The sequence below is a fragment of the Streptomyces telluris genome, from assembly GCF_024519335.1.
Lineage (GTDB): Bacteria > Actinomycetota > Actinomycetes > Streptomycetales > Streptomycetaceae > Streptomyces > Streptomyces telluris.
Genome location: NZ_JANIID010000026.1, coordinates 57672 through 114497 on the forward strand (window position 1 = coordinate 57672; position 56826 = coordinate 114497).

Annotated in this window: 51 protein-coding genes and 1 tRNA gene (2 of these 52 running past the window's edge); 33 read left to right on the forward strand and 19 right to left on the reverse strand. The window is 73.3% G+C overall.

The features are described 5' to 3' along the window. Positions 1-306, forward strand: the end of a protein-coding gene (locus NQU55_RS24965) for a PTS fructose transporter subunit IIABC (protein ID WP_168092732.1). The gene continues 1719 nt to the left of window position 1, outside the view; 306 of the gene's 2025 nt are visible here — the last part of the coding sequence; the start codon falls outside the window, past its left edge; it ends in the stop codon at positions 304-306. Here the strand turns inward: NQU55_RS24965 and NQU55_RS24970 are convergent. Continuing rightward, positions 303-854: a DUF6879 family protein gene (locus NQU55_RS24970; RefSeq protein ID WP_168092731.1), complete on the reverse strand. Its 552-nt coding sequence runs from the start codon at positions 852-854 to the stop codon at positions 303-305. The two genes, NQU55_RS24965 and NQU55_RS24970, sit on opposite strands and share 4 nt — an antisense overlap. Before the next feature lie 598 nt (positions 855-1452). On the opposite strand from NQU55_RS24970, the gene NQU55_RS24975 reads away from it, so the two are divergent. The 9 genes from NQU55_RS24975 to NQU55_RS25015 all read left to right on the forward strand — a co-directional run bounded on the left by NQU55_RS24975 (position 1453) and on the right by NQU55_RS25015 (position 8625). Further along, positions 1453-2703: an NsdA family TPR-like regulatory protein gene (locus NQU55_RS24975; protein ID WP_168092745.1), complete on the forward strand. Its 1251-nt coding sequence runs from the start codon at positions 1453-1455 to the stop codon at positions 2701-2703. Next, complete coding sequence (locus NQU55_RS24980) at positions 2700-3224, forward strand: NUDIX domain-containing protein (RefSeq protein ID WP_168092730.1); 525 nt, start codon at positions 2700-2702, stop codon at positions 3222-3224. Before NQU55_RS24975 ends, NQU55_RS24980 begins: the two co-directional genes overlap by 4 nt. 282 nt (positions 3225-3506) lie before the next feature. Next, on the forward strand, positions 3507-4001 hold the full coding sequence (locus NQU55_RS24985) for a hypothetical protein (protein ID WP_168092729.1): 495 nt from the start codon (positions 3507-3509) through the stop codon (positions 3999-4001). Then, positions 3998-4429 (forward strand): hypothetical protein, encoded by a 432-nt coding sequence (locus tag NQU55_RS24990; RefSeq protein ID WP_256791172.1) that lies wholly within the window; start codon positions 3998-4000, stop codon positions 4427-4429. The genes NQU55_RS24985 and NQU55_RS24990 overlap by 4 nt, the downstream gene beginning before the upstream one ends. A gap of 131 nt (positions 4430-4560) precedes the next feature. Beyond that, positions 4561-4992: a GntR family transcriptional regulator gene (locus NQU55_RS24995; protein ID WP_168095191.1), complete on the forward strand. Its 432-nt coding sequence runs from the start codon at positions 4561-4563 to the stop codon at positions 4990-4992. 42 nt (positions 4993-5034) lie between these two features. After that, positions 5035-5943, forward strand: a complete 909-nt coding sequence (locus NQU55_RS25000) for an ATP-binding cassette domain-containing protein (protein WP_256791173.1) — start codon at positions 5035-5037, stop codon at positions 5941-5943. Next, a complete protein-coding gene (locus NQU55_RS25005) occupies positions 5940-6917 on the forward strand; it encodes an ABC-2 membrane transporter-related protein (protein ID WP_168095192.1) in 978 nt (325 codons plus the stop codon). The genes NQU55_RS25000 and NQU55_RS25005 overlap by 4 nt, the downstream gene beginning before the upstream one ends. Positions 6918-7034: 117 nt before the next feature. Next, the gene (locus NQU55_RS25010) at positions 7035-7820 is read left to right on the forward strand and encodes a class I SAM-dependent methyltransferase (protein WP_168095193.1); all 786 of its coding nucleotides are present in this window, start codon (positions 7035-7037) and stop codon (positions 7818-7820) included. A gap of 154 nt (positions 7821-7974) precedes the next feature. Further along, entirely contained in the window at positions 7975-8625 is a 651-nt protein-coding gene (locus NQU55_RS25015) for a VIT1/CCC1 transporter family protein (protein ID WP_206329854.1), read from the forward strand. Positions 8626-8871: 246 nt separating this feature from the next. On the opposite strand, the gene NQU55_RS25020 is transcribed toward NQU55_RS25015, so the two are convergent. The 8 genes from NQU55_RS25020 to NQU55_RS25055 all read right to left on the reverse strand — a co-directional run bounded on the left by NQU55_RS25020 (position 8872) and on the right by NQU55_RS25055 (position 16493). Next, on the reverse strand, positions 8872-9966 hold the full coding sequence (locus tag NQU55_RS25020) for a P1 family peptidase (RefSeq protein ID WP_206329852.1): 1095 nt from the start codon (positions 9964-9966) through the stop codon (positions 8872-8874). A gap of 13 nt (positions 9967-9979) precedes the next feature. Continuing rightward, a complete protein-coding gene (locus NQU55_RS25025; RefSeq protein WP_168095197.1) occupies positions 9980-11191 on the reverse strand; it encodes a low temperature requirement protein A in 1212 nt (403 codons plus the stop codon). Positions 11192-11261: 70 nt separating this feature from the next. Continuing rightward, positions 11262-11459, reverse strand: coding sequence for a hypothetical protein (locus NQU55_RS25030; RefSeq protein ID WP_168094273.1), 198 nt, complete (start codon positions 11457-11459; stop codon positions 11262-11264). Positions 11460-11550: 91 nt separating this feature from the next. Beyond that, the gene (mscL, locus tag NQU55_RS25035) at positions 11551-12024 is read right to left on the reverse strand and encodes a large conductance mechanosensitive channel protein MscL (protein ID WP_256791175.1); all 474 of its coding nucleotides are present in this window, start codon (positions 12022-12024) and stop codon (positions 11551-11553) included. 131 nt (positions 12025-12155) lie between these two features. Beyond that, positions 12156-13007, reverse strand: a complete 852-nt coding sequence (locus NQU55_RS25040) for an S-methyl-5'-thioadenosine phosphorylase (protein ID WP_206329646.1) — start codon at positions 13005-13007, stop codon at positions 12156-12158. A 92-nt stretch (positions 13008-13099) separates the two neighbouring features. Next, positions 13100-13420: an FmdB family zinc ribbon protein gene (locus NQU55_RS25045; protein WP_168094271.1), complete on the reverse strand. Its 321-nt coding sequence runs from the start codon at positions 13418-13420 to the stop codon at positions 13100-13102. 66 nt (positions 13421-13486) lie between these two features. Continuing rightward, the gene (locus NQU55_RS25050) at positions 13487-14758 is read right to left on the reverse strand and encodes an MFS transporter (protein ID WP_168094270.1); all 1272 of its coding nucleotides are present in this window, start codon (positions 14756-14758) and stop codon (positions 13487-13489) included. A 214-nt stretch (positions 14759-14972) separates the two neighbouring features. Then, positions 14973-16493 carry a potassium/proton antiporter gene (locus NQU55_RS25055; protein WP_372504802.1) on the reverse strand — a complete coding sequence of 507 codons (1521 nt, stop codon included), beginning with the start codon at positions 16491-16493 and terminating at the stop codon, positions 14973-14975. Positions 16494-16791: 298 nt separating this feature from the next. Between NQU55_RS25055 and NQU55_RS25060 the strand changes: the two genes are divergently transcribed. Further along, the gene (locus NQU55_RS25060; RefSeq protein WP_168094269.1) at positions 16792-19656 is read left to right on the forward strand and encodes a penicillin acylase family protein; all 2865 of its coding nucleotides are present in this window, start codon (positions 16792-16794) and stop codon (positions 19654-19656) included. Positions 19657-19820: 164 nt separating this feature from the next. Here the strand turns inward: NQU55_RS25060 and NQU55_RS25065 are convergent, their stop codons facing one another. Then, entirely contained in the window at positions 19821-20444 is a 624-nt protein-coding gene (locus NQU55_RS25065; protein WP_168094268.1) for a 5-formyltetrahydrofolate cyclo-ligase, read from the reverse strand. Between the two features lie 51 nt (positions 20445-20495). Between NQU55_RS25065 and galU the strand changes: the two genes are divergently transcribed. From galU to NQU55_RS25100, 7 genes are all read left to right on the forward strand, one after another. Further along, complete coding sequence (galU, locus tag NQU55_RS25070) at positions 20496-21398, forward strand: UTP--glucose-1-phosphate uridylyltransferase GalU (RefSeq protein WP_168094267.1); 903 nt, start codon at positions 20496-20498, stop codon at positions 21396-21398. A 70-nt stretch (positions 21399-21468) separates the two neighbouring features. Beyond that, positions 21469-22749 (forward strand): molybdotransferase-like divisome protein Glp, encoded by a 1281-nt coding sequence (gene glp / locus NQU55_RS25075; protein WP_256791186.1) that lies wholly within the window; start codon positions 21469-21471, stop codon positions 22747-22749. A gap of 71 nt (positions 22750-22820) precedes the next feature. After that, a complete protein-coding gene (moaC, locus tag NQU55_RS25080; RefSeq protein WP_168094462.1) occupies positions 22821-23342 on the forward strand; it encodes a cyclic pyranopterin monophosphate synthase MoaC in 522 nt (173 codons plus the stop codon). A gap of 80 nt (positions 23343-23422) precedes the next feature. Next, positions 23423-23980, forward strand: coding sequence for a MogA/MoaB family molybdenum cofactor biosynthesis protein (locus NQU55_RS25085; RefSeq protein WP_168094469.1), 558 nt, complete (start codon positions 23423-23425; stop codon positions 23978-23980). Between the two features lie 56 nt (positions 23981-24036). Further along, positions 24037-24600: a GNAT family N-acetyltransferase gene (locus NQU55_RS25090; RefSeq protein WP_058047204.1), complete on the forward strand. Its 564-nt coding sequence runs from the start codon at positions 24037-24039 to the stop codon at positions 24598-24600. A 151-nt stretch (positions 24601-24751) separates the two neighbouring features. Further along, positions 24752-25882 (forward strand): divisome protein SepX/GlpR, encoded by a 1131-nt coding sequence (gene sepX, locus NQU55_RS25095; protein WP_168094463.1) that lies wholly within the window; start codon positions 24752-24754, stop codon positions 25880-25882. A gap of 101 nt (positions 25883-25983) precedes the next feature. Then, positions 25984-26057, forward strand: a tRNA-Ala gene (locus NQU55_RS25100). 82 nt (positions 26058-26139) lie between these two features. Here NQU55_RS25100 and NQU55_RS25105 read toward each other — a convergent pair. After that, on the reverse strand, positions 26140-28509 hold the full coding sequence (locus tag NQU55_RS25105) for an alpha-N-acetylglucosaminidase (protein WP_168094464.1): 2370 nt from the start codon (positions 28507-28509) through the stop codon (positions 26140-26142). A gap of 240 nt (positions 28510-28749) precedes the next feature. Between NQU55_RS25105 and NQU55_RS25110 the strand changes: the two genes are divergently transcribed. Together NQU55_RS25110 and NQU55_RS25115 are read left to right on the forward strand one after the other, a co-directional pair. Next, positions 28750-29985 carry a sensor histidine kinase gene (locus NQU55_RS25110; RefSeq protein WP_168094465.1) on the forward strand — a complete coding sequence of 412 codons (1236 nt, stop codon included), beginning with the start codon at positions 28750-28752 and terminating at the stop codon, positions 29983-29985. Positions 29986-30068: 83 nt separating this feature from the next. Next, on the forward strand, positions 30069-30563 hold the full coding sequence (locus NQU55_RS25115; RefSeq protein ID WP_168094466.1) for a DUF1269 domain-containing protein: 495 nt from the start codon (positions 30069-30071) through the stop codon (positions 30561-30563). Between the two features lie 31 nt (positions 30564-30594). On the opposite strand, the gene NQU55_RS25120 is transcribed toward NQU55_RS25115, so the two are convergent. Next, positions 30595-31101 carry a GNAT family N-acetyltransferase gene (locus NQU55_RS25120; protein ID WP_168094467.1) on the reverse strand — a complete coding sequence of 169 codons (507 nt, stop codon included), beginning with the start codon at positions 31099-31101 and terminating at the stop codon, positions 30595-30597. A gap of 35 nt (positions 31102-31136) precedes the next feature. On the opposite strand from NQU55_RS25120, the gene NQU55_RS25125 reads away from it, so the two are divergent. After that, complete coding sequence (locus NQU55_RS25125; protein WP_256791177.1) at positions 31137-31925, forward strand: exodeoxyribonuclease III; 789 nt, start codon at positions 31137-31139, stop codon at positions 31923-31925. 186 nt (positions 31926-32111) lie between these two features. Here NQU55_RS25125 and NQU55_RS25130 read toward each other — a convergent pair whose 3' ends face one another. After that, complete coding sequence (locus NQU55_RS25130; protein ID WP_168096007.1) at positions 32112-32870, reverse strand: MerR family transcriptional regulator; 759 nt, start codon at positions 32868-32870, stop codon at positions 32112-32114. A gap of 190 nt (positions 32871-33060) precedes the next feature. On the opposite strand from NQU55_RS25130, the gene NQU55_RS25135 reads away from it, so the two are divergent. From NQU55_RS25135 to NQU55_RS25150, 4 genes are all read left to right on the forward strand, one after another. After that, positions 33061-34584, forward strand: a complete 1524-nt coding sequence (locus tag NQU55_RS25135) for a flavin-containing monooxygenase (protein ID WP_168096003.1) — start codon at positions 33061-33063, stop codon at positions 34582-34584. Beyond that, positions 34581-35468: an SDR family oxidoreductase gene (locus tag NQU55_RS25140; RefSeq protein ID WP_168096004.1), complete on the forward strand. Its 888-nt coding sequence runs from the start codon at positions 34581-34583 to the stop codon at positions 35466-35468. The genes NQU55_RS25135 and NQU55_RS25140 overlap by 4 nt, the downstream gene beginning before the upstream one ends. A gap of 99 nt (positions 35469-35567) precedes the next feature. Then, entirely contained in the window at positions 35568-35750 is a 183-nt protein-coding gene (locus tag NQU55_RS25145; RefSeq protein ID WP_168096005.1) for a hypothetical protein, read from the forward strand. 14 nt (positions 35751-35764) lie between these two features. Beyond that, positions 35765-35959: a hypothetical protein gene (locus NQU55_RS25150; RefSeq protein ID WP_168096006.1), complete on the forward strand. Its 195-nt coding sequence runs from the start codon at positions 35765-35767 to the stop codon at positions 35957-35959. Between the two features lie 73 nt (positions 35960-36032). Here NQU55_RS25150 and NQU55_RS25155 read toward each other — a convergent pair whose 3' ends face one another. After that, positions 36033-39389 (reverse strand): S41 family peptidase, encoded by a 3357-nt coding sequence (locus NQU55_RS25155; RefSeq protein ID WP_256791178.1) that lies wholly within the window; start codon positions 39387-39389, stop codon positions 36033-36035. Between the two features lie 210 nt (positions 39390-39599). Between NQU55_RS25155 and NQU55_RS25160 the strand changes: the two genes are divergently transcribed. The 3 genes from NQU55_RS25160 (at position 39600) to NQU55_RS25170 (ending at position 44257) form a co-directional block, all read left to right on the forward strand. Next, positions 39600-40199, forward strand: a complete 600-nt coding sequence (locus tag NQU55_RS25160; RefSeq protein ID WP_372504804.1) for a TetR/AcrR family transcriptional regulator — start codon at positions 39600-39602, stop codon at positions 40197-40199. Positions 40200-40310: 111 nt separating this feature from the next. After that, a complete protein-coding gene (locus tag NQU55_RS25165) occupies positions 40311-42530 on the forward strand; it encodes an MMPL family transporter (RefSeq protein ID WP_256791179.1) in 2220 nt (739 codons plus the stop codon). A 530-nt stretch (positions 42531-43060) separates the two neighbouring features. Beyond that, on the forward strand, positions 43061-44257 hold the full coding sequence (locus tag NQU55_RS25170) for a MarP family serine protease (RefSeq protein WP_168096672.1): 1197 nt from the start codon (positions 43061-43063) through the stop codon (positions 44255-44257). Between the two features lie 18 nt (positions 44258-44275). Here NQU55_RS25170 and NQU55_RS25175 read toward each other — a convergent pair whose 3' ends face one another. Continuing rightward, the gene (locus NQU55_RS25175; protein WP_256791180.1) at positions 44276-45115 is read right to left on the reverse strand and encodes an HNH endonuclease family protein; all 840 of its coding nucleotides are present in this window, start codon (positions 45113-45115) and stop codon (positions 44276-44278) included. 208 nt (positions 45116-45323) lie between these two features. After that, positions 45324-47372 carry an MDR family MFS transporter gene (locus NQU55_RS25180; protein WP_206330094.1) on the reverse strand — a complete coding sequence of 683 codons (2049 nt, stop codon included), beginning with the start codon at positions 47370-47372 and terminating at the stop codon, positions 45324-45326. Positions 47373-47579: 207 nt separating this feature from the next. Here NQU55_RS25180 and NQU55_RS25185 point away from each other — a divergent pair, with 207 nt between their 5' ends. The 5 genes from NQU55_RS25185 to NQU55_RS25205 all read left to right on the forward strand — a co-directional run bounded on the left by NQU55_RS25185 (position 47580) and on the right by NQU55_RS25205 (position 52736). Further along, a complete protein-coding gene (locus NQU55_RS25185) occupies positions 47580-48746 on the forward strand; it encodes an energy-coupling factor ABC transporter permease (RefSeq protein WP_168096292.1) in 1167 nt (388 codons plus the stop codon). A gap of 2 nt (positions 48747-48748) precedes the next feature. Then, entirely contained in the window at positions 48749-49540 is a 792-nt protein-coding gene (gene cbiQ, locus NQU55_RS25190) for a cobalt ECF transporter T component CbiQ (protein ID WP_256791181.1), read from the forward strand. 69 nt (positions 49541-49609) lie between these two features. Further along, positions 49610-50407, forward strand: coding sequence for an energy-coupling factor ABC transporter ATP-binding protein (locus NQU55_RS25195; RefSeq protein WP_168096640.1), 798 nt, complete (start codon positions 49610-49612; stop codon positions 50405-50407). Positions 50408-50508: 101 nt separating this feature from the next. Further along, positions 50509-51690, forward strand: a complete 1182-nt coding sequence (locus NQU55_RS25200; protein WP_168096639.1) for a serine hydrolase domain-containing protein — start codon at positions 50509-50511, stop codon at positions 51688-51690. Between the two features lie 242 nt (positions 51691-51932). Next, positions 51933-52736, forward strand: coding sequence for an SDR family NAD(P)-dependent oxidoreductase (locus NQU55_RS25205; protein WP_168093487.1), 804 nt, complete (start codon positions 51933-51935; stop codon positions 52734-52736). A gap of 60 nt (positions 52737-52796) precedes the next feature. Here NQU55_RS25205 and NQU55_RS25210 read toward each other — a convergent pair whose 3' ends face one another. The 3 genes from NQU55_RS25210 to NQU55_RS25220 all read right to left on the reverse strand — a co-directional run. Continuing rightward, positions 52797-53648: an EamA family transporter gene (locus tag NQU55_RS25210; protein WP_168093486.1), complete on the reverse strand. Its 852-nt coding sequence runs from the start codon at positions 53646-53648 to the stop codon at positions 52797-52799. Between the two features lie 49 nt (positions 53649-53697). Then, positions 53698-55080: an acyltransferase family protein gene (locus NQU55_RS25215; RefSeq protein WP_168093485.1), complete on the reverse strand. Its 1383-nt coding sequence runs from the start codon at positions 55078-55080 to the stop codon at positions 53698-53700. A 288-nt stretch (positions 55081-55368) separates the two neighbouring features. Next, positions 55369-56826 carry the 3' portion of a penicillin-binding transpeptidase domain-containing protein gene (locus NQU55_RS25220; protein ID WP_168093484.1) on the reverse strand. It continues 183 nt past the right edge of the window, so only the last 1458 of its 1641 coding nucleotides appear in the window; its start codon lies beyond the right edge, outside the window; its stop codon occupies positions 55369-55371.

The window sequence follows — 56826 nt, forward strand, 5'->3', positions numbered from 1 at the left end:
GAGACGGAACGCGAGAACGGCAAGGCGGCGTGGGTCCTGGGCGCGTCGTTCATCTCGGAGGGAGCGATCCCCTTCGCGGCGGCGGACCCCCTGCGGGTGATCCCGTCGGCGATGGCGGGCGGCGCGGTGACGGGCGCCCTGTCGATGGCCTTCAACTGCACCCTCCGCGCCCCGCACGGCGGCGCCTTCGTCATCCCCCTGATCGGTCGGCCACTGCTGTACGTGGTGGCTATCGCGGCTGGGGTGACGGTGAGCGCGGCGTCGGTGGTGATCCTGAAGGGGCTGGGGAGGCGGGTGGCGGCTTAGCGGCGGCCCCGCAGCGTCCCGGGCATCCGCGCCTGGAAGCTTTGCGTGGCGACCGCGTGATGCCAGGCCGCGTCCCGGACCCGGCAAGCACGGACGACGCTCTCGGCGTCCTCAAGGATGCGGACGCCGAGATCCTGCCCGTTGCCGTCGAAGACGAACTCCACGACAGTCCGGGAGTCGAACAGCCAGAAGTCGTCGTCCGGCAGCCCGATGGGCACGGCATCAGCGCGGTACAGATTCCGGATGTCCTCGCCCGCCTCGACGTTCCCCAGCCCGGACGCGAGGAGAAAGCGCTGCCCTTCCGTAGGCGGATCGTCCACGAGCCGCACCCGCTCGAACCGCTTCCCGAGCCCGGTCTGCTTCCGGACATTGGCGTGCCAGGGCTGCTCCGGCTGGTAACCGAACGCCGTCTCCCCGGCCCGGAACCGGGCCCACTTGGGCCCGAGCTGGTCCGACGCGTACCCGCGCCGGGTCTCCAGCCGCCACGCCGTATGCGCGAAGTCCTCGAAAAAACAGGTGATTTCCTCGAAAGGCACGAGCTCTGCCATGACCCTCCTCAAAGCCGGTTGAACACTGCCCCTGCTCGGCCGTCCGAATGCGCAACACAGCTTGTCTCCTCGCTGCCGGCCTGTCTCGACGCCCACCACGATGCGCCGGCCGGTCGGCGGAATACCGCCCCCTCACGCGAGATCAACCGCTCCTGGGTGAGCCTCTGCCCAGTGCCGTGCCCTTACTGCGGAAAGCGCAGCGAACTCACCCCACCGCCCGTCCCGTACCGCCACCGCGCAGGCAAGCGTCAGCCGGAAGCACGTCCTGCAGGGACGAGAGGCGACCGCCTCGGGGCCGCAGGTCCCTTCGCCGCTCGCAGCCGCGTTGATCCGGCTCGTCCTGTTGACCTCCGCCACGCGCGTGCCGAGGTCCTTGGGGTTTGCGGAGGGCGCGCCCTCGCGCGGGGAAATGTCTGTAGCGTGGATCGGAGTCATACGGTGCCTCGTGCGTCGTCGGAGGAACGGGCGGTGCGAGCGAAGTCGCCTTCGCCGCCGGGGAATCCGGCGTGCAGCCCAGTCAACGGCCTCGGTCGGCTGCGGCGTGACACCACGGGGTGACCCCGAGATGGAGTCAGGGCCGGAGGTGGACCGGGTGGGGATGCACGCGCCGAGCCCGCAGGAGGTGGTCGCAGGCCTGCTGCAGGACGAGCGCTTCAGGTCGGCCTGTGCCCGGCGGGACATGGGCGCGGTGTTCCGTCTGCTCAATCACCGCGGAGTCAGTACCCGGCGCCTCGCCGCCGTTGTCGAGGTCACGCAGGGACGCCTCTACGACTACATGAACGGGAAGAGCCGGGTCGAAAAGCTCGCCATCTTCGAACAGATCGCGGACGCCCTGCACATTCCCGGCCATCTGCTGGGGCTGGCTCGGAGAACGTGGGAGCCCCGCGCGGAGCTTGCCGACTCGAACGTGCCGCCACCCGACGGCGATGACCTCGACACGGTCGGCACCTTCCGGGACGCGGACCGGCGAGCGGGCGGCGGGCGGTTGTACCAGGCTGTCGTGCGGCACCTGAGTGATCACGTCGCCCGGCGCCTGGTCGACTCGGCCAGCGGCCCCAGAGCGTTTGCCGCCGCCGCTGCGTTCACCGAGATGGCCGGCTGGATGGCCCACGACTCGGGGCGCGACGACCTCGCCGAAAGGCACTTCGTCCGCGCTCTGCCCCTCGCCCGCATGTCAGGCGACGTGCCCTTGACGGCGGGGATCGCGGCCAGCAGCAGCCACCTCGCTCTGCAGGCCGGAGATCCGGCGCAGGCCGTCCACTGGGCGCAGACCGGTCTCGACACAGCCGGCCGGGGCCCACGTGTTCCGTCACTGATGGCTCGCCTTCGGGCCATGGAAGCGAGGGCCCTGGCCGCTGTCGGCAGGACCGACGCAGCGGAACGATCACTGGAGCAGTCCCGGGAAGCCTTGAGCGCGCCACGGCAGGCCGAGCATTCCTGGACGAGCCCGTTCGACGCCGCATCGCTGGCCAGCGAGTCCGCGCTCGCCTTCAGCGACATGGGCAAACACGACGAGGCTTTGCAGGCCGCACGGCTGGCCATCGATCTGAGAGCGGACGGCCGGGCCCGTTCCCTGGCGCTCAGCCGCCTCGCTCTCGTGAACATCCATATCCGGCGGGCCGACTTGGATGCCGCGGTCGACGCCGGTGCCGAGCTTCTCCGCACAAGCCCTGACCTGGGGTCCGTTCGCTTCCTCAAGCAGCTGGCCGACGTCCGCAATGACCTCGCATGCCACCGGTGCTACGGGCCGGTGGAGGAATTCCTGGTCCGGCTGGACGAAAGCACCAGGCAGCGTTCGGTGCTCCTTGCCGACATCGTGCGCCCCCGCGAGCCCGGTCGGCCCCTATGACGCCGAGCCCTGAGGACGACCCGGCGGCCTGGCATGCCTACCTGGCCGAGGGCAATGCCAAACAGGCCCGGAAGCGCGTCGCCGCCGACCTCCTCCTGCGCGATACCGATGGGCGCTTCCTCCTGGTCAAGCCGACCTACAAACCCGGCTGGGACCTGCCCGGCGGCATGGCGGAGGCGAATGAGGCCCCGGACCGAGCCGTGCTCCGGGAGCTTGAGGAGGAACTGGGGCTGACCGTGGTGGTCCGGGGCCTGCTGGTGGTCGACTGGGTCGCTCCGCACGGCCCCTGGGACGACCAGGTGGCCTTCATATTCGACGGGGGAGTCATCGACGACGAGGCGGCCACTGCCCTCCGGCCTCGCGATGCCGAGCTCTCCGAAGCGCGCTTCACACCCGGTCATGCTGCAGCCGCGATACTTCGCCCCCGGCTCGCCCGCCGATTCGCCGCCGCAGTGGCCGCGCTTGCCTCCGGGCGTCCGGTCTACCTCTGCAACGGAGAAGACTTCTCGAACTCGGCGTAGGGGATTGCGTGATGCCAGGCCCCTCCCCGACGAAGGAGTTCCGGCGGGCTTGAGCTCCGGGCTTCGGGGGGCGGGATCCGGGCGCTCTTTTTGTGGAATGGGGGGTGGGTTCAACCCACCCTCCCTCCCAACGTCGCCTATACCACGGCCTGTTCACTTTTCGTGATCGGGTTGCGACATCCTGTTGTCCCGTCCTAGCGTTCGCAGCAACAAACAACCCCGGTCAGGCGCTGGAACGCCTGCCGGGGTTTGACCAACGAGATCGAATCGAGCCTCGATCCCATGGCTGATGCCGACTTTAGCGTTGCCCAGCGCTCCCCGCACCCGCACCCCGTCGCCGCCCCCGGCTACGGCAAGCGCACCGCACCCGATCAAGCCCCCCGCCGTCGGGGCGACTTCGCCCACTTACGGCCGCGTGAAGCCTCCATCGCCGCCTTTGTCGACCGGCTTCCCGAAGGGGCCGCGATGGACGCGAAGACCCTGGCCGCGCACCTCGCCGACTACGGGCAGGCCGCCTGCCGCACCGCCCTCCGGCGGCTGTCGGAAGCCGGGCATCTGCGGCGGGTGACCGAGCGGATCAAGGGTGACGGCGGTAGCTGGCACTGGGTCACGCGGACGTATTTCTCTCGTACTGCCAGGGACGATGGGAGGCCGTCCTGGCCGGTGGCGCGCCGCCTCAGGCCACCGGCGAGCGGGCCGCGCCCCGGCCCGCCCGCTCCCAGCGGTCCCGCGCCTACCTCCTCCTCGCCTCCCTCGGCCGCGTCGACCCCCGTATGACCCTTTCCGCCGCCGAGTGCCAGGCCCTCGAAGCGCTCGCCGCACAATGGCTGGATCTCGGCGCCCGTGAGGACGAGGTCGTGCGCGCCCTCACCGCCGGGTTGCCGCCCGAAGTGCACAGTGCCGGGGCCCTCGCCCGGCGGCGGCTCATCGACAAGATGCCGCCCGAGCGGGAGCCGGAACCGGAGCCGGAGGCGGGATCGGCACCCGGACCGCGCTTCCGCCCTCCCCTCCGCATTCTTGAGTGCACTACCTGCCGCACCCCCGGCCGCCCCGAAGCCCTCCCCGGCGGGGTCTGTCGCGACTGCCGCGGGCTTCCCTCCCCGTACGCCGATTGCCGCCGCGATCCCGACGAGATCCGGCGTCGCTCCGACGGCATCCGGCGTGCCATGCGCGCCGTCATGCAGGCCACAGCCCTCCCCTCGTAGGGCCCTCATAGGCCCCTCGCGGGCTCCGCCCAACCCTCCGTCGTCCCCCGAACGCGCACCGTTCGGATTTGACGACTTCAACATCACCTCCGCATCATTCCACTAACACGTTAGTGAAACGAGGGTGCCGAATGATCGCGTTCCGGATCGACCGGCGCAGCGGCGTGGCCACCTACCTGCAGCTCGTTCAGCAGGTCAGGCAGGCGCTCCGCCTGGGCGTCCTGGAGCCGGGGGACCGGCTGCCGACGGCCAGGGAAGTGGTCGAGGCCGTCGCCGTGAACCCCAACACCGTGCTGCGCGCCTACCGGGAGCTGGAGCGCGAGGGGCTCGTGGAGCCGCGGCCCGGCCGGGGCACGTTCGTGCGGCGGTCCCTGTCACGGGCCGCCTCGGCGGGCGACTCGCCGCTGCGGGCCGAGGCCGTCACCTGGGTGGCCCGGGCCCGCGCGGCCGGGCTGGAGCGGGAGGACGCCGCGGCGCTCGCCGCCTCCGTCCTCGACGAGTCCTTTCCGCCCCCCGAGCTGCCGCCTCCCTTCATCCCGGCCCCCCGGCCACCGCAGAACTAGACAGACGCGCAGACAGAGACGTAGACGCTGGAGGAAGACAACGTGACCGACGAACCCACCACCGCCCTGCGGGCGACGCGCCTGGGGCGGAGGTTCCGCGGTGGCTGGGCGCTCCGCGACTGCGACTTCGCCCTCCCCGCCGGGCGGATCACCGCCCTCGTCGGCCCCAACGGCGCGGGCAAGAGCACCCTGTTCCACCTGGCCACCGGCCTGCTCCGGCCGACCGAGGGCGAGCTCCGCGTCTTCGGCACCGAGCCGACCGGTCCGGACGCCCGCGACCGCATCGCGTTCCTCGCCCAGGACAAGCCGCTCTACCCCCGCTTCACCGTCGACGAAACCCTGCGCTTCGGCCGCGAGCTCAACCGCGACTGGGACGCAGCCGCCGCCGAGCGCATCGTCCGCGCCGGGAACATCCCCCTCGACGCCCGCGTCGGCGCCCTCTCCCAGGGCCAGGCCACCCGCGTGGCCCTCGCCCTCGCCTTCGGCAAGCGCCCCGACCTGCTGCTCCTGGACGAGCCGCTCGCCGACCTCGACCCGCTCGTGCGCATCGAGGCCATGGGCCTGGTCATGGCCGAGGTCGCCGACCGCGGCATCACCGTCGTCATGTCCTCCCACGTGCTCTCCGAGCTGGAGAACGCCTGCGACCACGTCCTGCTGCTCAAGCACGGCGCCGTGCGGCTGGACGGCGACGCCCAGCAGCTGTGCGACGCCCACGTCCGCATCAGCGGGCTCGCCGACCCGTCCACGGACGACGGCCTGCCGTCGGCGGTCGACCGCGCCGGCGTCGTCGAGGCCACCGCCACCGGGCGGCAGGTGCACGCCCTTCTCCGTCACACCGGACCGATCCCCGGCGACCGGTGGATCGCCGAAAGCCCCTCTCTGGAAGACCTCTTGCTCGCCTACCTGCGTTCCGACCGCACCCCCGCACCCGCCGCCGAGGCCGCCGCATGAAGGGCACCCTCTGGCTGGCCTGGCGCCAGCAGCGCGCCCTCGTCCTGACCGGCGCCGCCGTCCTCCTCGCCGTCACGGCCTGGGTCGTCGTCATGCGCATGGACATGATGGACTTCATCAGCAGCCACCACATCGACACCGCCGCCTGCAAGGGCTGGGACGGCTGCCAGGACGGGGCCGCGGGCGAGGCCGCCCTCAAGCTGCTGGACGACAACACCGGCCCCCTCCGCACCCTCGGCTCGCTCAGCACCGCCGTGCCCGTCCTCATCGGCATCTTCTGGGGCGCCCCGCTCATCGGCCGCGAGCTGGAGAGCGGTACGTGGAAGCTCGCCCTCACCCAGGGCGTCGGCGCCGGCCGCTGGTTCACCACCCGCTTCGCCCTCGCCGCCCTGTGCACCGTGACCGGCTCGGCCGCCCTCGCCGCGCTCGTCGCCTGGTGGTGGTCGCCGATCTCCAACATGCTGGACGGCCTCTACTGGCACGACGGCTACATCTTCAACGCCACCGGCCCCGCCGCCGTGGCCTGCGCCCTCTTCGGTCTCGCCGCCGGCACGGCCGCCGGGCTGTTCATCCGGCGCACGCTGCCCGCGATGGCCGCGGTCCTCGGCGCCGTCGTGGCCCTGCGGTTCGCGCTCAACAGCTTCCGCTCCGACTGGTTCGCGCCGCAGGTGTGGCTCAGCCAGGGCGACGCGCCCCGCCGGGAGATAGGCAGCGGCTGGTCGACCGGCGAGTTCGGCTTCGTCGACGCCGCGGGCCGCAAACACGCGATCGCGGACGCCTGCCCCTGGGGCGAGGGGCTGCCCGACCTCAAGACGTGCATGGCCCAGAAGGGCTTCACCGGCCGCTACCGCACGGTCTACCCGAGCAGCGACTTCTGGTCCTTCCAGTGGATCGAGACCGGCATCTTCCTCGGCCTCGCCGCCGCCCTCATAGCCGTCGTCTGCATCGTGCTGAAGCGCCGCCCGCTTCCGTAACCCCCGCCCTCTTTCCGTAACCCCCGTCCCCTCCCGTACCCCCGTCCCCTCGCGTAACCCCCGACCGCTGCTCCCCGTAACCCGCCGCCGCCTCTCCTGACCACGGAGGTCCCGCCCGTGTCCTCGCGCAAAGCAGCCGCCCTGCTCAAGAACCGCAGCAACCTCTCCCACAAGGTCCGTTACGCGGTGACCCACCCCGCCCGCATCGCGCCCTACCTCAAGCGCACCGCCCGCGACGGCTGGCTCCGCCTCAAGCACCCCGACCACGTCGACTACTACCGCGCCGTGATGGCCTCCGACACCGCCCGCAGCCCCGAGGCCGCGGTCGGCAGCAAGAGCCACGACCGCTGGCTCGCCCTGGGCAAGATGCAGTTCGACTACCTCAAGGAGCACGGCCTCGCCCCGCGCCACCGCATGCTCGACATCGGCTGCGGCAACCTGCGGGCCGGCCGGCTCTTCATCGACTACCTCGACGCCGGCCACTACTACGGCATCGACATCTCGCCCGACATCCTCATCTCCGCCAAGCGGACCCTGACCGCCTACGGGCTCCAGGAGAAGCTGCCGCACCTCACCATCACCCAGAACCTCACCCTCGACTTCCTCCCCGACGCGCACTTCGACGTCGTCCACGCCCACAGCGTGTTCTCGCACTCGCCCATCGAGGTGATCGAGGAGTGCCTGGCCCACGTCGGCCGGATCCTCGCCCCCGGCGGCTTCTTCGACTTCACCTTCGACCGCACGGAAGGCGCCGAACACCAGGTGCTCCGCGAGGACTTCTACTACCGCACCGGCACCCTCGTCGCCCTCGCCGAGAAGCACGGGCTGCGGGCGCGCTTCATGGACGACTGGGAGAAGCGGCCGCACGGACAGTCGAAGATCCGGGTGTGCCTGCCCGAGTGACCACCGGGATCGGTGGGAACCTCGGCTTGTGAGCGATGAGCCGCCCCCCACCGGTCCCACCGGTCCTGCCGACCCCACCGGTCCCGCCGGTCCCGCCGACCCCGCCAACCATCACGAGCCGCACGAAGGCGCCCTCGGCAACCGGCTCAACCGGCTGCGGGCCGCCGTCCTCGGCGCCAACGACGGCGTGGTCTCCACGGCCGGCCTCGTCGTCGGCGTCGCCGGCGCCACCGACGCGCGCGGCACGCTGCTGACCGCCGGGCTCGCCGGGCTGCTGGCCGGGTCCATGTCCATGGCGGCCGGCGAATACGTCTCGGTGAGCACCCAGCGCGACTCCGAGCAGGCCGCCCTCGCCCTGGAGCGGCGCGAGCTCGCCACCGCCCCGCAGGCCGAACTCGACGAGCTCACCGAGCTCCTGGAGGACAAGGGACTCACCGGCGAACTCGCCCGCGAGGTCGCCGAGCAGCTCACCGAGCACGATGCGCTCCGCGCGCACGCCGAGGTCGAGCTCGGCATCGACCCCGACGAGCTCACCAGCCCCTGGCAGGCCGCCGGGGCGAGCTTCCTGGCCTTCACGGCCGGTTCGCTGCTGCCGCTGCTCGCCATCGTCCTGCCGCCGGCGCACCTGCGGTTGGCCGTCACGGTCGTGGCGGTGCTCGCGGCGCTCGTGCTGTGCGGGTGGGGGAGTGCGCGGATGGGGGACGCGCCGGCGGGGCGGGCGATGCTGCGCAATGCGGGTGGGGGTGCGCTCGCCATGGCGGTGACCTACGCGGCCGGGTCGCTGCTCGGCGCGGCGGGGGTTTGACCTCCCCGGGGTTCCGCCGGGCACCCCGGTCTGTCGGCTGCGGGCCGTCCGTGGCTGGTCGCGCAGTTCCCCGCGCCCCTTATCGGGGCGCGTTGCCGCCCCGGACTCCTCGGGCATGAGACCTCAGCCGACTCGGTGGCCGAGGCGCGTTGCCGCAGCCGACTTCGGCAGCCCACTTCGGCAGCCGCCCGCAGGCGCCTCGCAGGCCCGGCTCCCGTACGGCTCCCCAGGCCCGGCTTCGCCCGGCTACCCGTACAGCTCCCCGTACGAAGGAAACACCCCTCCCGGCCCGTCCACCGATTCCGCCGCGAGTGCCCCCTTCGCCACCGCGCGCGTGACGACGTCCGCGCCCGCTGCCAGGATCTCGTTGAGTGCGCCGGCCGCCAGCAGGACGGCCGTGTCCCCGAAGACGTCCTCGGCGACCAGGGGGCGGTCGCCCGTGGCCAGGGCGAAGACCGTGTCGCCGTCGTTGAGTAGGTGCACCGGGCGGATGGCGCGCGCCAGGCCGTCGTGGGCCGTGCCCGCGAGTTTGTGCGCCTGGGCTCGGGTGAGCGCGGCGTCGGTGGCGACGACCACGAGGGTGGTGTTGAGCGGGGGCCGGACGGATGCCGCCGAGCGCTTCGCGGACTCCTCCCGGGCCTGGGCCAGCCGCTGCTGGGCGGCTGCGTGCCGCTCCTTCTCCGGAACCTCCACGACGCCCTCGTACAGCCGCCCGTACAGGAGGCCGGTCGCCGGATCGGCCACCGAGCCCGCGGCGTTGACGACCGCGAGCGCCGCGACCGTCGTCCCCGAGGGGAGCACGGCGCTCGCCGTGCCGACGCCGCCCTTGAGGCCGCCGGCCACGGCGCCCGTGCCCGCGCCGACGTTGCCCTGCGCGACGGGCGCCCCCACGTCCTCGCGGGCGGCGGCCTCGGCGGCCTCCCGGCCCAGCGCGGCGTCGGGACGGGCCCGCCAGTCGCCGCCGCGGCCCAGGTCGAAGAGGGCCGCGGCGGGGACGACGGGGACGACCTGAGAGGGGTCGGGGCCGACCCGGAAGCCGCGGCCGGAGTCCTCCAGCCAGGCCGTCACGCCGGACGCGGCGTCCAGCCCGAAGGCGCTGCCGCCGGTGAGGACGACGGCCTCCACGCGCTGGACGAGGTTGCGCGGGTCGAGGGCGTCGGTCTCGCGGGTGCCGGGGCCGCCGCCGCGGACGTCCACGGCGGCCACGGCGCCGCCTTCCGCGGTGAGGACGACGGTGGTGCCGGTGAGCGCGCCGGGGGCGGTGAGGTTCGCGTGTCCCACGCGGATGCCGGGGACGTCGGTGAGCGCGTCCATGGCCCCGGGGGCGGGTGCGTTCGTCATACAGACATGCGTATCACGCCTCGGCGAGCGGTGGGTTCCTTGTGGACAACCAGACCCCCGTCACGACCGTCGCCGCCGCCACCAGCCCCGCCAGCAGCACCGCGTTGCCGCCCGCGAACGTGCAGGCCAGGACGGCCAGCGCGGACACCGGGAGCACCAACTGCTGGGCCGTGCCCCGCTTGTAGTGGCGGGAGTGGACCAGCCAGACCGAGAACAGGAACAGGGCCCCGGGGATCGTCACCGTGCTCGACGCGGCGAACGTGGAGACGTGCGCCTTGCCGACGGCCTGCTCGATCGCCACCTCAATGCCCGCCCCGATCGCGGCCGCCGACCCGAAGACGATGTAGTGCCCGTAGCCCCACAGGAACGCCTGCCGGTTGGAGGCCAGGTGCAGGTGGATGGGGACGGCGAAGTAGATCCAGAACGCGGCGAAGATCAGCAGCAGGCCGCCCGCCGCCATCGGCAGCAGCTCGTCGAGCGCCTCGCTCTCCTCCAGCGCCGACTGCACGGCGACCGTGGCCGCCGCGACCGTCTCGCCCAGCACGATGATGGTGAACAGCCCGTACCGCTCGGCGATGTGGTGCGGGTGCCAGGCCGTCTGCCGCGTCATCTCGGCGAAGGTCGGGACCGCCATCTCCAGGAGGGCCATCGCCAGGAACACCCACGGCTTGGCGCCGTCCGGCAGGAACAGCAGCCCCAGCCAGCCCACCTGGCACAGGCACACCCCGGCCGCGTACTTCAGCGCCGTGCGCCGTTCCGCGCCCGTCGTGGAGAACGCGGCCCGCAGCCACTGCGACACCAGCGCCAGCCGCATCACCAGGTAGCCGAACCACACCACGGTGAAGTCGTTGTCGTCGAACGCCCGTGGGATGCCCGCCGACAGGATCAGCACCCCGGCGATCTGGACCAGCGTCACCACCCGGTACAGGACGTCGTCCGTGTCGTACGCGGACGCGAACCAGGTGAAGTTCATCCACGCCCACCAGATGGTGAAGAACGTCATCAGGTAGCCGAGCACGCCGTGCGCCGCGTGCCCCTCGGCCAGCGCGTGCACGAGCTCCCGCCCCGCGACGGCCACCGCCACGACGAAGCACAGGTCGAAGAAGAGCTCCAGGGGCGTGGCCGCCCGGTGCTCCTCCTCGCGCCCGCGGCCGGCCATCCGGCGCAGTACGGGGGAGTGCGGCGGTCCGCCGTCCGGCAGGGGGCGGGGCGCGTCCTCGCTCATGGAGCGATTCTCACCGGCCGTGGCGCGGAGTGCGCGCGGAGCGCGCGGAAGGGTGCAGCCGGGCGCGCGCTCAGATGTGGTGCGGCGGCTTCTCGTCCAGGAAGCGGGCCAGGTCCGCTGCGGAGCCTTCGCCGCCGTTGCCCGGCCGCTCGCCCCAGCCGCGGTCGGTGTCGTCCGAGGACTGCTGCGTCAGCGGGTCGTCGAAGATCAGGGCGGCAGCGGGCTTCCTGCGGGGCTGCGGTGCGGGCTCGGGGGCGGTGTCGCTCATGCGTCCAGGGTACGGGGAGGAGGCGCCGTCCCCGCCGGGTGATCGCACGGGCGCCTTCCGGCACGGGGTGCCGGAAGGCGCCCGCCGGCGACTACCTCTGCGCCGGCACCGTCTCCGAGCCCGGCTCGCGCCGCTGCTCGACGAGCGCGTCGCGGATCTGCTTGAGCAGCTCCAGCTCGGTCTCCTTGGCCGGGGCCGCGGGCGTACGGGCCGCCTGGCGGTCCTGCCAGCGCTTCATCGGCAGCAGCATCAGGAAGTAGACGACCGCGGCCGTGATCAGGAACGTGAGGGTCGCGCTGAGCACCGAGCCCCACTGGATGAAGACGCCCTTGGTGACCTCGCCGGCCGCGTTCTTGACGCAGGGGCCCTTCAGGCAGGACGCGTAGTGATCGAGGTCCTTCGTGCCGAAGGCCCCCACCACCGGGTTGATCACACCCTTGACCACCGAGTTCACGATGTTCGTGAACGCTGCGCCGATGACGACGGCGACGGCGAGGTCTATGACGTTGCCCCGCATGAGGAACGCCTTGAATCCGCCGAGGACCCCGGTCTTGGTCGTCGTCACTGCACAGCCTTTCTTGCCCTGTCTCCGGCCGAATGCCCCGGATGTTCCGGACGCTCTGGATATTCCGGATCTTCCGGATGCTCTGAATGTTCCGGAATAGAGGATTCCATATTCGGCCGGGGACCCCGTCATCAAGGCAGTTCGATACCCAGGTCCCAGCCCCGGTGCACGTCCGCGCACAGACAGTTGCGCTCCTTGGTCTCCGGCAGGGCCGTGACCGCCGCGAAGAGCACCTCGCGCAGCCGTCCCACGTTCTCCCCGAAGACCCGCATGACCTCGTCGTGCGAGACGCCCTGACCCGTCTCGGCGCCCGCGTCCAGGTCCGTGACCAGCGCCATCGAGGTGTAGCAGAGCTCCAGCTCGCGGGCGAGCACGGCCTCGGGGTGCCCGGTCATGCCGACGACCGTCCAGCCCTGGGCGGCGTGCCAGCGCGACTCGGCGCGGGTGGAGAAGCGCGGCCCCTCTATGACGACCATCGTGCCGCCGTCCACCACCGGCTCCCAGCCGTGCCCGCGCGCCACCGCGACCGCCACCGCGCGCCCGGTGGGGCAGTAGGGGTCGGCGAAGGAGGTGTGGACGACGTTGGGCACCCGGCCGTCGGGCAGCATCTCGCCGTCGAAGTAGCTCTGCGCGCGCGCCTTCGTTCGGTCCACGAGCTGGTCGGGGACGACCAGCGTGCCCGGCCCGTACTGCGGCTGCAGGCCGCCGACCGCGCACGGGGCGAGGACCTGCCGCACGCCGAGCGAGCGCAGGGCCCACAGGTTGGCCCGGTAGTTGATGCGGTGGGGCGGCAGGTGGTGGCCGCGGCCGTGGCGGGGGAGGAAGGCGACCTTCCGCCCGGCGAGCTCGCCGACGAAGAGGGAGTCGCTCGGCGACCCGTACGGCGTCATGACCGTGACCTCGGTCACATCCTCCAGGAAGGAGTAGAAGCCGGACCCGCCGATGACGCCTATATCCGCACGCGCGCTGTGCATTTCGACCATGAGGGTCACCCTAACGGCGCGTCAGGGCATGCCACAGAGCCCTTCGCCTCCTGCGGGGAGGTGAAGGGCTCTGCGGGAAGGACTGCGAGCGGTCAGGCCGCCGACGTGCCGGTGGCGGCCGTGGCCGACGAGGACGTCGAGGAGGCCGGGGACTTCGTGTCCGAGCTCTTCGAGGCGGACGACGAGGTCGTGGCCGAGGTCGTCGAGGGCTTCGCGGGCGAGCTGCTGGACGACGAGCCGCGGCTGTCGTTCCGGTAGAAGCCGGAGCCCTTGAAGACGATGCCGACCGCGGAGAAGACCTTCTTCAGGCGCCCCTGGCAGCCGGGGCACTCGGTCAAGGCGTCATCGGTGAACTTCTGCACCGCCTCGAGGCCCTCGCCGCACTCGGTGCACTGGTACTGGTAAGTCGGCACTTGCTCCTCCTGGCACTCTCACTCGTTGAGTGCTAACGACGATCCATACTGCAGTATTCCTGTCCGTCAGTCCACCGGGACGGGCTCACGGTGACCGACCCCACGTGCCGCGACGACCGACTCCGAGCGCGGGGTCAGCGCCTTGCGCATGAGGAGCAGGACCAGCAGCGCGACGGCCGTGCCGCCCAGCGGCACCAGGAATCCGGTGCTCGCCTCGTGGGCGTCGATCAGCCGCCCGCCCACGGTCGCGCCGGCCGCCTGGCCGAGGCCGACGGCGCCGGTCAGCCAGGTGAACGCCTCGGTGCGGGCGCCCGCCGGGACCAGCTTCTCCACCAGCGTGTAGCCGGTGATCAGCGACGGGGCGATGCACAGACCCACCAGCATGCCGAGGGCGCCGAGCAGGACCATGTGGTGCGCGGCCCACAGCGGGGTGGTGGCCAGCACCAGCAGCGGGTAGGCCAGCAGCAGGCGGCGCTGCGGGCTGGTCTTCCAGGCGATGACGCCGCAGGCGATGCCCGCGATCATGTTTCCGGCCGCGAAGGCGCCGTACATCAGGCCGTTCAGGCCCGGGTCGCCCATCTCCTTGGTGAAGGCGGTCATCGACACCTGCATGCCGCCGAAGACGGTGCCGATGCCCAGCATGACGATCGCCAGCACCCGCACGCCCGGCACGGACAGCGCGGAGACGCGCTTGCCGGCCTCGGCGGCACCGGCCGCCGCGCGGCTCGGCTGCGGCTGCGTGCGCCGCTGCGAGGCGAACAGCAGACCGCCGGCCAGGGTCAGCACGGCCTCCGCGACCAGACCGGCGGCCGGGTGGACGCCGGTGCACAGCGCCGTGGCCAGCACCGGGCCGATCACGAAGGTGAACTCGTCGGTGACGGACTCGAACGCCGCCGCGGTCGACATCAGGGGCGACCCGTCGAGCTTGCTCGCCCAGCGCGCCCGCACCATCGGGCCGATCTGCGGGGTCGACGCACCGGCCGGGACGGCCGCCGCGAGCAGCGCCCACAGGGGCGCGTCCGACAGCGCGAGCACCGTCAGCAGCGAGATCGCCGCGGCGTGCACGACGACGCCGGGGATCAGGACCGCGGCCTGCCCGAAGCGGTCCGCGAGCTTGCCGCTCTGCGGAGCGAACAGGGCCATGGCCACGCCCGCCGTCGCCGAGACGGTGCCCGCGGTGCCGTACGAGCCGGTGGTGTCGTTGACCAGCAGCAGGATGCCGATCGTCAGCATGGCGAACGGCTGCCGGGCCAGGAAGCCCGGCAGCAGGAACGTCCACGCACCGGGGGTGCGCAGCAGCTGCCCGTATCCGGGCCGTTCGTTGACCGTGGATGCCACGGCCCAGGCCTTTCCGCCGCCTGGTAGCGCGCCACCGGACGGCGAGCCGCCACGGAGCGCGCCGAGAGCTGTCCTCTCGCGCAGGACCGTGGTAGATGCCTTCCGGCCGCCTCGTGCGACCGCGGCCGCCGTGCGGTCGCGCCAGCCCTGCATCAGGCAGAGTTGGTTCGGTGTGTATCTAGGGAAAACTCCCGCTGGGAGCGGGAGTGAATGATTACTTCCTCTTTATCATACGGGGACCCTTGGATATGCCTATGGCCTTCGTCACAGAGGGGTCCGCGGACGCCTCCCGGGGGTTGCCCGTCGCGCCCAGCCAGCCCGCCAGCTTGCCGCCCTCGCCGACCGCCCGCAGCCGTTTCTCGGTCGCGTCGCGCACCGGGTCGGTGGCCACGACGAGCAGCTCGTCGAGGCGGCGCAGCACGGTCGCCGGCTGGGGCACGAAGCTCTTGCCGTCCCGGACGACCAGGGTGACCGCGGCGCCGGGCGGCAGCCGCAGCTCGGAGACCTCCACGCCGTGCATCCGCGAGCCCTCGGGGATGGCGACGGACAGCAGGTGGCCGCGCAGCCGCTCCAGCGGCGCCGACTCGATGCCGAGGTCCTCCGGCTCGTTCTCGCCGAGGCGCAGGCGGCGCGCCAGCCAGGGCAGCGTCGGGCCCTGGACCAGGGTGTAGACGATCACCAGCACGAAGACGATGTTGAAGATCGTGCGGCTGTCCTCCACCCCGGCCACCATCGGGATGGTGGCCAGGACGATGGGCACGGCCCCGCGCAGCCCGGCCCAGGACAGCAGGACTTTCTCCTGCCAGGGGGTCCGGAAGGGCGCCGTGCTCAGGAAGACGGACACCGGCCGCGCGACCATGGTCAGGACCAGGCCCACGACGAGCGCGGGGACGATGTCGTCGCCCAGCTCGTGCGGGGTGACCAGCAGGCCGAGCAGGACGAACATGCCGATCTGGGCGATCCAGCCGAGCCCCTCGGCGAAGCCCCGGGTGGCCGGCCAGTGCGGCAGTTTGGCGTTGCCGAGGATCAGCGCCGCGAGGTAGACGGCGAGGAAGCCGGATCCGTGCGCGAGGGCGCCGCCCGCGTAGGCGGCGGTGGCGATGGCCATCACGGCGATGGGGTAGAGGCCGGAGGCGGGCAGCGCCACGTGCCGCAGGCCGTACGCGCCGAGCATGCCGAACGCGATGCCGACGGCGGCGCCGATCGCCAGCTCCAGGGCGATCTTCCCGAGCAGCAGGTACCAGTGCTCGACGGGGCCGGCCGCCGAGAAGGCGACGACGAGGATGACGACGGGGGCGTCGTTGAAGCCGGACTCGGCCTCCAGGACACCGGTGAGCCGGGACGGCAGGGGGACATTGCGCAGGACGGAGAAGACGGCCGCCGCGTCCGTCGAGGACACCACCGCACCGATGATCAGGGCCTGCCGCCAGTCGACGCCCGCCAGGTAGTGCGCGGCCGCGGCGGTCAGCCCGACGCTCACCGCGACGCCGAAGGTCGAGAGCACGGCGGCCGCGGGCAGCGCCGGTTTGATTTCGTGCCATTTCGTGCCGAGACCGCCCTCGGCGAGGATGACGACCAGGGCGGCGTAGCCGATCACCTGGGTCAGGCCCACGTCGTTGAAGGAGACGCCGATGCCGTCCTGGCCTATGGCTACCCCGATGCCGAGGTAGATGAGCAGGCTCGGCAGCCCGCTGCGCGAAGAGATGCGTACCGCCGCCACTGCGACGAGCAGCACGAGGGAGCAGATCAGCAGGAGTTCGTTGAGGTGGTGGACAGTCAGGGGCCGGTCCCTTCACGAGCGTCTTGCGACGAGTGTCTTGCCACGGACGACGGCCGGAACGTTCCTCCGGCCGAGGGGAACTTCATTTCCTCATCTAATATTTTACGGGTTCTTGACGCCTGCCGGCCTCGCGAGGGTGCCGGGAGGGATTGATCTCACTGCACGGTCCGGCATCCGCGTCCGGGCGCTCACCGCCCTGCGCCTATGGTTGCTTCCAGCACTCCAGGACCACCCTGCCCCTCTAAGGACAGCGATGCCCGCCAATAAGACCGGCCCTTCCGGCAAGAAAAAGAAGGGGCGACGTGCCCGCCTGCTCGTGATCACCGTCGTGCTGCTGCTCGTCGCGGGCATCGGCTTCGGCGCGTACTGGAGCGTCAGTACGGTGCGCGCCTCCTTCCCGGAGACCAGCGGCACCCTGCAGCTCAAGGGTCTGGGCGGGCAGGTGAAGGTCGCGCGTGACGACCACGGCATTCCGCAGATCTACGCGGACAGCGCCGAGGACCTCTTCCGCGCCCAGGGCTTCGTCCAGGCGCAGGACCGGTTCTGGGAGATGGACGTCCGGCGTCATCTGACGGCGGGCCGCCTGTCCGAGATGTTCGGTGACGGCCAGGTCGAGACCGACGCCTTCATCCGGACCATGGGCTGGCGCAAGGTCGCGCAGGAGGAGTACGACACCAAGCTGTCGGCGACCACCAAGAAGTACCTCCAGGCGTACTCCGACGGCGTCAACGCCTACCTCAAGGACCATCAGGGCAAGTCGCTCTCCGTCGAGTACGCGGCCCTGGAGTTCGAGAACGAGTACAAGCCGGAGAAGTGGACCCCGGTCGACTCGGTCGCCTGGCTCAAGGCCATGGCCTGGGACCTGCGCGGCAACCTGCAGAGCGAGATCGACCGCTCCCTGGCCTCGACGCGGCTGAGCCCCCAGCAGATCGAGCAGCTGTACCCGGCGTACCCGTACGGCCGGAACAAGCCGGTCGTCGAGGGCGGCGCCGTCGACCCGGCCACCAAGGAGTTCGACCCGAAGGCCACGCCGACGGAGGGTCAGACCGGACAGCCGGGCCAGACCGGGCAGACCGGTCAGAACGGCCGCAACGGACAGCCCGGCGGTACGGGCACGGCGGGCACGCCGGGCGCCAACGGCACCCCCGGCACCCAGAACAACAACGGCACCCCCGCCACCGGCGGCGGCGCCGGCGCGGCCGGCGGACTGCGCTCCGGCCTGACCGCCCTGTCCGGCACCCTGGACAAGATCCCGGCGCTGCTCGGCCCGTCCGGCAACGGCATCGGCTCCAACTCGTGGGTCGTCTCCGGCCAGTACACGACGACCGGCAAGCCGCTGCTCGCCAACGACCCGCACCTCGCCCCGCAGCTGCCCTCGCTCTGGTACCAGATGGGCCTGCACTGCACCAAGACGTCCGCGGCCTGCCCGTTCGACGTGGCCGGCTACACCTTCGCCGGCATGCCCGGCGTGGTCATCGGCCACAACCAGGACATCGCCTGGGGCATGACCAACCTCGGTGCGGACGTGACCGACCTCTACCTGGAGAAGGTCACCTCCGACAGCTACCTCTACGACAACAAGCAGGTCCCCTTCGCCACCCGCAAGGAGACCATCAAGGTGGCCGGCGGCAGCGACCGCACCATCACCGTCCGCTCCACCCGGAACGGCCCCGTCGTCTCCGACCGCAACAGCGAGCTCGGCAAGGTCGGCCAGGACGCCCCCGTCAAGGACCCGGCGCCCGACCGCGCCGAGGGCTACGCCGTCGCGCTGCGCTGGACCGCGCTCGACGCCGGCCGGACGATGGACGCCCTCATGGACCTCAACCGCGCCACCGACTTCGCGTCGTTCCGCAAGGCCGCGGCCGGCTTCGAGGTCCCCTCGCAGAACCTGATCTACGCCGACACCAAGGGCAACTTCGGCTACCAGGCCCCCGGCCGCATCCCCGTCCGCAAGGGCGACGGCCGCATGCCCGCGCCCGGCTGGGACCCTGCCTACCAGTGGACCGGCTTCCTCAAGCCGGAAGAGCTGCCGTGGGAGCTCAACCCCAAGCGCGGCTACATCGTCACCGCCAACCAGGCCGTCATCGACAACAAGAAGTACCCCTACGCCCTCACCGGCGACTGGGGCTACGGCGCCCGCAGCCAGCGGATCAACGACCTCATCCAGTCGAAGATCAAGGACGGCGGCAAGATCTCGACCGATGACATGCAGAAGATGCAGATGGACAACAGCAGCGAGATCGCCAAGCTGCTGACGCCCTACCTGCTGAAGATCAACATCAAGGCCGAGAACGAGCGCGAGACGAAGTACGTCCGCGAGGCCCAGAAGCTCCTCCAGGGCTGGGACTACACCCAGGAGGCCGACTCGGCCGCCGCCGCGTACTTCAACGCCGTCTGGCGCAACACCCTCAAGCTCGCCTTCGGCAACAAGCTCCCCAAGGAGCTGCGCGTCAAGGGCCAGTGCCTGCGGGTCCGCCCGGCCAACGACGCCGGCCCCCAGGAGGACCTTGACGGCAACACCCGCCTGGTCCGCGAGTGCGGCGAGCGCGAGCCCGACTCGGCGCAGCCCGACGGCGGCGACCGCTGGTTCGAGGTCGTCCGCGGCATCCTCGACAAGCCGAACGACGACTGGTGGAAGACCGGCGGCCGCGCCGGTGCCGGCAACCGCGACGAGCTGCTCGCCCGCGCCATGAAGGACGCCCGCTGGGAGCTGACCTCCAAGCTCGGCAAGGACGTCGACTCCTGGAGCTGGGGCCGCCTCCACCAGCTGAACCTGAAGAACCAGACCCTCGGCAAGGAGGGCCCCGGCATCGTCCGCTGGATGCTCAACCGCGGCCCGTGGAACCTCGCCGGCGGCGAGGCCGCGGTCAACGCGGCCGGCTGGAACGCGGCCGGCGGCTACGACGTGATCTGGGTCCCGTCCATGCGGATGGTCGTCAACCTCGCCGACCTCGACAAGTCCCGGTGGATCAACCTCACCGGTGCGTCCGGTCACGCGTACAACGCGCACTACTACGACCAGACGGACAAGTGGGCAAAGGGCGAGCTCCTGCCGTGGGCGTTCTCCGCGGACGCGGTGAAGAAGGGCACGGACGCAGAGCTGACCCTTAAGCCGTAGGCCCTGCGGGCGGCGCCCTTCCACGGAGGGGTTCCGCCCGGCTCGGCACCGCCGGTCACGCCGGCGGGGGGCTGAGCGCCGCTGCGGCGGATGTGCCCGGACGGGCTGGTTCTTGCTGGGGTCCCAGCAAGAACCAGCCCGTCCGGCGTTTGGGGACGAGCGCGCTAGCGCGAAAAGCGCCGCAGGCCGCTCGGGGTGACCACCGCGTCCACCGGGCCGTCGTGCGGCTCCGCCGGGACCTCGGGGATCACCTCGCTGTCGTACAGCAGGACGACCCGCGACGGAGTCGCCCCCGCCCGCTCCAGCCGGGCCAGGACCCGGTCGTAAGACCCCCCGCCGCGGCCGAGCCGCATCCCCCGCCCGTCCACGGCCAGCCCCGGCAGCAGCACCGCGTCCGCCGTCGTCACGGCCTCCGGCCCCAGCCGGGGCCCGTCCGGTTCCAGGAGGCCGCGCCCGGCCCGTACGAGACGGTCCGGGCCCTCGTAGGCGGCCCAGTCGAGGTCGTTGTCCTCCAGGAGGACCGGGAGCAGCACCCGTACCCCCCGGCGGCGGAGCGCCTCCAGGAGCGCGCGGGTGCCCGGTTCGCGCCCCACGGAGACGTACGCGGCGACCGTCCCGGCCTGCGCGAGCTCGGGGAGCTCAAGGGCGCGGCGGGCCAGCGCGGCCCCCGCTTCCGCCACGTCATCCGAGGTCAACCCGGATCTCACCGCCAGGAGACCGCGCCGCAACCCTGCCTTGCTACCGTCGTACTTGATCACTGTGCGTACAAACTCCTTGCCTGGGGGCATACTCGGTGGAGCCTCGTCCTCCGCACAATTTCAACGGATAGTGTTCGGCCCATGACTCACTCGCGTCCTCGGATCAGCAAGGCTGTCATCCCCGCAGCCGGTCTCGGCACCCGATTTCTGCCTGCCACCAAGGCCACGCCCAAGGAAATGCTGCCTGTCGTGGACAAGCCGGCGATTCAGTACGTGGTGGAGGAGGCCGCCCTCGCCGGTCTCTCGGACGTCCTCATGATCACAGGGCGTAACAAGCGCCCGCTCGAGGACCACTTCGACCGGAACTACGAGCTGGAGGAGGCGCTGCGCCGCAAGGGGGACGAGTCCCGGCTCGCGCGCGTGCAGGAGTCCAGCGACCTGGCGACCATGCACTACGTCCGCCAGGGCGACCCCCGGGGGCTGGGCCACGCCGTCCTGTGCGCCGCCCCGCACGTCGGCAACGAGCCCTTCGCCGTCCTCCTCGGCGACGACCTCATCGACGTCCGGGACCCGCTGCTGTCCCACATGGTCGCGATCCAGCGCAAGCACGGCGGCAGCGTGATCGCCCTCATGGAGGTCGACCCCGCCCAGGTCGGGATGTACGGCTGCGCGGCCGTGAAGCCCACCGACACCGACGGTGTGGTGCAGGTCACGGGCCTGGTGGAGAAGCCGGACCCCTCCGAGGCGCCCAGCAACTACGCGGTGATCGGCCGCTACGTCCTCGACCCGGCCGTCTTCGACGTGCTGCGCGAGACCCCGCCCGGCCGCGGCGGCGAGATCCAGCTCACCGACGCCCTGCAGGCCCTCGCGGCCGAGCCCGGCCTCGGCGGGCCCGTGCACGGCGTGATCTTCAAGGGCCGCCGCTACGACACGGGCGACCGCGGGGACTACTTGCGCGCCATTGTCAGACTGGCCTGCGAGCGTGAGGATCTAGGACCGGACTTCCGCGCCTGGCTCCGCCGTTACGTCACCGAGGAGATGTAGCACCTTGAGCAGTACCGCCGCCGACACGGCCACCGACCCCGTCCCCGCCGCGACGGACGACCCGGACCGCCTGTGGACGGTGGAGGAGCACCTCGCCGACGTCCTGGGGAAGATCCGGCCCCTGGAGCCGATCGAGCTGCAGCTGCCGGACGCCCAGGGCTGCGTCCTGGTCGAGGACGTCACCGTCCCCGCCGCCCTGCCGCCCTTCGACAACAGCTCCATGGACGGCTACGCGGTCCGCACGGCCGACGTCGAGGGCGCCACGGAGGAGTTCCCCGCGGTCCTCGCCGTCGTCGGTGACATCGCGGCGGGCAGCGGCGGCGCGTCCGTGACGGTGGGCCCCGGCGAGGCCGCCCGGATCATGACCGGCGCCCCGCTGCCGGCCGGCGCCGAGGCCGTCGTCCCCGTGGAGTGGACCGACGGCGGCGCGGGCGCGGGTCCCGCCATCGCCATGGACGCCCACAGCAAGGTCCCCGAGCGCTCCGGCGGCGAGGTCCGCGTCCACCGGCCCGTCGCCTCCCGCGCGCACGTCCGCGCGCGCGGCAGCGACGCCCTCACGGGCGAGCTGGCCCTCGCCGCGGGCACCGTCCTCGGCCCGGCCCAGATCGGCCTGCTGGCGGCCATCGGGCGGGCCACCGTCCTGGTCCGGCCGCGGCCCCGCGTGGTCGTCATGTCCACCGGCAGCGAGCTCGTCCAGCCCGGCGAGGAGCTCGCGCCCGGCCGCATCCACGACTCCAACAGCTTCGTGCTGTCCGCCTGCGCGCGCGACGCCGGCGCCATCGCCTACCGCGTCGGCGCCGTCGACGACGACGCCGAGCTCCTGCGCGCCACCCTGGAGGACCAGCTCATCCGCGCCGACGCCGTCGTCACCAGCGGCGGCGTCAGCGTCGGCGCGTACGACGTGGTCAAGGAGACCCTCGCCGGGCTCGCCGGCGAGGAGGGCAGCGTCTCCTTCCGCCGGCTCGCCATGCAGCCCGGCAAGCCGCAGGGCTTCGGCCGGATCGGCCCGGACCGGGTCCCGCTGTTCGCCCTCCCGGGCAACCCCGTCAGCTGCTACGTCTCCTTCGAGCTCTTCGTCCGCCCCGCCCTGCGGGCCCTCATGGGGCTCGACCCCGTCGACCGCACCACCGTGCGCGCCGTGTGCACCGACGCCGTCGCCTCCTCGCCGCAGGGCCGCCGTCAGTTCCTGCGGGCCCGCCACGAGCCGGGCTCGGGCACGGTCTCGCTCGTCGGCGGCGCCGGCTCGCACCTGGTGAAGGCCCTCGCCCAGGCCAACGCCCTCGTCGTCGTCCCCGAGGAGACCACCTCCGTCGCCGCCGGCACGGAGGTCGACGTGGTCCTCCTCGGCTGACTCCTCCGCCGGTCACCCGCCGCGCGCTGCCGGTACGGTGTCTGCCCAACAGGACCCGGACCAGGAGAACCATGAGCAGCGCCCAGGACCCGCCCGAGCCCTCCCGCCTGACCCACATCGACAGTGCGGGCGCGGCCCGCATGGTCGACGTCTCGGCCAAGGAGGTCACCGCCCGCACGGCCCGCGCCAGCGGGCGGGTCCTCGTCGCGCCGCGCGTGGTGGAGCTGCTGCGCGGCGAGGGCGTCCCCAAGGGCGACGCCCTCGCCACCGCCCGCATCGCCGGGATCATGGGCGCCAAGCGCACCCCCGACCTGATCCCGCTCTGCCACCCGCTGGCCGTCTCCGGCGTGAAGGTCGACCTGTCCGTCGCCGACGACGCCGTGGAGATCACCGCCACGGTGCGGACGACCGACCGCACGGGTGTGGAGATGGAGGCGATGACGGCCGTCGCCGTCGCCGCCCTGACGGTCGTGGACATGGTCAAGGCCGTGGACAAGGGCGCGACCGTCACGGACATCAGGGTGGAGGAGAAGACGGGCGGGAAGTCGGGCACGTACGTTGCCCGCTCCGCGGGGGAAGGGGACGGCGCGTGACTGCGGGGCACCTGCCCGAGGACGGGCCCGCACCGGCGAACCGCCGCAGCGGCGAGCAGCCGCAACGCTCCGGTCCGGCGGTGCCGGATGCAGCCGCAGGCGCCGTCGCCCCGGACCCGGCGGCAAGCACAGCGCGCCCGCCGAACGGCTACCGCGCCCTCGTCGTCACCGCCTCCAACCGCGCCGCCGCAGGCGTCTACCCCGACAAGGGCGGGCCCCTGCTCGCCGCCGGGCTGGAAGCCCTCGGGTTCGCCGTGGACGGGCCCGTCGTCGTCCCCGACGGGCCGCCGGTCGAAGCGGCCCTCCGCAAGGGCGTCACCGCCGCCTACGACGTGATCGTCACCACCGGCGGCACCGGCCTGTCGCCCACCGACCGCACGCCCGAGGCGACCCGCCCCCTCCTCGACCGGGAGGTCCCCGGCATCGCCGAGGCCGTCCGCGCCGAGGGGCTGGCCAAGGTGCCCACCGCCGCCCTCTCCCGGGGCCTGGCCGGGCTCGCGGGCCGGACGCTGATCGTGAACCTGCCCGGGTCGACGGGCGGCGTCCGCGACGGCCTCGCCGTGCTGGGCCGGCTGCTGGTCCACGCCGTGGAGCAGGTGCACGGGGGCGATCACCCGAGACCGGGGGGCCCGCACTGAACGCCGGCCGGTCCGCCGAGCTCGTGGACGGCGACGTCCTCCTGCGCCCCATCCGGATGCGCGACCAGCACGCCTGGCGGGAGGTCAACCGGCGCAACCGCGACTGGCTGCGCCCCTGGGAGGCGACGATCCCGCCGCCTCCGCCGGGCGGCCCGGTCGCGCACCGCCCCACGTACCGGCAGATGGTGCGCCACCTGCGGGCCGAGGCCCACGCGGGGCGCATGCTGCCGTTCGTCATCGACTACCGGGGCAGGCTGGCCGGCCAGCTGACCGTGGCCGGGATCACCTGGGGCTCGATGTGCTCGGCGCACATCGGCTACTGGGTGGACGCGGCCGTCGCGGGCCGCGGCGTGATGCCGACCGCGGTCGCGCTCGCGGTCGACCACTGCTTCCGCTCGGTCGGCCTGCACCGCGTGGAGGTGTGCATCCGGCCGGAGAACCTGCCCAGCCGCCGGGTGGTGGAGAAGCTGGGCTTCCGGGAGGAGGGGCTGCGGCCCCGCTACCTCCACATCGACGGCGCCTGGCGCGATCACCTGGTCTACGCGCTGACGGCCGAGGAGGTCCCCGAGGGGCTCCTGCAGCGGTGGCACCGTTCCCGGCCCGGGACCCCGCAGAAATAGAATAGATATTCGAAAGTGACCGTCAATCGACGGTATTCGAGTGGACTCGGTCTCAACAATCACAAAAAAAGTTCGAGATATCAGCCGGATCGTGCGACACACCGGGCCAATTGGCGGAATCCCCTGCGCGTACCCCTCTACGGTGTGAAGTGTGAGCAGCAGCGGCCTCATCTACGCAGTCATCGTCGGGGCCTGGGCCGCCTACTTGGTGCCGATGTGGCTCCGTAGGCAGGACGAGCTCAATGAAGCCCGTCCGACGGAACGCTTCAGCACCGCCATCCGGCTTCTGTCGGGCCGGGCGGGGATGGAGCGCCGTTACGCCAAGGACCTGGAAGTGCGCGCAGCCGACGACGCGCCGGTCTCAAGCGAGCCCGGGGAGCCGGCGGCCCGTGCGCCCGAGCCGGAAGCGCCGACCGAAATGGTCGACGTCCGGCCCTTCGGCATGCCCGGAGCGGGGGGCGGGGCCCCGGCGGAAGCGCCGGGTTCCGCGGGCCCGCCCGGCGGATCCCAGGGCTCCGCGGTGTCCCCGGGAGCCGCGGGGGAGCGCGCCGCGGCGGCCGCGACCCCGACGGCCGCGGCCGCCCGCGCCCGGCGCACGAAGGTCCTCGCGCGCCGTCGCCGCACCACGGTCCTCCTCTTCCTGACCTTCACCGTGGGCGCGATCGTCGCGGGCGTCGGCGGGCTGGCCTTCCTGTGGGTGCCGGCCGTCCCGGCGGTGCTCCTCAGCGCGTACATCGTGTACCTGCGCATCCAGGAGCGGCGCCGCTTCGCCTTCACCATGGACCAGCGCCGCGCCGAACTGGCCGCCCAGCGCCTGCGCGAGGGCCGCGTCCGCCCTCGCCAGGCGGCGGACGCCCACGACGCCGGCGACCCCGTTGACACCGTCGCCCACCCGTTGCAGGCCGCCGCCGGAGCCGATCGCCCGGCCGAGCCCTCGCCCGCCGCGGGCCGCCGCGCCCTCGTGGAGCAGACCGACCACGCCGAGTGGGTCGACCAGCAGCGCGACCGCGGCGCGGCCGAGGGCTGGGACCCGGTCCCCGTCCCCCTGCCGACGTACGTCACCGCGCCGGTCGCCCCGCGTGCCGGCGACCGCGTCGACCTGGGCGCCCCGGACACCTGGAGCTCCGCGCGCTCCAGCACCGCCGACCCGGCGGCGGACCGGGTGCGCGACGCCGCGGAGGAGCGCCGCGGCTCCCGCCCGCGCCGCCGCCGCGAAGGGGGCCGCACCCCCCTCTTCGACCAGTACGCCGACGACGACCGCCCCCGCGCCGCCAACGAGTGACCCGCGCCACCGCGCCACCTCCACGGGGGCCCCGCCGCTGACCAGCGGCGAGCGGATTTCCGAGCACCCGGATGGGGGTGCTAGAGTTTCACTCGTTGCAAGGGCCTGTGGCGCAGTCCGGTAGCGCACCTCGTTCGCATCGAGGGGGTCAGGGGTTCGAATCCCCTCAGGTCCACAACACATCAGAGCCCCCGTCGGAGAAATCCGGCGGGGGCTCTGACGTATGGTCGGACGGCGCTCGGCCGGGCCGGGCGCGCTCAGAGCCGCCGCGCCACCCTCCGCGCCACCTTCACCACGTCCCCCGCCGGCTTCGTCCGCACGGCGGGGCGGTGGCGGATCCAGTCCTCCTCCAGGGCGTACCAGTCGATCGGCCTCGGCCTGCGGCGGGTCGACAGGGACGCGTCCAGTTCCTTGAAGTACGCCGTCCAGCGCTTGCGGTAGAGGCCGCCCACCAGGCCCGACCACTCGCGGTTGGCGTAGTCGTGCAGCTTGCCCCCGTCGGCCGAGGGGCGCGGGCCCCAGGTGGTCAGCAGGGTCAGGGCGTCGTGTTCGAGGCGGTCGCGTTCGGCCGGCGAGGAGCCCCAGGCGCGGGCGGCCGTCGTCCAGCGGCTGAGCAGGTGGTGCTCGTCGGTGGCGACGGTCTCCTCCAGGAGGGCCATCCAGTCGAGCCACCGGCGCGTCAGATCCCGGAGCCGGGACCGGTCGCCCTCCTCGAAGGCCTCCTTGATGCGGGGGAGGAGGGTGCGGCTGCGGTTGGAGATCGACTGGCGGGTCACGTCCAATAGGTCGTAGCGGTAGGCGGAGCTGCGGCGCAGGGCCGGGGCCACCGCCAGGAGTTCGGAGAGGGCCTCCTCGAAGGCGTCCGGGTCGTAGCGCAGTTGCCGGGGCGACCAGGCGGCGGCGTGGGTGACGGCCAGGTCGGGGCGGGCGCCGAAGAGGCCGTCGGCGGCCTCGCTCCAGCCGTCCTCGCGGGTCGTGCCGTAGGCGGTGCGGCGCAGGACGTCCCAGGCGCGGGCGGCGTGCCGGTCGGTGCCGCCGTAGCGGTAGCGGGGCCACCGCGCGAACCAGTCCTCCAGGTCGACCCGGCCGTCCGTCCAGGCCAGGTCGCTGAAGAGGGCGAGGGCCGCGGGGTTGTTGTCGGCGGCCTCGGGCATCAGGGCGATGCCCTTGAGCGCGCTGCCCCGCTTGGTGCGCCAGTCCTCGAAGAGGGCGGCCCAGTCGCGGGTGTTGGCGCCCATGGCGGTGTGCCCGCCGAAGTTCCAGATGGAGCCGAAGGCGTACGGGGTGCCGCCCCAGTCGTCCTCGCGGTCGGTGACCTTGGGGTAGTGGTCGGAGACCCCGTCCAGGATGAGCATGCGTTTGCGGTCGGCGGCGTCGACGATCTCGCGCCGCGGGTTCTCCTGCCAGCCGAGGATGGCCCAGACGGCGCGCGGGTGGGCGGCGCGCAGGGCCTTCTCGACGGCGCGGGCGGCGTCGGCGACGGGCACGTCGCCGGGCTTCCCGCCCTCGTGCAGCAGGTCCATCTTGTACATGGACGTGGCGCCGTAGAGCTCCTTCTGGACGCGGTAGAAGGTCTCCGCGACGCGGCGGAAGTGCGCGGTGCGCGGGTCGAGCCAGTCGGGCCGGCGGAAGCCGCCCCAGGTGCCCTGCGGGACGGTGCGGGCGCCGGGGTTGCGCTTGGCGAAGCCGGGCGGCACGGTGCCGTAGTAGCCGGGGAACACCGGCGTCATGCCCAGCTCGCGCAGCCTGGCCACGATCTTCTTCGCGAGGGCGGTGCGGCGCTCCAGGAGCCCGGTGGACAGGGGGCCGCCGTAGGACTCCATGTTCTGCAGCAGCCACCACGGCTGGTGGGCCGGGCCCGGCAGCCAGGCGCGCAGCTCGGCGTCGCCGTAGCCGTGCGCGCGGAACGTGCGGTGGTAGACCGCGTCCGCGCCCGCGTAGACGAGGACTTCGTTGAAGCCGTGCAGCGCCAGCACATCGATTTCGCGCTGCCAGTAGTCCCACCCGTTGTAGGGCCCGGTGTAGCCGTCGTTCGTGTCGTTGAGCACGAAGCGGTGGGGGACGTTCGCCGCCCGGACGAGGGGGGTACGGACGCCGGGGAGGCGGTCGGGGAGGGCGGTCTGCGCCCCGTTCCAGGAGAAGTGGGCGTGGGCGACGTGTCTGAGGTACCAGTGGAAGCCGGTGAGCTGCACCGCGGGCGTCGTGCCCGACACCACGATCGCGCCCGCCCGCCCGGACACCCGGAAGGCGTCCGCGCCGCCCTTGCGCGGCACCGTGCGGAAGGTGACCTGGCGGTGGTGGCGGGGCAGCAGCCGGGCGAGCGCGGCCGCGGCGGCCCCGGGGGCGCCCGCGGCGGCGGGCGCGGCCCCGTCGTCCTGCTCGGTGTCGGCGCCGGGGATCCCCGTGGAGGCGCTCCCGTCCCCCGCGGAGGTCACGTCCTCGAAGTCGGCGGCGGACTCCGTGCCGGGGCCCGCGGCGCCTTCCGCGCCGTCCGCCCCCTCGGCGCCCTCCGTGCCGTCCGCGCCTCCCGTGCCCCCGGGCACGGCCGCGGCGGCCACGCCGGGCACCGCGCCCACGGCCGCCGCTCCCGCGAGGGCGCCGAGAAGCCTGCGACGGGCAATATGCATGAGTGACCTCCATCGCGACGAGCGTGACGCTGCAGCGACTGCAGCGACTGGACCGGACCACTGAGGCGCGGTGATCCTACGAGCAGATGACCGCCGCACGGCAAGGACGCGGTCGGCAAACCAGCCACGCCGGTTACATTTGGCACGAATGGCCCCATCGGAACGCCCCGACCTGATAGGCCCACCCCGCCCGGGCCCCGCCACCCGCCGGTCCGACCCGCCGCCGAGGAGCCAGAAGCCATGGGACTGCGCACGAAGATCGGCGTGGCCATCACCGCCACCGCAGCCCTGGTCGCCGTCATCATGGGGCTCGTCGTGCACCACCGCACCGCCCGCAACCAGCTGGAGACCGCACGCGAGGCCATCGAGGGCCGGCTCGTCACGGCCGTGGAGGACCACGCCGCGGGCGTCCACCGGCCGCGGACGCTCGTCAACCCCGACCACATACCCGGGCCGCTGCGGAAGGCCGTGGAAGGGGGCGGGCGCGCCACCTACCTGGACCGCAGCGGCTCCGCACCGGTGCTGTGGGCCGCCGGCCGCCTCGGCCGCGACACCATCGTCGTCAAGCACCCCTACGCCCGGCAGACCCAGAACCTCCGCAGGCTCGACGAGGCCCTGTGGTGGGCGGGCGGCCTGGGCACCGCCTTCGCGGGCGTCGTCGGCGTGGGCCTCGCGACCGTCGCCGGCCGCCGCCTCAACGCCTCCGCCCGGACGGCCGAGCGCATCGCCGACGGGGACTTCAGCGCCCGCCTCAAGCCGCGCGGCGGGCAGGACGAGATCGCCCGCCTGATCGTCGCCGTCAACACGATGGCCGACGCGCTGGACGCCCGCCTGCAGGCCGAGCGCGAGGTCACCTCGAACATCGCCCACGAACTGCGCACCCCCGTCGCGGGCCTGGTCGCCGCGGCCGCGGTGCTGCCGCCCGGCCGGCCCGCCGAGATGGTGCGGGAGCGGGCGGAGCGGGTGCGGGCGCTGATGGAGGACGTGCTGGAGGTCGCCCGCCTGGACGGCTCGGCCGAGCGCGCCGACACCGAGGTCCGGGCGCTGGGCGAGCTGACGCGGCGCGCGGTCCGCTCGGCCGTGGCGGACGGCAAGGAGACGGCGGAGGTGCGGGTCGTGCGCGACTGCCTGGTCGAGACCGACGCCCGCCGCGTCGAGCGGATCCTGGCCAACCTCGTCACCAACGCCTTCCGGCACGGCGGCGGCCCGGTGACCGTGGAGGTCGACGGCGGCACCGTGCGGGTGCGCGACAGCGGCCCCGGATTCCCGGCCGACCTGCTGGCCCGCGGCCCGCAGCGCTTCCGCACGGGTTCGGGCTCCGGCCTGGGCCTGGGGCTGACGATCGCGGCGGGGCAGGCGCGGGTGCTGGGCGCGGGCCTGGCCTTCGCCAACCCGGGCGGCGGGGGCGCGCAGGCGACGCTGGACCTGACCGCGTCGGTGCGGAACGGGGCCCGGCCGGCCGGCGAGCCGTCCTGAGGCCGGGTTCTCCGGGCCGGGCTTCCCGGGGCGGCGGCCGTCCTGAGGTGCGGGGCGGGCCGACTGCCCCAACAGTGGAAGCCATGAAGGAAGACAACGTCCTCTTCTTGAACGTCTCCTCGCCCGAGAAGGGCCACCGGGCGCTGGACGACCTCCGCGCGGGGCACACCGCCGGCCGCTTCACCCTCCGCGAGGGCGCGGTGATCGCCCGCGCGGACGACGGCACCCTGGACTTCCCCGACGCCGTCGACAACTCCGGCACGGCCCGCGCCTTCGCCGTCGGCGGCCTGATCGGCGGCCTGCTGGGCATCCTCGGCGGCCCGCTCGGCGTCATGATCGGCTTCGGTGCGGGAGGCCTCATCGGCGGCGTGCGCGACGCGCGCGAGGCGACGGGCGCGAACGCCGCCCTGGAGATGCTGGCGGCGGAGGTCCCGCCGGGCAGCACGGTCCTGGTCGCCGAGATCGCCGAGGACGGGCCGGAGGAGGCCGACGAGGTCCTCGCCCACTACGGGGAGGCCACGCGCTACCGGACGGAGGACATCCGCCACGAGGTGGAGGCGGCCATCGCGCAGAAGTGAGGCGGGGGAGGACCGGGGCGGCGGCCGGGGGTCAGCGGGGTGCGGGGATCGGCGGAACCAGCGGCTTCGTGAAGCAGCGGCTGCTGTCGTAGGACCGGTACAGGCCGAACTTCTCCGCCGCCGGCACCGGCGCGTAACCGCACGACATGTACAGGGATATCGCCTCGGGCTGCTGGTTTCCGGTCTCCAGGACCATGCGCGTGCGGCCCGCCTGCCGGGCGCTGTCCTCCAGCTCCGCGAGGATCCGCCGCGCCAGGCCGCGCCCGCGCGCCTCCGGCACCACGTACATCCGCTTCAGCTCGGCGTCACCGTCCGCGTAGCCCTCCTCGCCCGCCTCCTGCGCGCGCCAGCCGCCGGTGGCCACGGGCGTGCCGCCGGGTTCGTAGGCGATGAGATATAGGCCACGCGGCGGGGCGAACTGGGCCGGCTCCAGCGGGGTGAGATCGCCGTCCCCGTACCGTTCCACGTACTCCAGTTGCACCCGGTCCTGGAGCTTCACCGCGTCGGGATGGTCGTATGCGACCGGCAAGATCTGCATTCAAGGCATCGTACGGAAGTCGGTATCGTGCCGGAATGCTGACCGTTACGAGCGTAAATGTGAATGGGCTGCGCGCGGCCTCCAAGAAGGGCTTCGTGGAGTGGCTGGCGCGGACCGGGGCGGACGTGGTCTGCCTGCAGGAGGTCCGCGCGGAGCCGCACCAGCTGCCCGACGAGGTCCGCGAGCCCGAGGGCTGGTTCACGGTGCACGCCCCGGCGGCGGCCAAGGGCCGGGCCGGCGTCTCCCTGTACTCGCGGCGCGAGCCGGACGCCGTGCGCACCGGCTTCGGCTCGGCCGAGTTCGACGGCAGCGGGCGCTACGTGGAGGCCGACTTCCCGGGCGTGACGGTCGCGAGCCTCTACCTGCCCTCGGGCGAGGTCGGCACGGAGCGGCAGGACGAGAAGGAACGCTTCATGGCGGAGTTCCTGCCGTACCTGGTGGCCCTGAAGGCCCGCGCGGCGGCGGACGGCCGCGAGGTCCTGGTCTGCGGCGACTGGAACATCGCCCACACCGAGGCCGACCTGAAGAACTGGAAGGCCAACCGCAAGAGCGCGGGCTTCCTGCCCGAGGAGCGGGAGTGGCTGACCAAGGTCTTCGAGGAGTACACGGACGTGGTCCGCGCCCTCCACCCGGGCGTCGAGGGCCCGTACTCGTGGTGGTCCTACCGCGGCCGCGCCTTCGACAACGACTCGGGCTGGCGCATCGACTACCTGGTCGCGACGCCGGGGCTGGCGGAGCGGGCGCTGAAGGCGACGGTGGAGCGGGCGGCCTCGCACGACCTGCGCTGGTCGGACCACGCGCCGGTGACCGGCGTCTTCGCCTGAGCCCCGGGGGCACGGGCCCTTCGCGCTTTCGGCGCAATCACGCCGTTTGCCCGGGCAGACCTTGGCTTCCCGCCCTCCGGGGCGGGCCGGGCTGCTTCAATTCTCTTCTGCACGAGCACTGTTGGCCCGACCGGCCGGCGTGCGGGTGTGGTCGCGGCATGGCGCGCCCGTGCGTCCTCGCCGCCGTCAGCCGGGTCTGGCGGGTCCCGGTTCGCCGGCGGCGCCGTGCGCACCGAGCCGGGTTTCCAGCTCGGTGCGCACGCGCCGGTCGACGGCCATGGCCAGCTCCGCGTCCACCACCGTCCTGGCGAGGGCGCGCAGCCGGCCCAGGGTCTCGGCGGCGTCGCCGTCCCCGTCCGGCGGCAGGCCGGCCAGTACGTGGTCGCGCAGGAGGCCGGTGAAGGTCTCGGCCAGGGCGTCCGCGTGGGCCCGCACCTCGCGGCCCGCGGCGAGCACCGCGGCCAGCGGGATGCCGTGCCGCACCAGGTCGGTCGAGGCGTCGAGGAGGCGCCGGCTGACGTGGACGATCTCCTCGCCGTCGACGCCCAGGTAGCCGAGGTCGAGCGAGGCGGTCAGGTTCTGCGGGGTGACCTCGCCGGCGAAGCGGTCGGCCAGCTCCTCCGGGGTGAGGCGGACGGCCGCCTCCTGCGCCCACGGGACGGTGACGGCCGCCCCCGCCCCCGCCAGCCCCAGCACCTCGCCCACGTCCCGCCCGCACTCGAAGGCGCTCAGCAGCTCGGCGATCCCGCCGAGGGTGTGCCCGCGCTCCAGGAGCGCGCCGATCGTGCGCAGCCGGGCCAGGTGGTGGTGGCCGTACCAGGCGATGCGGCCCTCGCGGCGCGGCGGCGGGAGCAGCTTGCGCTCGCGGTAGAAGCGCAGGGTGCGGACGGTGATGCCGGCCTCCTCGGCCAGCTCCGTCACGCGGTACTCGCGTTCGCCGCCCATGGGGTCCCCGGTCCTCGTCTGTCGGTCCCTCACCACGGTTCCTCGGTCGCTCGCCACGCGCGAAGCCTACGTGCGACCGACGGTAACTTCCTTTCCCTGTACCCCTATCGCTCCGCCGGGGCGCTGCCCTACGCTCCCCATCGTGCCAGTGATTGCTGGCGCAGTTGTGTCGGATCCGGGAGGCGGCGGCATGGCCGAGCACGAGCGTCAGCACGTACGGGTGGCGGTGATCGGGTCCGGCTTCGGCGGGCTGGGGGCGGCCGTCCGGCTGCGGCGCGAGGGGATCACCGACTTCGTGGTCCTGGAGCGGGCGGACTCCGTGGGCGGCACCTGGCGGGACAACACCTATCCCGGCTGCGCCTGCGACGTGCCCTCGCACCTCTACTCCTTCTCCTTCGCCCCCAACCCCGCCTGGCCGCGCAGCTTCTCGGGCCAGCCCCACATCCGCGCGTACATGGAGCACGTCACCGACACCTTCGGGCTGCGGCCGCACCTGCGCTTCAACTCCGAGGTGCAGCAGCTGCGCTGGGACGAGGAGCGGCTGCACTGGGAGGTCACCACCTCGGCCGCCGACTACACCGCCGACGTCGTCGTCTCCGCGGCCGGCCCCCTCGCCGACCCGCGGGTGCCGGAGGTGCCCGGCCTGGACTCCTTCCCCGGCCGGGTCTTCCACTCCGCCCGCTGGGACCACGACTACGACCTGCGCGGCAAGCGCGTCGCGGTGATCGGCACCGGCGCCTCCGCGATCCAGATCGTGCCGGGCATCCAGCCCGAGGCGGGCCGCCTGACCCTCTTCCAGCGCACCCCGCCGTGGGTGCTGCCCCGCTTCGACCGGCCCGTCTCCGCCGCCGAGCGCTGGCTGCACACCCGGCTGCCCGCGACGGCCGCGCTGCGCCGCGGCGTCCTCTGGGGCATCCGGGAGCTCCAGGTCAGCAACTTCACCCGGCACCCGGAACGGATGCGGGTGGTCGAGAAGCTGGCCCTGTCCCACATGCGCAAGGCGATCAAGGACCCGGTCCTGCGCGCCCGCCTCACCCCCGACTACCGCATGGGCTGCAAGCGCATCCTGCTCTCCAGCGACTACTACCCGGCGCTCGCCCGGCCCAACGTGGACCTGGTGGCCTCGGAGCTGGCCGAGGTGCGGGGACCGACGCTCGTGGCCGCCGACGGCACGGAGGCCGAGGCCGACGCCATCGTCTTCGGGACGGGCTTCCGGGTCACCGACATGCCGATCGCCCAGCGGGTCACCGGCACCGGCGGACGGACGCTCGCCGAGGCGTGGAAGGGCGGCATGGCGGCCCTGCGCGGCACCAGCGCCGCCGGCTTCCCCAACTTCCTCACCGTCATCGGGCCCAACACCGCGCTGGGGAACAGCTCGATGATCCTCATCATCGAATCCCAGCTGAACTACCTGGCCGACTTCATGCGGCAACTGGACACCCTCGGCGGCAAGGCGGCGCTCGACGCCCGCCCCTCCGCGGTGAACGCCTGGAACCGGCACATCCAGCGCCGGATGGAGCGCACGGTCTGGAACACCGGCTGCCGGAGCTGGTACCTGGACGCGGGCGGCCGCAACACCACCGTCTGGCCCGGCACCACCGCCGAGTTCCGCAGGGTCACGCGCCAGGTGAACCTCGCCGAGTACCAGGTGCTGCGGCCGCCGCGCGCCCCGCGCAGGGCCGTGCCCGCGACGGCCGCGGAGGCCGCCCGATGAGCCGCGTGAGCCTGGAGGGACAGGTCGCCGTCGTCACCGGGGCCGCCCGCGGCCTGGGGGAGCAGCTGGCCCGCAAGCTGTCCGCGCGCGGCGCGTGCGTCGCCCTGGTGGGCCTGGAGCCGGACCGGCTGCGGCGCGTGGCCGCCTCGCTGCACGAGGACGCCGCCCACTGGCACGCCGACGTCACCGACCACGAGGCCGTGGAGCAGGTGGCCCGCGAGGTCAAGGCCCGCTTCGGCAAGGTCGACGTCGTCGTCGCCAACGCCGGCGTCGCCGCGGGCGGCCCCTTCACCGGCTCCGACTTCGCGAGCTGGCGCCGCGTCGTCGAGGTCAACCTGGTCGGCAGCGCCGTCACCGGCCGCGCCTTCCTGCCCGTGCTGGCCGAGAGCCGCGGCTATCTGCTGCAGGTGGCCTCGCTCGCGGCGATGGCCCCGGCGCCGATGATGAGCGCCTACTGCGCGTCGAAGGCCGGCGTCGAGGCGTACGCGCACTGCCTGCGCGGCGAGGTCGCCCACAAGGGCGTGCGGGTCGGCGTCGCCTACCTGAGCTGGACCGACACGGACATGGTGCGCGGCGCCGACGAGTACCCGGCGATGCGGGAGATGCGGCAGCGTCTGCCGTGGCCCGCCAACCGCACCTACCCGCTCGGCCCGACCGCCGACCGCCTGGTCGACGGCATCGAGCGGCGCTCGGCGCACGTGTACGGGCAGGCGTGGCTGCGGCTGATGCAGGGCTCGCGCGGCTGGCTGCCCGGGGTGCTGGCGCTCGGTGCGCAGCGCGAGATGCGGCGGCTGGGTCCGGAAGCGGCCGAGGGCGCCGGGATGGGCGCGGGGCTGGTGGGCGCGGGAGGGGTGGCGGACGAGAAGGAGCGCACGGGGGCGTAGCGCAGCGTAGTCATACGATATGCGGGCTAACATGGTGCATGTCAGGCTGTTTCGGGGTAAAACGCCCCGAATTCCCCTCGCCGAGGAGTGAGTGCAGCCATGGGCATCAAGGACGAGATGCAGGGCAAGGCCCAGCAGGCCAAGCAGAAGGCGGAGCAGGCCAAGCAGAAGGCGCAGCGGAAGGGCCAGGAGGCGCAGGACCGGCTCAAGGAGCGCCGCGAGGAGGAGAACCGCCAGCGGTCCTTCGACGACCTGCGTGACGAGCTCGACGACCGCACCTGAGGGAGCTGAACCTCATGGCCAAGGGAGACAGGGCCAAGAGCAAGGCCGAACAGCAGAAGGAACAGGCCGACCGCGCCGGCCGGGCCGGCGGCAAGAAGGCCGGGGAGCCCAAGGAGAACGCCAGCGAGAAGGCCCGCCAGGAACTGATCCGCAAGGAGCAGGAGGAGTGGGACCGCCGCGACACGTTCGACGAGAACTTCGAGATCTGACGGCGGATCCGCGTAAGGGGCGCATCTCCTGGAGATGCGCCCCTTACGCCATGCCCGCCCGGCTCGGCAACGCTCAGCTCCGCGGCGGCAGCTTCGGCCGGCGCAGGTCCGGCACCCCCGAATAGTCCGGCGGCTGTGTCGCGCCGTGCCGCTCCAGCAGGTCGAGCGCGATCTGCACCGCGTCGTCCAGCTGCCGGTGCCGGCCCTCGGCCCAGTCGAGCGGGGTGCGGTCGATCTCGACGTCGGGGTCGACGCCGCGGTTCTCCACCGTCCAGCCGTACTCGTCGAACCACGCCGCGTTCATCGGCACCGTGATCGAGGTGCCGTCCCCGAGCCGGTGCCGGCCGGTCATCCCGACGACCCCGCCCCAGGTGCGCAGGCCCACCACCGGGCCGATGCCCTGCAGCTTGAACGCCGCGGTGATCATGTCGCCGTCGGAGGAGGTCATCTCGTCGGCGATGGCGACGACCGGGCCGCGCGGGGCGTTGCTCGCGTACGACACGGGCTGGGCGTCGCGCGTGAGGTCCCAGCCGATGATGGTGCGGGTGAGCTTCTCCACGACGAGCTCGCTGATGTTGCCGCCCGCGTTGCCGCGGACGTCCACGATCAGGGCCGGGCGCGACATCTCCATCCGCAGGTCGCGGTTGAACTGCGCCCAGCCCGAGCCGCCCATGTCGGGGATGTGCAGGTAGCCGCACTTGCCGTCGCTCAGCTCGCGGACGACGGCGCGGCGCTTGGCCACCCAGTCCTGGTAGCGCAGCGGGCGCTCGTCGACCAGCGGGACGACGGCGACGCGGCGCGCGTGACCCTCGCTCCCGGCCGTCCGGAAGGTCAGCTCGACGGTCGTGCCGCCGGCGGCGGCGAGCAGCGGGTACGGGCCGGCGACCGGGTCGACCGGGCGGCCGTCGACGTGCGTGAGCGCCGCGCCCTCGCGGATGCCCGAACCGGCCAGCGGGGAGCGGGCCTTGGAGTCGGAGGAGTCGCCGGGCAGGATCCGCCGGACCGTCCAGGTGCCGTCCTTCTGCCGCGTGAGGTTCGCGCCGAGCAGGCCGATGGCGCGCTGGTAGTGCGGCGGGCCCTCGTTGCGGCGGGCCGGGACGACGTAGGCGTGCGAGGTGCCCAGCTCGCCGAGGACCTCGCGCAGCAGGTCGGCGAAGTCGTCGGGGGTGGCGACCCGGTCGACCAGGGGCCGGTACTGGCCGAGCACCGCGTCCCAGTCGATGCCGCACATCCCCGGCTCCCAGAAGTACGCGCGGACGATCCGGCCCGCCTCCTCGTACGCCTGCCGCCACTCGGCGCCGGGGTCCACGTCGTGCAGGATGCGCCGCATGTCGATGAAGACCGTCGACTCGGGGTCGGGGGTGTCCGTGGCGGGGACGGCCCGCAGGTCACCCTCGTCGTGGACGACCAGCCGGCTGCCGTCGCCGCTGACCGCGAACCAGTCCAGGGAGCTGGTGAGTTCGCTGCGCTTGGCCTTGGTCAGGTCGAAGTGCTCGAGGGTGGGGCGGCCGGAGGTGTCCGCGGGGTTGGCGAAGGTCTCGCCGAGCGCGCCGGAGATCGGCCAGCGCAGCCACACCAGGCCGCCGCCGCTGACCGGGCGCAGCGCCGAGTACTTCGAGGCGGCCACCGGGAACGGCGTCACCCGGCTCTCCAGCCCCTCCACCTCCACCAGCGTCGGCCCGCCGGGCCCGGTGTCCTCCTGGTCGAGCCCGCCGCCCGCGGGCCGGCCCTCGGCCGACAGCGCGAACGGCGAGGGCGTCGCCGAGGACAGCGGTACGAGGTAGGGGCGGCAGCCCAGCGGGAAGGACAGGTCGCCGGTGTGCACGTCGTAGACCGGGTCGAAGCCGCGCCACGACAGGAAGGCGAGGTAGCGGCCGTCGCGGGTGAAGACCGGCTGCTCGTCCTCGAAGCGGCCGTTGGTGACGTCCACGACCGTCCGGTCCTTGAGCCGCGCGATCTTGATCTGGCGCAGGGAGCGGCCGATGCCGGGGTGGGACCAGGCCAGCCACTCCGAGTCGGGGGAGAAGGCGAGGTCGCGCACGGGCCCGTTGTCCGAGCGGATCAGCTCGCTGACCTCGCCCTCGCCGGTACCGGTGCCCTCGCCGGCACCGGTGTCCGCACCCGCATCCGCACCCGCATCCGCACTCGCATCCGTGTCCTCGCCCGCTCCCGTCTCCTCGGCCGAGGTGTTCACGAGCAGCAGCCTGCCGTCGTGCGTGGCCAGCGCCAGCCGCTCGCCGTCGGGGGAGGCCAGCGTCTCGTGCACCCGCCCGATCCGGCCCGCGCCCAGGCGGCGGGGCTCGGCGGGCCCGGCGGCGCGCGGCAGCTGGGCGATCTCGATCGCGTCCTCGCCCTCCGCGTCCGTCACATAGGCCACCCGCCCGGAGGCGCCCAGCATCTCCGGCAGCCGCACCCGGACGCCCGGGGTGTCGGCGATGGTGCGGGCGGGGCCGTCGCGGTGGGTGAGCCAGTAGAGGCTGCCGCGCACCTGGACGGCGCTCGCCCGGCCCGTCGTGTCCACGGTGACGCCGTCGACGTTGGAGGCGGCCTGCACCTGGTACGGACGGCGCCCTGCCCGCGGCCCGCCCAGCGTCACCTCCAGGCGGCGCGGCCTGCCGTCCGGGCCGAGATCGTCCACCAGCCACAGCTCGCCCGCGCACTGGTAGACCACGCGCTCGCCGTCGGTCGAGGCGTGCCGGGCGTAGAAGTCGTCGTGGTCGGTGTGGCGGCGCAGCTGCGAGCCGTCGGGCAGGCAGGAGTAGAGGTTGCCGACGCCCTCGTGGTCGGAGAGGAAGACGATGCGCCCGCCGGCGAACATCACCGAGTCGAGGTGGCCGCCGATGTCCGGCACCAGCCGGGTGCCGTGCAGCCACATCCGGCCCATGGCCCCGCCGCGGTAGCGCTTCCAGGCTGCGGGCTCGTGCGGGGGCTTGCCGGTCAGCAGCAGCGTGCGGTGCTCGCCCTCCACTTCGCCGATCGCGATGTCGGAGACCGGGCCCCAGGGCAGCCGCAGGCCCGGGCTGCCGTCGGTCGGCACCCGGTAGGCCCACGAGAAGTACGAGAAGGGCTGGCCGTGCGAGGAGACGGCGAGGACGTCGTAGCCGCCGTTGCGGTCCGAGGGGGCCCAGCCGCAGACGCGGGTGTCCGTGCTGCCCCAGTAGGTGAGCCGGCGGGCGGGGCCGCCGTCGACGGGGGCCAGATGGATCTCGGGGTCGAGGCTGCGCCAGTTCGTATAGGCGATGTGGCGGCCGTCGGGGGAGAAACGGGGGTGGCCGACGCGGGTGCGGTCGACGGTCAGCCGCCAGGCCCGGCCGGACGGGGCCGGGGATCCGGCCGCGGGCTCCAGGGGGGCCAGCCACAGGTCGTCCTCCGCGGTGAAGCAGAGGAGGCCGCCGTGGAGATGAGGAAATCTCAGGTAAGAATCACTCACTCCACCATCGTTTCGGCCCCCGGGAGGCGCGGCAACTCGGTCGGCCGGGTCCGCGCCGTGACCGGCGGCGTCGTGACCGGCCGCGACGGGGGACACCCGCCGTGACGGAGAACACCATCGAAACGGCGTCGTTTCGCTGCGCCCCCGCGTACGCTCGTGGTGTACGAAACCGTTTCGTACGTGATGTGTTCCCGTGCGGAGGAGGCGGACGTGTCCACGGAATCACCCAAGCCGGCGGCGCGCCGCACCCGGCTCACGCCCGAGCGCGAGGCCGAGCTCTACGAGGCGGTCCTCGCGATCCTCCGCGAGGTCGGCTACGACGCCCTGACCATGGATGCCGTCGCCACCCGCACGCACGCCAGCAAGGCCACCCTCTACCGCCAGTGGAAGGGCAAGCCGGAGCTGGTCGCCGGGGCACTGCGCCACAAGAAGCCGATCAAGCTGGAAGAGATCGACACCGGCACGCTGCGCGGTGATCTCCAAGCGATGGTGTGCGAGGCCGACGATGAGCAGATGGAGCAGGACGCCGCCCTTATGCGCGGCCTGGGGCACGCGATCCACGCGAACCCCGATCTGCACCGGGCACTGCGCGAGCTGCTGATCGAGCCGGAGACCAGGGGTCTCCGGGCGATGCTGCAGCGCGCGGTCGAGCGGGGCGAGGTGGCCGCGGACAACCCCGCGCTCGAATTCGTCGCCCACATGATGCTCGGCGCGTTCCTCAGCCGCCCGCTGTTCGAGGACCGGCCCGCGGACGCCGCGTACCTGGTCCGCTACATCGACGCCGTGGTCCTCCCCGCTCTCGGCCGCTGACCCCCCACTTCCCCACCTCCCCCCACCGCCCACCTGACGCGCCGCTCTCGTCGTCGGGCTGGTTCCCCATGCCCTTGTTCATCCACTGAATCGACGGGAGCACCACTTCTCGTGGCCACGTTCCTCTACAGACTCGGCCGGACCGCCTTCCGGCGGCGCTGGTACTTCGCCCTGATATGGGTGGCGCTGCTGGTCCTCGCCGGTTTCGGCGCCGCCACGGCGTCCAAGTCCACCAACAACGACTTCTCCATACCCGGCACCGAGGCGCAGCGCGCCTTCGACCTGCTGGAGAAGCGCTTCCCGGGCAACAACGAGCAGAACGCCTCCGCCCGCATCGTCTTCAAGGCCCCCGAGGGCCAGAAGCTCACCGACGCCAAGAACAAGGCGGCCGTCGAGAAGGTCATCGGCGAGCTCAAGCGCAGCCCGCAGGTCGCCCAGGCCGCCGACCCGTTCACCGGCCAGACGGTCAACCAGGCCGGCACCACCGGCTACGCCTCCGCCGCGTACAAGGTCAAGGCCGACGAGCTGACCGAGGACTCGCGCACCAACCTCAAGGACGCCCAGCAGCACGGCCGCGACGCCGGGCTGACCGTCGAGGTTGGCGGCAGCGTCCTGCAGCAGATGCCCGAGGGCGGCTCCGAGGCCATCGGCATCGCCGTCTCCGCGGTCGTCCTGCTGATCACCTTCGGCTCGCTGGTCGCCGCCGGGCTGCCGCTCCTGACGGCCATCATCGGCGTGGGCATCGGCGTCTCCTCCATCGCGGCCCTCGCCCCGCTGCTGGACCTCTCCAGCAACACCTCCACGCTCGCCATGATGATCGGCCTCGCGGTCGGCATCGACTACGCGCTGTTCATCGTCTCCCGCTACCGCGCGGAGCTGGCCGAAGGCCGTGAGCGCGAGGAGGCCGCGGGCCGGGCCGTCGGCACGGCCGGATCCGCGGTCGTCTTCGCGGGCCTGACGGTCGTCATCGCTCTCGCGGGCCTCATGGTCGTCAACATCCCCATGCTGACGAAGATGGGCATGGCCGCGGCGGGCACGGTCACCATCGCGGTGCTGATCGCGCTCTCGCTCATCCCCGCGATGCTCGGCTTCGCCGGCAAGCAGGTGCTCGCCCGCAAGGTCCGCAAGGCCGGTCCGGACGCCGCCGCAGGCGACGAGAAGCCGAACATGGGCACCCGCTGGGCCCGCTTCGTCCTGCGCAAGCCGGTGCTCGTGCTCGTGGCCGGCGTGCTGGGCCTGGGCGCCATCGCCGTGCCCGCGGCCTCGCTGGAGCTGGGCCTCCCGGACGACGGGGCGGCCTCCAAGAGCAGCACGCAGCGCAAGGCGTACGACCTGCTGTCGGAGGGCTTCGGCCCGGGCTTCAACGGCCCGCTCATGGTCATCACGGACGTGGCGGACGCCAAGGACCGCAAGGGTGCCGCGCAGAAGGTCGGCGACACCCTCAAGGGCCTGGACAACGTCGCGACGGTGACCCCGGCCGCCTTCAACCCGGCCGGTGACACGGCCATCCTCACCGTCGTGCCCAAGTCCAAGCCGACCAGCAAGGACACCGAGGAACTCGTCCACGCGATCCGCGGCAAGGGCGACTCCCTCAAGGCCGACACCGGCGCCGAGGTGCTCGTCACCGGCGCCACGGCCATGAACATCGACGTCTCGCAGAAGCTCAACGACGCCCTGCTGCCCTACCTGGCGCTGGTCGTCGGCCTGGCCTTCCTGCTCCTGATGGTCGTCTTCCGCTCGGTGCTCGTGCCGCTGAAGGCCGCGCTCGGCTTCCTGCTGTCGGTGATCGCCGCGCTGGGCGCCGTCGTGGCGGTCTTCCAGTGGGGCTGGCTCGGCTCGCTCTTCGGGGTCGAGGAGACCGGCCCGATCATGTCGATGATGCCGATCTTCATGGTGGGCGTCGTCTTCGGCCTCGCCATGGACTACGAGGTCTTCCTCGTGACGCGGATGCGCGAGGCGTTCGTCCACGGCGAGCGGCCCGGGCAGGCCGTCGTGACCGGCTTCAAGCACGGGGCGCGCGTGGTGACGGCCGCGGCCGTCATCATGATCAGCGTCTTCGCCGGCTTCATCGGCTCGTCCGAGCAGATGATCAAGATGATCGGCTTCGGCCTGGCCATCGCGGTCTTCTTCGACGCGTTCGTGGTCCGCATGGCGATCGTGCCGGCGGTGCTGGCCCTGCTCGGGAAGTCGGCCTGGTGGCTCCCGGGGTGGCTCGCGAAGATCCTCCCGAATGTGGACGTCGAGGGCGAGGGCCTTCAGAAGCGGCTCGCGACGCCGGCGGCCCCGAAGTCGCCGGAGGCGGACGAGGACCGCGAACTGGTCAAGGCCTGACCTCCCCTTTCACGCCCGCGGCCCGGCGGCGCCGACCCTCGCACAGGTGGGGGAGGCGCGGCCGGGCCGCGGCGGTTTCGGCTGGGCGCCGCGGCAAGCGGCAGCCCGGCGGTGCCTTCCCCACGGATGTGGGATCCGGCACCGCCGGGCTGCGCCGTTTCGGCTGAGCGCCGCGGCGGCGGGAGGGGAGCCCCGGTCCCGCCCTTTCACCGTTTCCCGGGGGAGAGCCCCCGGCCCCCCCGGAGGGTTCCCGGGCCCGGGGCGGAGCCCCGTCGCCCGCCCGCGGCGGGGAGGGCCCCTGGGGGCCGGGGCCTTTCACCCGCCGCGGCGGCGAGCGGCCACCGTCGACGAGCCCGGCGGTGCCGAGCGCACCCGCTCCGTCCGCGCGCGCCCCGCAACGCAACGTGGCGTACGCCATGAATTCGCCCGGATTGGGAACCGCCACCCGCCGGACCCGCGTTTTCCCCAGTCCACGGGCCAACGAACCCGTGGGCGCGTTCGGGGGCGCGCGCGAAGGAAAGGGCTCCGCGTTGAACCTGCTCGATCTGCTGCTGTTGCTCGTCGTCCTCGGCTACGCCGTCTCCGGCTTCCGCCGCGGCCTCGTGGCCAGTGTCGTGCTGCTCGCCGGCTTCCTCGGCGGAGCCGTCATCGGCGTGTGGGCGCTGCCGTTCGCCCTGGAGCCCTTCGAAGCGGGGACCGCCACCGCCGCGGTCGTCGCGGTCCTGGTCGTCCTCGTCCCGGCCGCGATCGGCCACGCCCTGGCCGCCCGCCTCGCCTACGGCCTGCGCCGCCGCCTGACGTGGGCCCCGGTCCGCGGCATCGACGGCGTCGGCGGCGCCGCCGTGAACTCCCTGGCCGTGCTGCTGGTCGGCTGGGTCGTGGCGAGCGTGTTCGTCTCGGCGAACTCGCCGCTGCTGACCCGGCAGATCAGGGAGTCGACGCTGCTGGGCGCCGTCCAGAAGGCGATGCCGGAGCAGGCGCCGACCTGGTTCAGCCGCACCACGGACGCCCTGAACGGCGCGGGCTTCCCGCAGGTCTTCAACCCCTTCGAGAACGAGCCGGCCACGAGCGTGCCGAAGCCCTCGGGCGACGCCGTCACCCCCGCCGCGACGAAGGCGTCCAGGGAGAGCGTGGTCAAGGTCGAGGGCGTCGCGGACACGGGCGAGGGCCGCCGCGGCCAGGAGGGCAGCGGCTTCGTCTACGCCGCGCAGCACGTGATGACGAACGCCCACGTCGTGGCCGGGGTGGACAACCCCACCGTGCGGGTCGGCGGCGTCGGCAAGGCGTACCGGGCGAAGGTCGTCCTCTTCGACCCGAGGACGGACGTCGCCGTCCTGGACGTGCCGGGCCTGAGGGCGCCGGTGCTGCCGTTCGACAAGTCCGCGAAGCGCGGCGACGCGGCGGTCGTCGCGGGCTTCCCGCAGAACGGCGGCCTCGACATCCGCGCGGCCACGGTCGCCAACGAGCTCCGCGCCAAGGGCCAGGACATCTACGGCGACGGCGTCACCACGCGCACGGTCTACTCGGTCCGTTCCACGATCCGCCCGGGCAACTCCGGCGGCCCGCTGCTGACGCCCTCCGGCCGGGTCTACGGCGTGGTCTTCGCCCGCTCCACGGCGGACGCGGAGACGGGCTACGTCCTGACGGCGGCCCAGGTCGCGAAGGCCGCCGAGCGCGCGGCGACGGCGACGGCCCCGGTGACCACGGGGAGCCGGGCGGCGCTGTAGCGCCGCCCGGGCCCCGGGTCACTTCTTGCAGCCGGCCAGCACCTGCCGGAGCTTGCGCTTCTCCGCCTGGGTGACGGAGAGGCCGTAGTAGTCCTTGACCCCGATCCAGGCCCGGCTGTAGAGGCACTCGTACCCCTTGGGCAGCCACTTGTCGGGGCCCTTGTCGCCCTTCTCGCGGTTGCTCCAGGTGGAGACGGCGATGAGCTGCGGGGAGGCGCTGAGGTCGTTGGCGAAGGCCCGGCGCTTGTAGTCGGGCCAGTTCCTGCCGCCGGATCCCCAGGCGACCCTGAGCGGCACGATGTGGTCGATGTCGACCCGCAGGGGATTGACCAGCGTCGTGTTGTCGTACGCGCTGTGCCACCTGCCCGAGACGACCTTGCAGCGGCCCTGTGTGGTGACGGCGATGTCCGACTGGGCCTTGAGGGCGAGCTCGCGCGTGGAGCACTTGTCGGGGCCGTGCAGGACCCAGCAGCTGCTGCCGCCGAACTTCTTCCGCTCGAAGCCCTTGCTGTCGAACGCGCGGACCTTCAGCTCGCCGAGCTCGCGCTTCGCGTCGTCCAGGTCGGGGATGTTCTTGGGCCACTTCGCGGGCGCCCAGGGGGCGGCGGCGCGGCGGGGGAGGTCCGAGTGGTCGGAGCCGGAGTTGTTGAGATCGTCGGAGCTGATCCGGTCCTCCGCGGGACCTTCGCAGTCGATCTCGTCGAAGTTCCGCGGGACACGGTGCTGTCCGGCGTGTTGCTGCGCCGGCTGCGGAGCGGGCGGCGGGGGCGTGGCCCGGGCGGCGGTCCCGGGGAGGGCCGCCGGGACGACGGCGGCGGCGATGGCGAAGGCGATTCCCAGGCGTCTGTACCGGCGCATGACGCATCTCCTCAGGCTGTGCAGTGCTGTGTGCGGTGCTGTGCTGCGGATGCCGATGTGGCCATCATGAGGAATTGACCAAATGCGGGTCAAATGTGCGTATATTCTGACTAATTCACCCGCGAGGGGAGGGAACCGCTCGTTCTTCGCGGTCGCCGCCCCGTGCGTCCGCCCGTGCGTCCGCCCGTGCGTCCGCGCACCCCGCGGCCTACACGGCGATCCGCTCCAGCCCCTCCTCGTCCGCGGCCTCCGCCTCCTCCAGCAGCCGCTCCGCCACCGCGTCCAGGGCCCGGTCGAGGCGGGCGCGGTCCTCGGGCCCGCCGGCGTCCCAGTCGTCCAGGCGCGCGGCCAGCCACGCGCGCCACGTCGTGCCCAGCCGTTCGATCTCCGCCTCGCCCGCGGGCGTCAGCGAGAGCCTGTCGCCCTCCACGCGCGCGTACCCGGCTTCCGCCGTGCGGGCGAAGGCCGGCTTCAGCACCTCCGGCGGCATGCGGTGCGCGGCCGCCACCGACGACAGCGCCGCCTCGCCGCGCACGCGCAGGCGCCAGTGGATCTGGCCCAGCGTCCACGCCTCGGCGGGGCCGAGCGGGCTGCCCGACTCCGCCAGGACCTGGCGGCTGACCGGCCCCTTCGCCTTGCGCATGACGCTCGCCACCGCCCGCTCCAACTGCCGCTCCGCCTCAGCGGAGTCCGGGGCCGCGAAGCCCTCGCCCATGTCGGACGCGCCGGCCCGCGCGCTGTCGCGCAGCGGCACCTCCTTGAGGAACCAGGCGGCGACGAAGCCCGCCAGCGCCACCGGTACCACCCACAGGAAGACGTAGTTCACGGTCTCCGCGTACGCGTCGACGACCGGCCGCGCCAGCTCCGCCGGCAGCGCGGCCAGCCCCTGCGGGCTGATCACGGCGGACGGCGGCACGCCGGGCGAGCGGGCCAGCGCCTCCACCAGATTGGGCTCCAGCCGGCTGCTGTAGAGCGTGCCGAAGATGGCCGTGCCGAAGGCGCTGCCGAGCGTGCGGAAGAACGTGACGCCCGAGGTGGCCGTCCCCAGCTCGTGGTACGGGACGGTGTTCTGCACGGCGATCGTCAGCACCTGCATCGCCAGCCCGATGCCCACGCCCAGCACGAACATGTACAGCGACTCCAGCCACGCCCCCGTCGACGCCCCCATCGTCGACATCAGGTACAGCCCCAGCGCCATCACCGCCATGCCCGCGACGGGGAACATCCGGTAGCGGCCGGTGCGGCTGACGACGATGCCCGAGAGCATGGACGCGCCCAGCAGCCCGGCCACCATCGGCAGGGCCCGCACGCCCGACATGGTGGCCGACACCCCGTCCACGTACTGCAGGTACGTCGGCAGGTACGTCAGCGCGCCCAGCATCGCGAAGCCGACGATGAAGCTGAGGAGGGAGCAGACGGTGAAGACGGGATTGCTGAACAGGTGCATGGGGAGCATCGGTTCCTTCGCCCGCAGCTCCACCAGGACGAAGCCCGTCAGGAGGACGATCGCGCCCGCGAACAGCCCGATGATGACCGCCGAGCTCCACGCGTACGTGTTGCCGCCCCACTCCAGGCCGAGGACCAGCGCGGAGGCGCCGGCGGCCACCAGGGCGATGCCCAGGTAGTCGATGACCGGGCGCACCGCCGAGCGGACCACCGGGATCGTGCGGGCCGCCATGACGACCATCACGATCGCGACGGGCACGTTCACGTAGAAGCACCAGCGCCAGGTCGCGTGGTCGGTGAACACGCCGCCCAGGGTCGGGCCGACGACCGTCGTCACGCCGAAGACCGCGCCCAGCGCGCCCTGGTACTTGCCGCGCTCGCGCAGCGGGATGACGTCCGCGATCAGCGCCATGGCCGTGACCATGAGACCGCCGCCGCCGAGGCCCTGCAGGGCGCGCGCGGCGATCAGCATCATCATGGAGTCGGCGACGCCAGCGAAGACCGATCCGGCGGTGAAGACGACGGCACTGAGCTGGAAGACGACCTTCCGGCCGAAGAGGTCGCCGAACTTGCCGACCAGGACGGTCGAGACGGTCTCGGCGAGCAGGTACGCCGTGACCACCCACGCCATGTGCCCGCCGCCGCCCAGGTCCGCGACGATCGTCGGCAGCGCCGTGGAGACGATCGTCTGGTCGAGGGCCGCGAGCAGCATGCCCAGCACGATCGTGACGAAGACCAGGTTCGTGCGGCGGCGGCTGAGCGGCGGCGGGGCCGCGGGGACGTCCGCCGGGGGCGCGGGGGCCGTGGTCATACTGCCCAGCATTCGGGCAGGGGGCCGGGGCCGCCACCGGGGCCGCCGCCGTTGCCGCCGCCCGGGGTGCTGCCCGGGGTGCCGCCCGGGGCGGCGCGCGGGTGAGCGAGGGGCGCGCAGAAGCACTGCACAAGCTCTTGCGAGAGGTTTGCAGTACGCCCCTATCATCGAGCGGTTCCAGCCATGGTGGTGTGAAGGAGCGACGTCATGCACGTACCCGACGGATTCATCGACGCGCCCGTCTCGGCCGCCACGGCCGTGGTCGCCGCCGGCGCCGTCGCCGTGAGCCTGCGCGGCGCCCGGCGCGAACTCGACGACAAGGCCGCGCCGCTCGCGGGGCTCGTCGCCGCGTTCGTCTTCGCCGTCCAGATGCTGAACTTCCCCGTGGCGGCGGGCACGAGCGGGCACCTGCTCGGCGGCGCGCTCGCCGCGATCCTCGTCGGGCCGTACACGGGCGTGCTCTGCATATCCGTCGTCCTGCTCATGCAGGGCGTCCTCTTCGCCGACGGCGGGCTGACCGCGCTCGGCGTCAACGTCAGCGTCATGGGCGTGGTCACGACCGTCGTGGCGTACGCGGTGTTCCGTGCCCTGGTGAAGCTGCTGCCACGGGGGCGCACGAGCCTGACCGCGGCCTCCTTCGCCGCCGCCCTCGTCTCCGTCCCGGCCGCGGCCGCGGCGTTCACCCTGATCTACGCGGTCGGCGGCACGACGGACGTGCCGACCGGCAAGGTCTTCACCGCGATGGTCGGCGTCCACACCCTCATCGGCCTGGGCGAGGCCGCGATCACGGCGTTGACGGTCAGCGCGGTGGCAGCGGTCCGCCCGGACCTGGTGCACGCGGCGCGGGACGTTTTCCGTCCCCTGGAACTGCGCACGGCGCCGGCGACTTCTCCCCGCCGCGACGGCGATCAGCCCGAGCGGCGCGGCCCGGCGGTGCCGGACGGGCTTGCGGAGGGCGGGCACCGCCGGTCAGGCAGTGACGGGCCGGGCGCCGTTGCGGCGGATTCGGTGGGCGCGGCCGATGCGGAGCCGGCGGGGCCGCAGGCGCACCCCGCGCCCCGGTCCGCGCGGCGTCTGTGGGTCGCCGGTGTCGCCGTCGCGCTCGTCTGTGCCGGAGGCGTCAGCTACTACGCGTCCACCAGCCCCGACGGGCTGGAGAAGGTCGCGCACGACAAGGGCATCGACAGCAAGGCCGAGGAGCACGCCGCCAAGGATTCGCCCCTCGCCGACTACCAGGTCAAGGACGTCGCCGACGAGCGCATCTCCGGCGGGCTCGCCGGAGTGATCGGCGTCGGCGCGACCCTCGCCGCCGGCACCGCCGTCTTCGTGGTCGTGCGCCGCCGCGGCGCCGCCTCGTCCGCCGGGAGCGCCTGACGATGGGCGCCGGTCACGCGCACAAGCTCTACCGGCACGCGCATTCCCCCGTCCACGCCCTCCCCCCGCACTGCAAGATCGCCGCCGTTCTCGCGTTCGTCCTCACGGTCGTGGCGACCCCGCGCGAGGCCGTGTGGGCCTTCGGTCTCTACGCCCTGCTCGTCGCTGCCGCGGCCGCGGCGGCCCGCATCCCGGCCGGTTTCCTGCTGCGCCGCCTGCTGGTCGAGATCCCGTTCGTGGCGTTCGCGCTGCTGATGCCGTTCGTCGTGCCGGGGGAGCGGACGCACGTACTCGGGCTGTCGCTCAGCGAGCCCGGCCTGTGGGGCGCCTGGAACGTCCTGGCCAAGGGCACGCTCGGCGTGGCCGCGTCCGTTCTGCTCGCCTCGACGACGGAGCTCCGCTCGCTCCTCCTGGGCCTGCAGCGCCTGCGCATGCCCCCGCTCCTCGTCCAGATCGCCTCCTTCATGATCCGCTACGGGGACGTGGTCACCGACGAGATGCGCCGCATGCGCATCGCCCGCGAATCGCGCGGCTTCACGGCGCGCGGCGTGCGCCACTGGGGCGTCCTGGCCCGGTCCGCGGGCGCGCTGTTCATCCGCTCCTACGAGCGCGGGGAGCGGGTCCATCTGGCGATGGTCAGCCGGGGGTACGCGGGGACGATGCCGGTGCCCGACGAGGCCGCGGCGACCCGTACGCAGTGGGCGTACGCGGCGGCCCTCCCGCTGGCCGGGCTGGCGGTCTCGCTGGCGGCGTGGACGGTGACGGGCGGCCTGCCCGGGACCGCCGCCGGCTGACCCGCTCCGCACCCGCACCGCACCCCGCCCCGCCCCGGGCGCCCGCCCCGCAACCAGAAGGACCTCCCCATGACCACGGTCCCGTCCCTCGAAGTGTCCGGCCTGGCCTACGCCTACCCCGACGGCCACCAGGCCCTCTTCGGCGTCGACCTGGCGGTCGCCCGAGGCGAGCGCGTTGCGCTCCTCGGCCCGAACGGCGCCGGCAAGACCACCCTCGTCCTCCACCTCAACGGCATCCTCGGCGGGGGCCTCGGCCGCGTCAGCGTCGCCGGCCTGCCCGTCGAGAAGCGGAACCTCGCCGAGGTCCGCCGCCGTGTCGGCATCGTCTTCCAGGACCCCGACGACCAGCTGTTCATGCCGACCGTCCGCGAGGACGTCGCCTTCGGCCCGGCGGCGGCCGGCCTGCGGGGCGCCGAGCTGGCGGCGTGCGTGGAGAAGGCCCTGGCGCGCGTCGGCATGGCCGGCTTCGCGGACCGCCCGCCGCACCACCTGTCCTTCGGCCAGCGGCGGCGCGTGGCCGTGGCGACCGTCCTGGCGATGGAGCCCGAGATCCTCGTCCTGGACGAGCCCTCGTCCAACCTCGACCCGGCCTCGCGCCGCGAGCTCGCGGACGTCCTGCGCTCCCTCGACGTGACGGTGCTGATGGTCACGCACGACCTCCCGTACGCCCTGGAGCTGTGCGAGCGGTCCGTCGTCCTCAGCGAGGGCGTCATCGCGGCGGACGGCCCGACCCGCGACCTGCTGTGTGACGAGGACCTCATGCGCGCGCACCGCCTGGAGCTGCCGTTCGGCTTCGACCCGCGAACGGCACGGCCGGCGGGGCCGGTACGGCCGGAGGCGGGCGCCCGCGGCACCGCCGGAAGGTGACCGGTCCGGCCGGGTCCCTCCCACCCCGGTCTACGCGCATTGACGTACGCGTTGCACCATGGTGGAGGAATTTGCGGCAATCGGCACAGGAGCAGGCAACAGTGGTGGACGTCCAGGGCACGGTGGCGGACGGTTTCGAACCGGTCCGGGACGCCTTCGCGGAGAACTTCGCCCGGCGCGGCGAGCGGGGTGCGGCCGTCGCCGTCTACCGCGACGGGCGCAAGGTCGTCGACCTGTGGGGCGGCGCCCGGGACGCCGACGGCGGCGAGGAGCCGTGGCGGCGCGGCACCGCGCAGATCGTCCGCTCCGCCACGAAGGGCGTGGCCGCGGCGGTCCTGCTGCTCCTGCACCAGCGCGGGCAGGTGGACCTGGACGCGCCCGTCGGCACGTACTGGCCCGAGTTCAAGGCGGCCGGCAAGGAGCGGGTCCTCGTCCGGCACCTGCTGTCGCACCGCGCCGGCCTGCCCGCGCTCGACGTGCCCCTCACCCCGGCGCAGGCCGTCGACGGCGTCAGCGGCCCCGCGGCGCTGGCCGCCCAGGCCCCGGCGTGGGAGCCCGGCACGGAGCACGGCTACCACGCGCAGACGTACAGCTGGCTGCTCGGCGAGCTGGTCGAGCGCATCACCGGGCGCTCGATAGGCCGCTGGATCGCCCAGGAGGTGGCCGGGCCGCTGGGTCTGGACCTGTGGCTGGGCCTGCCGGAGTCCGAGCAGCGGGCGGGCCGGGTCGGGCGCATCGCGGACATCGAGGCGCCGGCGGCCCCGTCGTCGGCCGGCCTGCGGGTGCGCCCGAAGCAGTCCGTCACGGACGCCTACCGCGACCCGGAGTCCCTGACGCGGCGCGCCTTCGCGGCGATATCCCCGGCTGCGGACGAGAACGACCCGGCGTACCGCGCCGCCGAACTGCCCGCCTCTGCGGGCATCGCGACGGCGGACGCGCTCGCCCGCTTCTACGCGTCCCTGATCGGGGACGTGGACGGCGTGCGGCGCCTGTTCGCCCCGGCGACGCTGACGCTGGCCCGCACGGAGGAGTCGGCCGGTCCGGACCGGGTCCTGGTCGTGAACACCCGCTTCGGCCTGGGCTACATGCTCCACGGCCCGTCCTCGCCCCTCCTGGCCCCCGGCTCCTTCGGCCACCCGGGCCGCGGGGGCTCACTGGCGTTCGCGGATCCGGAATCGGCAGTGTCCTTCGGCTACGTCACCAACGGCATGCAGAAGAACATCACGGCGGACCCCCGGGCCCAGGCCCTCGTACGAGCACTCGCGAAGTCGCTCGCTTCCTGACGCCCCGGGGGCCGCGGTGCCGGGCCCGGCACCCTTCTTTCGCCGCGACGGTGATCAGCCGGGGCGGCGCAGTCCGGCGGTGCCGGGTGACCTGCGGTCGGCTGGGCACCGCCGGGTCACGTGCGCGGGCCGTCGCTGCGGCGGATCGGGGCGGGCGAGCCCCGATTCCCCTCGCGCCGGGCACGGGCCACGGCGGCCGGTCCTCTTTTCCTGCGGGCGGTGGGTGCCTACGGTATCCACCCATGCAGCCCGTGGAGCCTCCGCAACGCTTCGGCGGTTACGCCGCCCTCGTCACCGGCGCGGGCCGCGGCATCGGCGCCGCCACCGCGCACCGCCTCGCCGCCGAGGGCGCGCGCGTCCTGGTCACGGATCTCGACGGCGAGCGCGCCGCCCGTTCCGCCGCCCGCATCCGCGCGGACGGCCTCGCCGCCGAGGCGCTGGCCTGCGACGTGGGCGAACGGGCAGCCGTCGAGGCGGCGGTGGCGTACGCCGTGGAGCGGTTCGGCGGCCTGGACGTCCTGGTCAACAACGCGTACTCGTTCCACCCCGGCCCCCCGCTCGTGGAGGACGTCACCGACGACGCCTGGTCCCGGGACCTGGACATCACCCTGACCGGAGCGTTCCGTTGCGTACGGGCGGCCATGCCGCACCTGGCCGCCGCCCGGGACGGCCGCGGCGCGGTCGTCAGCATCGGCTCCGTCAACGGCGAGCAGGACTACGGCGATTTCGCCTACAGCGCCGCCAAGGCCGGCCTGGCGGGCCTGACCCGGACCCTGGCCGGCCAGTGCGCGGCCCGCGGCGTGCGCGTGAACCTGGTCGCCCCCGGCACGGTCCGCACCCACGCCTGGGACCACCGCAGCGGCGCCCTGGAGCGCGCGGCGGGCCAGTATCCGCTGGGGCGGGTCGGCGAGCCGGAGGACATCGCCGCCGCGGTCGCCTTCCTCGCCTCGCGCGACGCCGCGTGGATCACGGGCGTCACCCTCCCCGTGGACGGCGGCATCCTCATCGGCAACATCGGCCTGCAGCAAGCGTTCAGAGGGGAATGAGCGCGCCGAGAGCCCGCCACGGGCCGTGTCACCCCGCGAGCCGTGTCCTCGCGGACCGTGTCAACCCGCGTGCAGCATCATCCCGATCCCCGCCACCATCAGCCCCGCCGCGGCGATCCGCGGCGCCCCGAACCGCTCCTTGAAGAACAGCGCCCCGATCGCCGCCCCCACCAGGATCGACGATTCGCGCAGCGCCGAGATGGGCGCGAGGTCGGCGCGCGTCTGCGCCCACAGCACCAGCCCGTACGCGGCCACCGACAGCGCCCCGCCCAGCAGCCCGCGCACCGCGAACGGCCTGACCTCCGCCACGAACGAGCCCCGCCGCGCCGCCATGGCGTACAGCGGGATGGGCGCCCCCTCCAGGATCATCAGCCACGCGATGTAGCCCAGTGGCGTGCCCGAGGCGCGGACGCCCAGGCCGTCGACGACCGTGTACGCGGCGATGGCCAGCCCCGTCGCCCCGGCGGCCACGATCGCCGCCCACTGCGGCCGGGCCCCGGAGCCCCGGATGCCCCACACCGCGAGCCCGACCAGTCCGGCCGAGGCGACGGCCACGCCCGCCGCCTGCCAGCCGCCGGGCGTCTCCCCGGCGAAGGCGGCGGCCAGGACGGTCACGGCGAGCGGGGCGGTGCCGCGGGCGATCGGGTACATCTGCCCGAAGTCGCCGAGCGTGAAGGACCGCATGAGCAGCATCTGGTAGACGACGTGCAGGACGGCGGACGCCAGCAGGTACGGCCAGGCCGCCCCGTCCGGCAGCGGTACGAAGCCCGCCATCGCCAGCCCGCACACCGCCCCGCCGCCCCCGACGAGGGTGAAGGCGAGGAGCTGGTCCTTGATGCCGTGCGCGATGGCGTTCCAACTGGCGTGGGTGACGGCGGCTATGAGGACGGCCGCGGCGACCAAAGGGGTCATGTCCCCCGACGCTAGCGCTGCGTGCGGGGCGCACGCGATGTTGCGTGCCTCACGCCGCCTTCGCGGCCGTGCTCCTTCCCGCCCGCTCGACGAGCAGCCAGCCGGCGGCGCACATGACGACGGTGACGGGCGCGGTGACGCGTACGGCGACGAGGACGGCGGAGCGCCCGTCCAGCAGCCCGCCGAAGCCCACCATGGACAGCCCGAGCACGCCGAAGAGGGTGAGCGTGACCCCGAGGGCGGCGGCCGGCCCGGTGCCGCGGCGGGCGGCGGGGGCGGCAACCGATGCGGCAACCGATGCGGCAGGGGCCGCCGGAGCCGCCGGCTGCTCGGCCTTGCGGAAGACCGCGACCAGGAGCGCCGTGAGCGCCGCGGCGGCCGCGAGGCGGAGCGGCACCTGCAGCCACCAGGCCGCGCCCGCCGGTTCCGGCAGGGGCACGTGCAGGGCCAGCATCGCCCCGTAGACCCCGAGCATCGCCGTGAGGTGCCACAGGAACGCCGTCATCGCCACGCCGTTGGCGGCGATGACGGTGCGCCAGACGCGGGGCCGGGCCACGAGCCGCGTCGTCGGGCCGCGCAGCAGCTCGACCGCGCCGATCAGCCACATGCCGTGGCAGAGCAGGGCGGCGGTGGGCGGCGCCATGTTGCTGATCCTCTCGCCGGGCATGCCCACCATGGACAGCGGGTACGGGCCGAGCGCCACGAGGGCGACCGCCCCCGCGAGACCGGCCGCGGCGAGCGCCCACGGCGCGCTGAGGCGCAGGCGCCCGTCGGCGCGCAGGAAGCCGAGCTGGTGGACGGCCAGCCAGACGAAGCCGAAGTTGAGGAACTCCACGTACGGGACGCCGGCCGCGAACCGCAGCACGTCCACCGCCGCGGCCGCGGCGACCAGGGCGGCGAAGGCGGCCCAGCCGTACCGCTCGTGGAGGCGGAGGAGGGGCGGCGTGCAGGCCACCATGGCGAGGTAGATGCCGATGAACCACAGGGGCTGGGCGACGAGGCGCGCGGCGACGTCCGCGAGGGCGCCGCCGTGCCCGCTCAGCTGGAGGGCGAGCGCCCCGGCGCCCCACACGGCGACGAAGAGCATCGTGGGACGCAGGAGGCGCTGCAGGCGGGCGCGGAGGAAGAGCGCGTAGGCGGGCCCGCCTACGCGGCGCGTGAGGGAACGGTAGGAGAGCGCGTGGGAGAAGCCGCCGACGAAGAAGAACACCGGCATGATCTGCAGGACCCAGGTGAGCAGTTGCAGCTCCGGCTCGACCGCGAGCAGGTTGCCGACGGCGGCGCGGCCTTCGTCGTCCACGGTCACGGCGGCCATGAGCCAGTGCCCGAGCACGACGGTCCCGAGGGAGGCCACGCGCAACAGGTCGATGACGCGGTCGCGCGCCCCGGGCGTGGCCGCGGCGAGCTCTCGCACACTGATCTTCTGTCCCATACGGCCACCATCGGGCGCGGCCGGGCCACGGCACCACCGCCGGGGTACTCAGATCGCACCTGAGTACCCCGCACGAAGAGCCCGCCGGCCGGCACCTCGCGCGCCGGGCGCGGGAATCACCTCCGCCGCGACGGTGATCAGCCACCGTGGTGGATTCCGGCGGTGCCGTTCCGTGCCCCGGCCCGGCAGGGCACCCCCGGTCACGCAATCATCGGCCGGGCGCCGTCGCGGCGGAAGGAAGCGGAAGGAAGCGGCCCGGCACGAAGGCCCCCGCAGGGGGCCGCCGCGCTACGACGCCCGCAGGACCGCCGCCACCACCGGGCCCGCCGAGTCGCCGCCGTGCCCGCCCTGCTGGACGTACGCCGCCGCGGCCACGTCGCCGCGGTACGCGCTGAACCAGCCGTTCGGCTTGGCCTGGCCGTCGACCTCCGCCGAGCCCGTCTTCGCGCCGATGTCGCCGCCGAGCCCGGACATGGCCCGGGCGGCCGTGCCCGACGTCGCCGTCAGCCGCATCATCGAGCGCAGCTGCTCCGCGACCGGGCCGGGCAGGGCGCGCGGCGCGCGGGCGAGCTGCCGGTCGTCGAGGGACGGGTCGACGATGTAGGGCTGGTGGAAGGAGCCGGCGCGCACCGTGGCGGCCATGGAGGCCACGTTCAGCGCGGACATCTGCACCTTGCCCTGCCCGATCATCGCCGCGGCCTTGCCCGCCCCGGACTCCGCCGGCACGCTGCCGTCGAACGTGGCGAGGCCCGTCTTCCACTCCAGCCCGAGCCCGAAGACGTCCCGCGCCTCCGCCGCCAGCGCCCCGTCGCCGACCTCGCCCGCGAGCGAGATGAAGGCGGTGTTGCAGGAGGCCGCGAAGTCCTGCGCGAAGGTGGCGCCGGGGTTCTCGCTCTCCTCCACGTTGTGGAAGCGCATCCCGTAGGTGGCGTACTTCGGGCAGGGCAGCGGCTTTCCGGGCGCGGCCTTGCCCTGTTCGAGCAGCATCGCCGACGTGATGATCTTCATCGTGGAGCCGGGCGCGGTCTGGCCCATCAGCGCGGTGTTGAACTCGGTCTTCCTGGAGTTGGCGACGGCCAGGATCTCGCCCGTACTGGCCTTCACGGCGACGACGGACGCATCGGCGTGCCGCCCGACGGCGGACTCGGCCGCCCGCTGCGCACCGGCGTCGAGCGTCGTCCTGAGCGTGGCGGGCTTGCCCCGCGAGACGACGTGCAGCGTCCTGGGGGCGATCCCCGACAGGGCCGCGGCCTCCGTCCCGCCCTCCGGCACGGCCTGCACCTCCAGGCCCGGCTCGCCGCCCGCCTCCTCCCCGAACCGCTTGCGCAGCTGCGGCAGGACGGACGCGAGCGAGGGGTAGTCCTTGGCGTCCAGCTTCGTGCCGTTGCGGTCGAGGGCGTCGACCTGCGGGGCCGCGCCCGCGTCGGTCCGCAGGGTCTCGTTGCGCGCGAGCCCGGGGTGCACGACCGAGGGCTGCCAGTCGACGAGCGCCTGCCCGGTGCTCCTGCCGCGCACGACTTCGAGCGAGGAGTCGTACGTCCAGGTCGAGCGCTGCTTGCCGTGGGAGATCTCGGCGCGCACGGAGAACGGCACCTTGGCGCCCTGCGGCGTGCCCGGCTTCAGGGCCACCTTCTCCACGTGGACGGTCTCGCGGTAGCCGGTGAGCGCGGTGGTCGCCGCGGCCGTGTTGTCGGTGAGGCGGGCGGCCTTGTCGGTGTCGCCGGACTCCCAGGCGGCGAGGAAGTC

Excerpts from the sequence above, each read along its gene's own strand:
- NQU55_RS25120 (WP_168094467.1), bottom strand. The coding sequence starts at position 31,101 with ATGCAGATCTTGCCGGTCGCATACGACCATCCCGACGCGGTGAAGCTC.
- NQU55_RS24980 (WP_168092730.1), top strand. The coding sequence starts at position 2,700 with ATGACGCCGAGCCCTGAGGACGACCCGGCGGCCTGGCATGCCTACCTG.
- NQU55_RS24975 (WP_168092745.1), top strand. The coding sequence starts at position 1,453 with ATGCACGCGCCGAGCCCGCAGGAGGTGGTCGCAGGCCTGCTGCAGGAC.
- NQU55_RS25135 (WP_168096003.1), top strand. The coding sequence starts at position 33,061 with ATGGCCGAGCACGAGCGTCAGCACGTACGGGTGGCGGTGATCGGGTCC.
- cbiQ (WP_256791181.1), top strand. The coding sequence starts at position 48,749 with ATGGGCGCCGGTCACGCGCACAAGCTCTACCGGCACGCGCATTCCCCC.
- NQU55_RS25060 (WP_168094269.1), top strand. The coding sequence starts at position 16,792 with ATGCCCGCCAATAAGACCGGCCCTTCCGGCAAGAAAAAGAAGGGGCGA.
- galU (WP_168094267.1), top strand. The coding sequence starts at position 20,496 with ATGACTCACTCGCGTCCTCGGATCAGCAAGGCTGTCATCCCCGCAGCC.
- NQU55_RS25140 (WP_168096004.1), top strand. The coding sequence starts at position 34,581 with ATGAGCCGCGTGAGCCTGGAGGGACAGGTCGCCGTCGTCACCGGGGCC.
- moaC (WP_168094462.1), top strand. The coding sequence starts at position 22,821 with ATGAGCAGCGCCCAGGACCCGCCCGAGCCCTCCCGCCTGACCCACATC.
- NQU55_RS25040 (WP_206329646.1), bottom strand. The coding sequence starts at position 13,007 with ATGGTCGAAATGCACAGCGCGCGTGCGGATATAGGCGTCATCGGCGGG.
- NQU55_RS25115 (WP_168094466.1), top strand. The coding sequence starts at position 30,069 with ATGAAGGAAGACAACGTCCTCTTCTTGAACGTCTCCTCGCCCGAGAAG.
- NQU55_RS25145 (WP_168096005.1), top strand. The coding sequence starts at position 35,568 with ATGGGCATCAAGGACGAGATGCAGGGCAAGGCCCAGCAGGCCAAGCAG.
- NQU55_RS25150 (WP_168096006.1), top strand. The coding sequence starts at position 35,765 with ATGGCCAAGGGAGACAGGGCCAAGAGCAAGGCCGAACAGCAGAAGGAA.
- NQU55_RS24995 (WP_168095191.1), top strand. The coding sequence starts at position 4,561 with ATGATCGCGTTCCGGATCGACCGGCGCAGCGGCGTGGCCACCTACCTG.
- NQU55_RS25215 (WP_168093485.1), bottom strand. The coding sequence starts at position 55,080 with ATGGGACAGAAGATCAGTGTGCGAGAGCTCGCCGCGGCCACGCCCGGG.
- NQU55_RS25195 (WP_168096640.1), top strand. The coding sequence starts at position 49,610 with ATGACCACGGTCCCGTCCCTCGAAGTGTCCGGCCTGGCCTACGCCTAC.
- NQU55_RS25105 (WP_168094464.1), bottom strand. The coding sequence starts at position 28,509 with ATGCATATTGCCCGTCGCAGGCTTCTCGGCGCCCTCGCGGGAGCGGCG.
- NQU55_RS25205 (WP_168093487.1), top strand. The coding sequence starts at position 51,933 with ATGCAGCCCGTGGAGCCTCCGCAACGCTTCGGCGGTTACGCCGCCCTC.
- NQU55_RS25030 (WP_168094273.1), bottom strand. The coding sequence starts at position 11,459 with ATGAGCGACACCGCCCCCGAGCCCGCACCGCAGCCCCGCAGGAAGCCC.
- NQU55_RS25065 (WP_168094268.1), bottom strand. The coding sequence starts at position 20,444 with ATGCCCCCAGGCAAGGAGTTTGTACGCACAGTGATCAAGTACGACGGT.
- NQU55_RS25125 (WP_256791177.1), top strand. The coding sequence starts at position 31,137 with ATGCTGACCGTTACGAGCGTAAATGTGAATGGGCTGCGCGCGGCCTCC.
- NQU55_RS25210 (WP_168093486.1), bottom strand. The coding sequence starts at position 53,648 with ATGACCCCTTTGGTCGCCGCGGCCGTCCTCATAGCCGCCGTCACCCAC.
- NQU55_RS25090 (WP_058047204.1), top strand. The coding sequence starts at position 24,037 with ATGCGCGACCAGCACGCCTGGCGGGAGGTCAACCGGCGCAACCGCGAC.
- NQU55_RS24970 (WP_168092731.1), bottom strand. The coding sequence starts at position 854 with ATGGCAGAGCTCGTGCCTTTCGAGGAAATCACCTGTTTTTTCGAGGAC.
- NQU55_RS25130 (WP_168096007.1), bottom strand. The coding sequence starts at position 32,870 with ATGGGCGGCGAACGCGAGTACCGCGTGACGGAGCTGGCCGAGGAGGCC.
- NQU55_RS25175 (WP_256791180.1), bottom strand. The coding sequence starts at position 45,115 with ATGCGCCGGTACAGACGCCTGGGAATCGCCTTCGCCATCGCCGCCGCC.
- NQU55_RS25020 (WP_206329852.1), bottom strand. The coding sequence starts at position 9,966 with ATGACGAACGCACCCGCCCCCGGGGCCATGGACGCGCTCACCGACGTC.
- NQU55_RS25110 (WP_168094465.1), top strand. The coding sequence starts at position 28,750 with ATGGGACTGCGCACGAAGATCGGCGTGGCCATCACCGCCACCGCAGCC.
- NQU55_RS25005 (WP_168095192.1), top strand. The coding sequence starts at position 5,940 with ATGAAGGGCACCCTCTGGCTGGCCTGGCGCCAGCAGCGCGCCCTCGTC.
- NQU55_RS25180 (WP_206330094.1), bottom strand. The coding sequence starts at position 47,372 with ATGACCACGGCCCCCGCGCCCCCGGCGGACGTCCCCGCGGCCCCGCCG.
- NQU55_RS24985 (WP_168092729.1), top strand. The coding sequence starts at position 3,507 with ATGGCTGATGCCGACTTTAGCGTTGCCCAGCGCTCCCCGCACCCGCAC.
- NQU55_RS24990 (WP_256791172.1), top strand. The coding sequence starts at position 3,998 with ATGACCCTTTCCGCCGCCGAGTGCCAGGCCCTCGAAGCGCTCGCCGCA.
- NQU55_RS25025 (WP_168095197.1), bottom strand. The coding sequence starts at position 11,191 with ATGAGCGAGGACGCGCCCCGCCCCCTGCCGGACGGCGGACCGCCGCAC.
- NQU55_RS25185 (WP_168096292.1), top strand. The coding sequence starts at position 47,580 with ATGCACGTACCCGACGGATTCATCGACGCGCCCGTCTCGGCCGCCACG.